The following is a 46,919-nucleotide window of genomic DNA, read 5'->3' on the forward strand; positions in this document are numbered from 1 at the left end:
TGAATCCGTTTTATCTCTGTTGATCATGGTTTAATTCTTTTGAGTTTTCTCTTGTCTGGCGCGGGTCTTAGGGCTTTTAGTGCTTTAAAGTTGTTTATCTTGCTTGGTCGTGAAGGTTTTCTATTTACCAACATTGTGTACACTAATGTGTATATCTTCTCGCGGAGTGTACACATTGCTCACGGACACCAAACTCAGAAAAGCTCTTGGCAAAAAAAGAGACAAAATTGAAGTCATTTCAGACGCTCACGGCCTAAATGTCAGGCTCTCCACTTCCGGCAGTATAACATTCTTTTACCGCTACAGATGGGGTGGGAAAGCCGCTCAGCTGACGATTGGCGATTATCCAACCGTATCGCTATCTCACGCAAGGGAACGGCGGCAACAGTTCAGGGCGTGGCTTGCCGATGGCTTTGACCCTCGGCGGCGGGTGGTGCTGGAGAAACAGAAGAAAATTGAAGCTCTGACAGTTAATGAGGCGTTTGATTATTGGGAAAAGCATTACTGCATCCCTGAAGGACTGGTGAAGATCAAGGTTAACCGCCGTGACTTAAAAAACCACATAGCGCCGGTACTGGGAAATATGGTTGTTGACCAGACCACTAAGGCCCACTGGCTCAGCCTTTTTGACGGGATGGGGCGCCGGGTGGTTACCGGTCAGATGCTGGGTCTGATGCAGCGCGCATTCCGTTTTTGCTCGAACCGCGGGGTAATCAGCGTCAACCCTATCGAAAGCTTACGGCGATCTGACGTCGGCATCACCGCGGCCGTAAAGGATCGCAGACTGAGTGACGAGGAAATTAAAACCGTCTGGAACGCGCTGCCTGAGATGAAGTCACGCCAGCAGCTGATCATGAAGTTCCTCATTCTGACCGGATGCCGGAGCACGGAAATAAGGACCGCGAAGTGGGAGTGGTTCGACTTTCACGAACGGACCTGGACCATACCCGCCAGTGAGTACAAAACCGGGAAATCAGTGCGAAGGGCGCTGCCGGGATCCGTCGTTGATATGATGCTGGCGTTGAAGCAGGAGTCAGTATCGAAGCACGTTGTTACTCTGTCGCGCTATAAAGGCCCTGAAGATGACCGGCCGCCGCAGCAGCCAAATGTTGCATTGTTCTCCGCGCAGATAATCGCGAAAACTGGGATGAAAACTTGGTCACTCCATGACCTGCGGAGGACAGTAGCGACGCGCCTGTCGGAACTCGGCGCGCCGCCTCATGTCGTTGAGAAGCTCCTGGGGCACCATATGTCCGGAGTCATGGCTCGTTATAACCTGCATGACTACATGGACGATCAGCATCACTGGCTGGCGGTGTGGCAGAGCCATCTTGAAAAGCTGATTGGTCACCCTCTGGCTTGATGCCGACTTTGTCCTCCCACTCGATGAGGTCTGAAAATCTCCAGCGCTTCGGGCATCCATTAATTTTAGGCTTCGGGAACGGCTGTGAAAAATAGGCCGGCATCCGCGATGGGGTACTCCAGAAGTAAAGCGTGCTGCGGGAGATTTTGTAGCGCGCCAGGACGTCGCTGGTTACTAAAATTTCAGGCGTCACGTTCGTTGCTTGATTCATAATAAGCCTCTCAATATTAGGGGAGGGCTTCCCCTCCCTTTATCTCAACCTACGTACTCGGGTTTCATGTCGTCCAGAGTGATACGGAACTGGCCATACAGGTCGTCGCCCAGATGGCGCTTAGCCGCGGTGAGCGTCTGTTCTACTGCCGCAAACCGCTCAGAGGAATCCGGCTCGTCCGGCTGCGGCAGGCTATTGATGGCCGCCTCGACTTTGTTCTGCGCATCGACCTGGTAATAACGCTTCACCGCCTTGTTTTTCAGCTCGGTGAACAGCGCAGTGCCCAGCAGCGCCTTTTGCGACTCGATGTCAGCGCGGATCGCTTTCGCCTGGTCTACAGTACCGGCGGTGTTGATACGGTCGCGCAGCTCGTCAGCCACGATATCGATGTTCGCCGCTGAGTCCTGCGCGCTGCTGGTGGTGCTCACCTCGCTGGTGATTTCCGCGACGCTCATGCGCTGGGCGGGCGCAGGGTTAATTTCTCGCTCCTCGCGCTGGTCAACCTCGTCGGGGCTGTAAACGCCGAGAATAACTTCGGGGCAGTACAGGCGCGCCCAGTACTTGACGGCCAGATACGCGATCTGCTGCTTGGGATTCGATACCCACAGCGGCGAGTTGCGGGTGACAACGCCTGACAGGTAGATCGGCTCGCCCCAGGTGATCTCTGACTCACCGCGCAGGATGGCGCCCACCTCCACGTACAGCCCAACCTCGTCTTCATCGGACCAGCCGCGGACGCGCTCCGTGACGCTGTACTTGCCGTTCTTCCCGTTCTTCTCCCGGGTAATTTCCTGCGTGCGGGTGCAGCGCTCCCAGTCGCCACCATAGCGGTAGTGAAAACGCCCCTTGATGGTGCTGGAGCTGGCGATAACCGCGTTCACCAGCTGCGCCTCATAGCCCAGCACTCCGTTAACCAGGTGCGTTTTCTGCGCCACAGCGTAGGGATTCATGCCCCACTGCATAGCCTGCATAACGATGGCCATGCAGTCAGCTGGTTTGCCGGCCAGGTGCGCGGGCACCGTTACAGCCGATTGAGCCATCAGTCCGGCGAACGCCTGCAGCTGGCCCAGCGCCTGGACGTTGAAAATAGAGTTGCTGGCGGAAATGGTGGCCGGCGCCTGCTGTTCCTGAGTGATGATATTGGTGTTTTCCATGATCTCCCCCTTATGCCTGCACGCGCAGCGCTTCGAGACGGCGCACGTCAAAGTCGTTCAGTTCTTCTGCGTAGTCTTCAGTGATCGGCGCCGGCCAGTTCCCTGTATCGAACCCGTTCGCTATCGCGCGCATCGCCTTGCGGTACTCCAGCATGCCGAGTTCCAGCAGTTCGGCTGACGCCTCGATGATCGCGATCCAGTGGTAGTTCTCGTCTTTGTTAACAAAAATCCAGAAGAACTGGTCGAGGGCCGCCGTTTCGCAGTACATCGCTGCGCTCAGGTGGTAGTCGCGGTCGATGATTTCCCTGTGTAGTTTTGTGCGCAGGCCCTCCTGCTTCACGTTCCACATGCTGATGGTTTTCAGATCGGCGCCGATGCGCAGGCCGCCCATGTCGATTTCAAGGTCCGGCCGCACGCGAACTTCGAGCCCGGTCTCTTCGTCGAACCCGAAATAGCTCACCTCGACGGCGCGGCCCGGGTGCGCCAGTAGCTTGCCGGCGGTCGGGTGATCCAGCAGCGCCTTTTGGATAGCCAGTGCGGTAGTCAGCTGTTGGCGGGTGACCAGCACTTTTCCTTCCGGGTTATCGCGCCATGCGTCCAGCAGCTCGTCGGCGAACACCGCACCCGGATTGACTGACTTAACCGCCTGCATCAGATCCGATTTTGTGCCGGATACTTTAAGCGGCTGTGCTTTCTGCGCCTCCTGGGCGACCAGGTCCGGATTAATCAGCGCCAACTGCTCCAGCAGCGCGTCACGGCTGCCGCTGGTTTTAACCTGGGCGGGCAGGGTGGCGTTGTACTCCTTGATGCACGCTTTCATCGCTGCGGCTGTCTGTTTCTGCCCCTCTTCGATGCGCTGGAATTCCGCCGGCAGCGCCATGTAGCTCTGGCCGGTTTCCTCGGCGGATGCTCCGAGCGGCACCTGGGCGGGCAGGGTGGCGTTGTACTCTTCCAGCAGAGCCTTGATGTCGTCGGCGCTCAGCAGTGGCGGCAGGCTGGCGTTGTGCTCGTCGATAAACTCGCGGATGGTCGCCGTGGTGGTGAATGCGCATTCCGGGATCTCAGGTTCGACGCTGAACTCTTTATCGAGAGACTCAGGCTGCAGCGCCAGCGCATGCACCAGGTTACCCATGTCGAGCACCGCTGAGCGCTCTTTGACGATGGTCTTGGCGACGTGGCGCGCGTTGAAATACATCAGACTGACCCGGGCATCTTTTACCTGCGTGCTGCTGATGCCGTTTGCGGCGTGGTATACCTCGTTCGGCACACCCTCATAGCGGCCGGGCTCGAAATATTCCGGCCAGGCTGGCGCAGCGTCTTCGACTGCCTCTTCTGGAGCAACACTGTCGGCTTCCGCAGCGGACTCTACCGGCGCAACTTCTTCCTGGACCGCTTTTGCCAGATTCGGCGCGGCAGCCGCCAGAATTTCCGAGCTGGTGCTTTCTGTCGTTACGGTATCTGCTTGCGGATCAGCTTCATCAACGCTTTCGCCTGCTGATACCGCATTATCATCTTCGCCTTTGGTGAGCTCAGTCTCTTCCATCTGCTCATTGCTGGTGCCCTCTGGTTGTTTTACTGGGGCCATCAGGCCATCAATGGAGAAAATGCCGTTGCCGACGTTGGCGATTTCCGGCTGCTTGGGTTTATTCAGGTCTTCATGAACCCATTTCGTATCCGCCGGGTCACTGATACCCGGTACAAATTCACCGCGGCCAGCAGCCAGCTGGCGACTGATCTCATCGCGACTGATTATCTCAGCATTCTTCTCTCCCTCGTTTCCTGCGATGTTCTGAGCAACAGCCACTGTTTCAGCGCTGGGCGCATCATGTTTTGACTCGGTCAAATTGGCATTGATGTACGTCTGCAGGCTGACCGGGAAATGATGGACGTTTTCAGCCGCGCTGCGGATAAGAGCGAAAATAGCCGCACGGGAGAAATCCAGGATGCCAGGCGTTTTGCGCAGGGCGGCTGACCACTCCTTGAACGGGCTTTCTTTAGCTGAAATGATCTCCTTCGCACGGCGATGAATGGAGACCGGGATGTTGTAAATATCAAAATCCATCGGCAGGGTGGCCAGGGCGATTTCCTGATCTAGAGTGTCCAGAGTGTGCTCATAATCAGGGTTGCGGTCGGTCTTATTACCGCTACCGGCGTTTGCGCCTGCGTCAGTGCGCTGCACGGCAGAGATGCGATTTCCCGCCGCCCACTCTTTTACCAGGATGCCACGGTCGATATATTCAGTGGCCAGCCAGGTTTTGGTGAACTGCAGCACCAGCGACAGCTCGTGGCGCTTATCCTGCGCGAACACCTTTTTGATGGCGTCGGTGTACTTCCACTGGTTCGCCAGGTCGAGCTTTTTCAGTTCATCGCAGTTCTCGGCAGCCAGGAGCAGGTTCTGGACATAGCTGTTGTCGGTGTCCATTTCGAGCGCTGCGATCTCGGCGTTTTCGGCGCGGGTGATCTGGTGGCGAACTGCATCGGCGGTGAACTGCGCCAGCAACTGCTTGCGGAACGACAGTTGAGTAACGCCGTAGGTGGCGTTCTCGCCATCGTGCTTGCTTATTTCCAGACCGTTTTCAACGACTGTTCCATTGGTGGTCTCTGGCTGCACCTTTGGTTCTTCTTTCGCCTTCGGTAGCCAGGTGCGGCCGTCGTCCTGCAGCTCATAGCGATCACACCAGGACAGATCGACTTCACCCTCTTCAGGGAGGTCATCAACGACAGGGAAGTCGGTACGGCACGGTTTGTTGTAGTCCTGGCCCCGGCCGGTTTCGATACCGGCGTCTTCCAGCGCAACGTCGAGCTGCAGGTTTGCGCGAGCCTCGCTTTTGGCTGTAAACCACACGACTGCATCCGGCTTGCCGGACTTCTGCGTCGCTCTCACTACGTAAAAAAATTCCATATGACCCTCGTTTTTGGGTGTTAGAATGCCCGGGCCATTGATAGCGCCCATTGGGTGTTCATTGGTTGGTGTAATTTCCGGTGTAACTTGGCGGTGGCACCGGACGTACAGGCCCGCTTCGGCGGGTTTTTACGTTAGGCCTCGTTGGCCATCTGGTCGTATTGACCGCACTGCTTAGAGCAGTAATTCCTTTCCACTGGCTGCAGCTGCGAACCCTGAATGATGAGGATGGTCATTTTCACTTCCTTGCCTTCCTCAATCGTCTCGCGGCAGTACGCGCATTTCTTAAGCATTTGGATCCCCTTTCTGCGCCAGCAGATAGCAGAGCCGGCGAACAGCTGCGCCGCAGCGGCCAAGACGAATTGCCTGTTGGCGTGCCGGTTTACGTGCGAAATAAACCATGAATAATCCTCACTGCGAATTGATAAACCTGATATCCGAACCAGACCTCTAACGGCTCCAGGATGTCTATCGCGATAGTCATGGAGCGCCATGCGTTTAAACTCATAAATCCCCAATCAATAAGATGCAGGTTGATGGGTTAATCGGTATAAGCGATGTACTTAAACTTCCCATTTCCGAAGTGCTCGAAATGGCCGCCAAACGTTCCCTTAACTTCTTTTTCGACCTCCTTCCTGCTCAAGTACGATGGATAGACACCTTCCTTAATCATTGAGCAGCCACTGTGCATCTTTGCCACCCAGTCGACTTTCGTGGGGTCCAAAACGCGGGGCTTGGTTTCAACAATTGAAAAAGTATCGCCAAGACTTATCGCTGATATATCCCTCACGCAAAGCGGATCATCTGCAGCTCTCCACCCACACTCAGGGCACCACATATCAGCATCAGTGCATTTCGAGCATGGAGCGGATAGGTGGCAGCTGCAGTTCTCAACTTCTTCAAGCTCAATAACTCCATGGCAGCCGTCTCGCTCGCATGACTCACCCTCGCAATAACCTAATTTCGTCATAATCCAATCCTCTGCCGTTGTCGCCCGGCTGGCGGAACGTTAAAACCTGCTGCGCGTTGTGCGTTGTTGATGAGATGATAATAGCTATTGCTATCGCGTATAGCAATACGTATTGATATTGATTGTGATGAATTGCTATTAACCACCTGATAGCAAAGTGAATTTATTTTTATCGCTCATGCTTATTCGGTCTAAAAATGAGCTATTTGTGTGCGCGAACGACTAATGGTGGTGTTGGTGGCGGGCAACAAAAAACCGCCCGTAGGCGGCTGATTGGTTAGGTAGGGAAGCAAAAGCCCGGCGCTGTGGCCGGGTAGGAAAAAGGTTTAATTTTGAGGTTTTTTGTCGTTTTTCTGTGTGGCCAGTATTACCTTCAAGTCGTTTAGGTTAGATGTCACATCTTTGAATCCGCTGTCAACTTTGTCTTCAATCCTGTCTATTCTTGATGTTATCTCTTGTTTTGATGAAGATATGTTCTGATTTAATTCACTCCTGAGAGAGTCGTTTTTGCTGGTAATGGCATTTGAAACACTCCACGTTGCAGACACGGATGCTCCGACAATGGTCACAAGAGCAACTGCAATTCCAAGCCAGAACTCGATTCTGCCTATTGTCTTGGTACTCATACCTTCCTCTGGATTGTCATTAAGCTCGGAGTTATAGCTTTTATGAATTGTATGTAGCTCATTTGCTTTAGGCAAGTACTCTGCGGGCTGAAATACCACAGAGTCTCCAATCTGCTTCACAATAACTGGTGTGGATTGTGAATAAACGGAGGAATATCTGCCCAGGCTGTCAGACGCATCACTGTTATTCACTGGCTGCCTCCGCGCTTTCTGAGTCCTCTTTTTTGGATAGTTTGTTCAATCTTTTTAGTACAATATGGTGATCAAAAAGATTGATGTAACCACATTCATTGCAAGACATGATTAGCACATTTAACCCACCAGATATCAAACCTGATGGCGGCTCGCTTGTTGTTCCCAAGGGGATCAGGGAGGTGACACCTCCATTCTTATCATCTACAACTTGCTTAACTCCCGCTGTGAGCGTCCATTTGGATGAATGGCAGAATGGGCACTCGTGCCTTTTGTCGCCAAATGAGCCAAGGAAACGCACGAAATCATTGAATTCTATTATATTTTTTTCGCTCATATTGAGTTTTAGCTCCATATTAATGCTTTTTAGTGCCAATCCTTACAGCCTTCCATACTGGATGGACTCATGCAGTAGTGCCTTTCCCATTACATAAAACTGGTCCTGATCCGATTCCTGGATATACCATTTCTCAAGATGCGGGTTATCTGACAACACTGCCAACTGCGCCCCCTGCATCTGGAGGCGCTTGACGTGGAACGTTTTTCCGAAAACGAACGCATAGACGCCATCTGTTTTGAACTCGCGCACTGAAACGTCGAAGAACAGCCGGTCACCGGATTTTATCGTCGGACTCATGCTGTCGCCATCAACCGTCATAACCTTGATATCTTTCGCTTGGCGGTTTCCGAAAAGCGCCCGCGCGTGCTCGTTGGTGAACTCTATTGCAGCCAGTACTTCCACAACCTCAGAAAGCATATAGCGGCCTGGACCAGCGCTTACCGTCAGATCGAGCACGTCAACCCGAAAAGATTCGCTTTTACTTGGCTGCCGCGAGATAGGTTCTTGCCCATCATCTCGCATAGGTCCAGCACCCGTGGATAACCACTCAGATCTAACGCCGAGCGCATTAGCCATTTCGACGATTTTCGTCGACCCTCTGGCGTTGCCACTTGTCAATCTCCAGATAGTGGGTTGCGCGACTCCTGACGCCTTTGCCAGGGCGCCCTGAGACATGCCAGCAAGCTCCATGGCTTGGTTGAGTCTGTCAGATAAGGTTTCTTTGTTCATAAGCTCAATTTATACGATTGCGTATTATTCGGCAAAACACGTTTTGCTATTGCCTATTTCTATACGTATTGCTATTATCAAAATCACCTAATACTTATAGGAATAGGAATAGGAAATGGCCAACTTAGTCATACAGCGTGCAATTGAGATTGCCGGTAGTCAGCAGAAGCTGGCAGATCGCTGCGGCGTGTCTCAGCCCACCGTTTTTAGGTGGCTCAATGGTGGTGGAATCTCTTCTCGTTATGTCCAGCGAATCGTGTCTGCGACCGGAGCTGTGGTGACTACGGAAGATGTATTGAATAGCACCATAAACAGCAACCAGTCGGCCTAAAAAGGCCAAGCAAGGACGATGAACATGCATTCCATTTCATTGCAACAGATTACCGAATATCAGCCGGTAAAACTGATAAAGCGAAATCACCAACCAGCTGATAACCATGAAAAATTAAGGGACGCCGTGCGCGCCTGGTCAGGTCGTGACGGGCAGGATGCTGTGGCCGCGCTGATCGTCAGCGAATGGCGCGCCCAGGGTGGCTCTGGCATCGATTTCCCGCAAGAGGTTGAACGCCAGCGCCAGAAGCTTTTCCGTTACCTGGACAACAAATTCAGCTCTGATGGTTATCGCCGGAAGGTTGAAGCTCTGGCGCCGGCGATCCTGGCGGTGCTCCCGCTGGAGTTTCGCGGGCACGTAACTGGTCGGGAGAATTTCATGGCTCTGCTGGCCGATGCTGAACGCGAAGTGGCCGAGGCCAAGCAGGCGGTAATGCTGAATGCGCCGGAGCACCAAAAGCTGAAAGAGATGAGCGAGGGAATCACGTCGCTGTTCCGACTGATGCCAGAGCAGGCCGGGCAGCTGATGGCAATGGTGACGACGATGCTGGGAGCCATGTAACCGGAGGTGCAATGAACCACATCGAGTTTATCGAAAAGCATGTCCGCGAAGAGCTTATCCGGCAGGGTTTCACTGTCGCAGTTGCTCAGGGGGGGGGGCATACCAGGCAGTCGACATGTACAAGCGTATGTCACAGGCCAGTCGCAAGGGGAGGATTTTTGATGATGTTATGCGCCATGCAAAGGTCTGGGCGGAGAAGCAGCAGCTTCCCTCTGACCGTTTCGAGAAAAAGCGCAGCAAGCGTAATCCGCCGCAGCAGGGTCTGTTCTGAAAAGGTGAAAGCCGCGCTGGTAGGACAGCAACGGCTTTCAGGTGGAGTTAACTGGATCAATTCACAGGAGTAATTATGGCAAATCAGTCTGGGAAAGAAAAGCTGGCACCAACGCATAAGTGCTCATTTTGCGGAAAGAAGGATGTTGAGGTTGCTGGCCTTATGTTCGCCGGGCCAGGCGTATCTATCTGTCAGGATTGCGTTTTATTGTGCGTTGAAATTGTATTTGAGCGCCTAGCTAAAACTGACGAACAGACGGCATTTTAAAGCATTCAGGGGTTTTTATGCGTGATTACGGAAAGGTGCACACATCATTTTGGATCAGCGATGGGATGCGCAGGGTGTCTGACGACGCCAGGCTGCTTGCACTGTACCTTCTCACCGGGCAACACACGAACATGATCGGGTGCTTCAGGCTGCCTGATGGATACGTTTCGGAAGACCTTTCATGGTCTCAGGAAAGGGTTTCGAAAGGGTTTGCTGAACTATCAGATAACGGTTTCGCAACCCGCGATCCGTCGTCGAAATGGGTGCTTATCCGCAACTTTATGACATGGAACCCCATCGAGAATCCAAATCAGGGGATCGCCGCTCTTCGACTGTTCGACCAGGTGCCTGACAAATCCACCATAAAGCCAGAGCTGGCGGGGATTATGGCTATGTCGATATCTCACATTGACGTCAAAAAGCTAAAGGGTTCCGAAAGGGTTATCGAACCCTTCCTTAACCAGGAACAGGAACAGGAACAGGAACAGGAACAGGAAAGAGATCAAACCCATTTGGGGCATGGCGATGCCACGCCCCATGACGATGAATCTCGCGGTGAATATCCGGCCGAGAAACCAAAGCCAGGGTACACCGAAGAATTCGAACAGGCCTGGCAGGAATACCCGAAGCGTTCGGGAGGCAACAGCAAAGCCGATGCGTTCAAAGCCTGGACGGCGCGAATCAAAACGGGCGCAACCGCCGAGGAGTTAACCGACGGTGTGCGTCGTTACGCAAGATACGCAGCGGCATCTGGAAAACTAGGTACTGAGTACGTCAAACAGGCTTCAACGTTTTTCGGACCGTCGAAACACTACGAAGAACCGTGGGCATATTCCGCGCCTTCCGGGCAGAGGGATCCAAACATTGTTCCTCAGCCTGATAGCGCAATTCCAACTGGATTCAGGGGGTAGCCATGAAAAACTTGATTGGTACTGGCAGCGCGCTGGAGCGCCTGAAAAAACTCATCCCGCCAGGTGTGCAGCCGAAGTTTGAAAGCGTGGACGAGTGGCGCGTCTGGCAGGCGGCGGAAGGGCGAAAGCGCTGTGAGGAGCTGGATAAGCAAAACCAGCGTGCCCGCTCTGAAAAAATATTCGGCCGCGCCGGGATTCAGGATCTGCACCGTAGCTGCACGTTCGCAAATTACCAGGTCAGCGGTGACGGTCAGCGCAAGGCCATGAGCCTGGCGAAAAGCTTTGCCCAGAACTTCGGGACCGGATTTGCCAGCTTCGTGTTCAGCGGCGCACCAGGTACCGGTAAAAACCATCTCGCTGCGGCTATCGGCAACCATCTGCTGGCCGGTGGTAATTCGGTGCTGGTGGTGACTATTCCGGATCTGATGCTGCGCGTTCGCGAGTGCTACGACGGCGGCCAGTCCGAGGCCTCACTGCTGGACGACCTGTGCCGCGTCGATTTGTTGATTCTCGACGAGGTGGGCATCCAGCGCGGAAGCAGCGGCGAAAAAGTCATTCTAAACCAGGTTATCGACCGACGGCTGTCGTCGATGCGCCCGGTAGGGATCCTTACCAACCTGAACTACCAGGCATTGTCGGAAACGCTCGGTGCGCGAATCATCGATCGCCTCCAGATGGACGGCGGGATGTGGGTGAACTTTGACTGGGGTAGCTACCGGAAAAACGTCAGTCACCTGCGGATCGTGAAGTGAGGAAATTATCGTGAAAATACGCAAATGGGTTCGGGCCGAAATTATGATCATCCGCCAGTGCGCGGGGACTATGCGGGTGGAAAGCATCGCCAGCCTGATTGGCCGCACCGCGGCCGCCGTTCGCGCCAAGGCGCGCGAGTTGGGGGTGAAGCTGTATCTCTGCGGAAAATACCATCAGTCCGTGAAATACCCGGAGAGCGATGTTGTGCTGGCGCGTGAGCTGTACCAGCAGGGCGTAACCCGGGCGGTGATTGCCGAGAAACTGGAGTTGCCGCTGGGTGCGGTGAATCAGTATGTCTATTTCGAGCGGAGGGTGTGGGCATGAAAGCAAAAATCACAGCATTACCAGTGGACCGCGACCCGGAATACGGATTCTGGACGCATCCTGCGCTGGATGAGTTGTGTGGAGGCCGTGAAGGCGTGCCGCCAGCAGAGTTTAATGAGTGGTTAAATGCCAACGCTCTTGAGCACCAAATGACCTGGCTTGATGGCAGTGACGATGCTGCCGCTTACGATGAATATTTTAGCGGCAACAGCGGGACATTCACGAAATGGAAGCCGGAAAAGCCTCATGGAGATGGTAGGTTCGTTGCATCTATCCACGATACCGAGGACGGGCCGATCTGTATCTGGCTAAGGGAGCGTGCAGCATGACAACTGATATCAAAGAGCTGATGCAGACGCTTAGTATTGAGCGCATTAAAGAGATCGCATCCGGAGCAACTCCGGTCATGGGAGAAAAGGAGCGTCTGGCAATCACTGCACTGTATTTTGCTGAGCAGCATCAGATGGCCGTGGACGCACTACAGGATTGCGGCCGGACTCTTAAAGCTGCAGAGGAGGCGCTGGAGGCCAAAGACGCGCGCATAGCTGAGCTTGAAACCTATATCGAAATCCATGAGAGGACAGCTGTTGCAGCAATTGAGAGGGCTGAAATGGCAGACCGTAGGGCCGTTGAGCTGCAATCCCGCGCAGAGGCTGCTGAAAAATGCCTTTCAAGCTTGGCTGCTGTATCTCGGAGATATTTGCCTGACTATGACGAGCATCCCGAAATCCAGGCGGCAGACGACCTATTAGAACAAAATTCGCTAGTCACCGCTCGCATACAGATTCAGGGAGGGGGGTGATGGAGCCATCACTGGAGTACGCCTGTAAGCGCATTACCGAGCTGGAGCGCCTGCTGCTGCCCGATGTACCGGAAACTGTCTGGCCAGCAGAGGTGGGGATGGTATTCGGTCAGGTGGAGAGCGCCGGAGCTCTACCGGCGCATCACCAGCGCCGCCTGCAGCACCACATCAACCGCATGTGGCTGGAAAAAATGCCGGTACCGTCAATTATCGCCGCGGCCCGTTCGTTGGCCGCAGCTATGGAGAAATACGCGTGAGAGAAATCATCGTTGATAATTTTGCCGGCGGCGGCGGAGCCAGTACCGGCATTGAGCTGGCGATCGGCCGCAGCGTCGATATTGCGATTAACCATGACCCTAACGCAGTCGCGATGCACACAACGAACCACCCCGACACGCTCCACTACTGCGAATCGGTGTTCGATATTCACCCGCGCGCGGCTACCGCTGGGCGGCCGGTGGGGCTGGCGTGGTTCTCGCCGGATTGCCGCCACTTTTCGAAAGCAAAAGGAGCCAAGCCTGTAGAGAAATCTATCAGGGGCCTGGCGTGGATCGTCGTCCGCTGGGCGCTGGATGTGGGGCCGCGCGTGATGATGCTGGAAAATGTCGAGGAGTTCAAAACATGGGGTCCGCTGCTGGCGCCTGAAATGCGCCCTGACCCGGCGCGCGTCGGTGAGACGTTCAATGCATTCGTTGGCATGCTGACCACCGGCGTGCCGGAGGATCACCCGGCGCTTGCGGAGTGTTGCGAGTTCCTGGATCTTTCACCGGGAGGCGAGCAGGCGCAGCGGCTGGTTAGCGGGCTGGGCTACGACGCCGATTTTCGTGAGCTGCGGGCCTGCGACTACGGCGCACCTACTATCAGGAAACGGTTTTTCATGGTGATGCGCCGCGACGGGCAGCCGATAGTCTGGCCGGAAGCTACCCACGGCGATCCTAAATCGCCGGCGGTGCAGACAGGGCGGCTTGCACCTTGGCGCACCGCGGCGGAGTGTATCGACTGGTCAATTCCGGCGCCGTCGATTTTTGACCGTAAACGCGCGCTGGCGGAGAACACCCTGCGCCGGATCGCCCGCGGCATTCAGCGGTTCGTTATCGACAGCGCTCAGCCGTTTATCGTGAAATGCAACCACACCAGCACCAGGACAAGCTACGACTGTTTCCGGGGCCAGGCGCTGGCAGAGCCGCTGCAGACCATCACCAAAAAACACGGGTTTTCAATAGCCGTCCCACACCTGACAAAATTCCGTACTGGCGCCACCGGGCAGCCGGTCACCGAACCTGTACCGACAGTGACAGCGGGAACATCATCGCGGCCCGGTGGGAACGGTCACGCTCTGGGGCTGGCCGAGGCCGTTCTGACCCCGTTCATCGCTGGAGCCGGTGGACCGAAATACTCAGCCAAACCCCGCAGCGCTGAACAGCCGCTGCACACTTTGTGCAACACGAACCACGCGTGCGTCATCGCTCCGGTGATAGCGCGGCAGTTCGGCGCCAGCATCGGCCATCGCGCAGATGAGCCGAGCGCGACAATTACAGCTGGCGGCGGTGGCAAATCGCAGCTGGTTTGCCCGACGCTGATTCAGATGGGTTATGGCGAGCGTCCAGGGCAGGCCCCGCGTGTGCTGGACGTGCAAAAACCGGTGGGCACTGTTACCGCCGGCGGCAATAAATTTGCTGTTACCAGCGCATTCCTCGCCAAACACTACGGCGGGAACTATCAGGGCGCCGGGGTGGGCATGGACGAGCCAACGCACTCGGTTACGACAGTAGATCATCATGCAGTGGTCGCAGCCAGTCTGTTGGTGAACAATACTGGGCACCCGGGCGGCCGCGCAGAAGAGCCGCTGCATACGGTGACAACGGGAAATCATCACGCGGCTGTCACGTCGCACCTGGTTAAGCTACGCGGCACCTGCCGGGACGGGCAGCGCACTGATGAACCAATGCCAACAGTAACCGCGGGCGGCCAGCATGTTGGGGAGGTAAAGACGACGCTAGCCGCTGATAGTTACGACGAACGGCGCGCGCAGCAGGTGCTGGCGTTCCTAAGAGAATGCTGCGGTGAGGATTCGACAGGGCTGGTGGACATCGATGGGGTTACATACCGCATTGTTGATATCGGCATGCGCATGCTGCAGCCGCACGAGCTATACCGCGCACAGGGGTTTCCGGACTGGTACATCATCGACCAGGACTATCGCGGTGTGAAGTACGCCAAAGATAAGCAAGTCGCCAGGTGCGGAAACGCGGTGCCGCCGCCGTTTGCTGAGGCGCTGGTGCGCGCGAATCTCCCTGAGCTATGTCAGAAAAGGGAGGCTGCGTAATGGCAAAGTCCGCCGCAGAGCGCAAAGCCGCGCTGCGGTCCCGTCAGGCTTCCGCAGGAGACGAGAAGGACGTAATAAATTAAAGGCAGTTAATTCAATCCAGTATGATATAAAACCACCATCAACGATTGATGGTGGCTTCGCACATTATGCTTAAAAAATACGCAACAGCCTTACTGCTAATATTTGGCCCTTTGCCGGTTTTTTCCGCTGACTACGGAACGCCTGTTACCAACTGCCTCAATGACCAAACGATACCGTATATCAGCAGCGATAAACCGGCGACTGACATCGTTAACGACGCTTATAAGAAGTGCGCAGATGAAATACAGCAATGGGATATTGAACGGGAGTCGCTGCCTGCCGAGATGGTAAAAAAGCAGGACACAGAGCTTCATGACTTTTATGTGCGAATGATTGATAAGCGCCGGAAAGTTGAGAGGGAGAAAAAATGAGCTTTGTATTCATTCCCTCTTTAGTTTCTCTTCTCATGTCCCATGAGGAAAAACTCGGGAGAGAGCTTACCCGCTCTGAAGTACAAGCCATTAGAGATAACGCCACGGTCATATCAGTTCCCGTGGACGTTGCTAAGGGCATAGTCAAAGATAGAGGGTATCGTGATTTAGATCCAGAAAACGCCTGGACGGAATGGCAAAATTTCAGGAGGGATAATTAAACAGGATTAACCCATGTGACAATAAATTGATTTTCCAATATCAACTGTACATAATATCAGTATCGGCCTGAACAACCGATACCTGCTGCGTCATGGGGGAACCGATGGCGCACGAACTGCAACTCATCAAACAATCCGCAGATGTCCTGATCTCCGCGTCGCCGGAGACATCGGCAATTCTGCAATCAAAATTTAAGCTCGGTGCCGTGCTGGTGGCCGAGTTCCGCCAGGTGAGGAATCCCGCATTCCATCGCCGTTTTTTTGCGCTCCTTAATCTTGGTTTCGAGTACTGGGAACCAACCGGCGGCGCTATATCCTCAAACGAACGCAAACTGGTGACCGGGTACGCCAAATTCCTCGCGGCCTACGGTGGCAATGAGGGGGCGTTACTGGATGCCGCCGAGCAATACCTCGACCGCATAGCGGACAAGCGCGCGGGCAGCATCAGCGCCTGCAAATCGCTTGACGCGTACCGCGCCTGGGTGACCGTAGAGGCAGGGCACTATGACGCTATCCAACTCCCTGACGGCACGCTCCGCAAACACCCTCGCAGCATCGCCTTCGCCAACATGGATGAAACCGAGTTCCAGCAGCTGTACAAAGCAGCCCTTGATGTCCTTTGGCGCTGGATCCTCTCCCGCACATTCAAAACACAGCAGGAAGCCGAGAACGCGGCTAACCAACTGCTGAGCTTCGCGGGGTGATGGCTATGCAATATTCGTGGTTCCAGCACAACGATTGCACCACCGAGCAGGCAGAAAGGCTGATGGCCGACTACCGCGCCCGCGGTTACGAAACAGAGCGCAGCCTGAACCCTGATTACCTGACGTGGACAGTGAGCGTCCGGCGGCCCGAGGTTAAGCACCTGGCGCCGACGCCGCGGTCGATGCGTCAGCGGGTGTGGGGTTGATCATGGCTAATTTACGAAACGCTGCCCGCGGCCGCGAATGCCAGGTGCGGATACCTGGTGTGTGCAACGGCAACCCCGAGACATCAGTGCTCGCCCATATCCGTATCGCCGGATTGTGCGGCATGGGCATCAAGCCGCCTGACCTGATCGCCACCATCGCATGCAGCGCGTGTCACGATGAGATTGACCGCCGTACGCACGTGGTAGATGCGGAGTATGCGAGGGAATGCGCGCTGGAGGGCATGGCCCGCACGCAAGTTATCTGGCTGAAAGAGGGGCTGGTTAAATCATGAAAACCTACGACATCACGCCCATCGGCAAGCCTCGCATGACCAGATCTGACAAGTGGAAGCAGCGCCCGGCCGTAATGCGTTACCGGGCGTTTTGCGATGAAGCGCGTCTTCGAAAAATTCACCTCCCTGAGTCCGGCGCGCACGTCACGTTCGTTATGCCGATGCCCGGGAGCTGGAGCAAAAAGAAAAAGGCGGAGTGGGGCGGGCGGCCTCATCAGGCTAAACCCGACTGCGACAACATGCTCAAAGCGCTGATGGATGCGCTGTACGACGACGACTCCAGTGTGTGGGACTGCAGGATCACCAAAGTCTGGGGAGAAAAAGGTCAAATTATTATTCAGGAGAATGCTCTATGACACGCACTGACGTTAACAATTACCAAAAGGCCTCAGTAGAGCGCGCCAATCCAGAAAACGCTTGGATAAAGCTGGCGGCCGCCCCGAGACGTTCGTACCTGGGTAAGTATCGCCGTCTGACGCCTGCGCAAAACCGCTGGGTAAGGTCACTGCTCAACCATTGGGGCGGAGCATACGGCGGCAGCGGAACGGAGCACCTCTCTGGTGGTGGCGGCATGTGGTCGATGATTCTGACCGGGTGGACAGGGGAGCAGCAGGAGCGGATCACCACTGTGCTGGCCGGCCTGCGAAAAATTGGCTACACCGGCGAGGCTCTGTTGCAGCAGGCGCGCGCTATCATGTGGCCAAAAAAATCGCTCTCGGACCTGATAGGCAAGGCAGGCGATCAGGAAGAGGCCGATTTCATGGAGTCTATCATCTTGAAGTCGTTCCGTGCCGGCAGTCCGGCCTATGAGATCGGAAAGGACTATTACACCTGGCGGCGGAGCATCACGGATATGGCGCGCTGGATGCAGCACTACCATGCTCCTTTCCTGACAGAAAAGCAGTGCATTGACCGGGTGCGCTGGTGCATTGAATTATTCAACTCTGCCGTCTTCTTCACGCTTATTGCTGAAATTGGTATCGAAAATGACGATAAAAGTAAAAAAGACTTGAAAATGAGTTTTGAAGCTGCATAATTCATATATGCTCGGACGTCAGAGGCGAAAGAGCGAGGTGATAAAAAATTTCAAGCCCGAGGTTAACGCCTTGGGCTTTCTTTATGGGGCTGCGCAATCGCGTGGCCCTTTCTGTTTTCAGGCTCCCGGATCCTTCCCTCGTGTGCGTTGTCGTTAAATCCGCCGGGAGCCTGATCCCTTCAAACACACAGCGTCCCGAAAAAAATCGGAGGCGAGAGACTATGAAAATGAACGACCAGCAAGGGAACATCATCACGCAGTTTTTCGCCTGGCTGGCGGCAGTGGCGTCAATGCTGGGAATCACCACACAGGACATGGTTTACATACTGTTCGGCCTGATTGGCGTCGTCATATCTCTGGCCTCGTTTGTCATGGCGCGGCTGGATGCGAGAAGCGAGCGCAAGCAGGACCAGAAGCGCACGCAGCTGCTGGCCGACTATCTTCATGGGGTTCAGCTCAAGCCGCAAAGCGAACGCCCCAGCACCGCCGAGGTGATCACCGAGTCGATAAACAGGATTAACGATGGCGCAAATAACTAAGAAGGCTGGCGCCGCCGGCGCGTTGTGCTCAGTGGCGGCCATTATCGCTATCGTTCTGAACGCCGGTAACGTCAGGACGAATGAGCGAGGTCTGGAGTTGATAGGGGATGCTGAGGGCTGCCGGCGTGATCCGTACGTATGCCCGGCCGCAAAGCTGACCGATGGCATCGGGAACACGCACGGCGTGAAAGCTGGCACCCATAAAACCGACGAGCAGATCGCGGCGGACTGGGAGCGAAATATTCTTGAGGCCGAGCGTTGCGTTAATGGTTACGGGAACGGTCGCAAGCTAAGTGACAACACGTTCTCCGCCGTCACGTCGATCACGTTCAACGCCGGGTGCGCAAACATGAAAAGCTCGACGCTGTTCCGTTATCTCCGCAGCGGTGAATTTTCTCAGGCGTGTAACCAGTTCCCCCGCTGGGTATATGGCGGCGGCAAGGTGTTGCCCGGCCTGGTAACCCGACGCGCTGCTGAGCTACAGCTCTGCCTGGATGGTGTGAAATGAGACTACGACTCCGTCTGGCGGCAATCTCACTGCTGGTGGCAGTAATAGCCGGGATTATCTGGGCCGCTGGCCGCTACCACGACAAATACCTGGCTGAGCAGAAGAGGGCGGACGCCGCAGAGCACAGCCTCATCCTGGCGAACGCCACAATCACCGACATGCAGGTGCGCCAGCGCGATGTCGCTGCCCTGGACGCCAAATACACCAAGGAGTTAGCCGATGCGCAATCTGAAACTGACGCTCTGCGCCGCCAGCTTGATGCTGGTGGCCGGGTGCTCGTCAAAGGCAAGTGTCCAGTGTCAGCCGCAACCCAAGCCACCGGCACCGCCAGCGTGGGCGATGCAGGCGCCGTCGAACTCTCTGACGCTGCTGGACGAAACGTTCTCAGTATCAGGGCCGGCATCCAGCGAGACCAGACAGCATTGAGGACATTGCAGGAATACATCCGCACGCAGTGCCTGAAGTAATAACCCCGCCTTAGTGGCGGGGAGAGGGATCAAAACTTCATTTTAAAACGCCAGCCATTTGACTCAACCATCCAGCGCTTCTTCGCTTCTGAACGGATATACTCGCAGGCTTTGTTGATCCCATCTTCCGTAAAAGAGAATCGGGCAACCTCGCGCACAAATAGGGTTGAGAATTCGGCCTTTTTGAATCCAGAGCGATTTGCGTTGGACTTTTCAATCATGCGGGTTGGTGCGTCAATATCGTTAAAGCCCATGCCGTTTAGCACGATCAGCTCATCTTTATTCTGGCTTAAGCGAACGCTGATAGAGTCGCGGGTAACAGAGTTGATGAACAGCTCGTGCTTGCTGTGCTGGTTATTTGAGCAGTAATAAGAAAAGTATTTAGCCGTGAAATTGCCCTGCTCATTAACCATTTTTTCGTTGTTGCTGGTGCTTGATTTCATTTTTACGTCCTCAACTTGGACCGCAGAACCCGCTGCGTCGGTGGTATAGCGCCTTGCTATGAGATTAATATAATATGACGCGCGTCATATGTCAACTGACTCTTTGAGCTTCTTTAGCCCGGCCATAATTGCCCCCTTTTTGGAACCATACCGATTGGCCATCTCATTTAGCAGCGCTGATTCATCATCGGTCAACAAAACTCCTGGAAGCCTTGCCTTTCCGGAGTTTTTGGCGCGGTAAGTTGCTGCTGCTTTTTTCTGTGCTTCGGTGCTCATAGCACGATCTCCTGATCAGGTGCGACGTAATCTCGCTGGCCGGGTTGGCTGTTAAAACGAAATGCCAGGCGCTGTTGGCGATCTGCGGTTAACAGCAATAAATGCTCTGGCGTCTGAAATCGCGCGTCGTGGTATGCAGCCCAGAACGCAGCGACCGCGACGTCGGGGTAGCTGGTGGTCGTTTCGCTGCCTGCAATTCGCTCGCTCCCGCCGGCGCGCTGTCTGATGACATAAATTTTATACTGCATAAATCCCTCCGGTTGTCCCCCGGACATACCGGGGGAGGTTTTTGGAGAGAGTTTACAATATCAGCCGGCGCCATTCACGGCCCCGATCATCGTTGTAGCGATCGGTCATAAAGCGGGATTTGTGTCCCAGCAGGCGTTGCGTGTCGATACCACTTTCCCGGTAGATGCGCTCAGACAGAGAGCGCTGCTCGTGAAATGTCGGAGGATGCTCCCAGTGTCTGTCCTCACTCGGGAATGCAGCCTCGCGGGCGAGCTGAAATCCCATGCTCAGCGACCACGGCATAACCTGCCGACTGGAGGACAGCAGAAAATCTTTCCCTGGGCATTTCGCTATAGCATCGCCAAGTGTCATATCCAGGGCGGGACAGTGAAGCTCAAGTGGGAGAGCGAGCTTGAATCCCGTCTTCTGCTGCTCGATGTGCAGGTGACCGTCAAATATATCGCAACGGCGCATTTTTGATATGTCACCACGTCGCTGCCCGGTTACCAGAGCCAGGCGGAGCGCATGGGGCATATAAGGGCGGCAGATGACACTCGATAGCTTATAGATTTTGCGCCACTCATCGAGCACAAGGCGAGAGCGCTTTACCCTGCCTTTGGGCGGCCGAAGAGGCAAGGCCGGGCTGTACTGAACCAGACCGGCGAGCCATGCTTCTCTGAAAATGTCGCGAATGAGGACGTAGGCGCTCTTAGCCGCGCAGGGTTTTCCCTGCTGCACGTATTCGTTAATAAAGTCGTTAAGCTCAACTGGCGTGATCTTCCGGATGGTACGACTCCCCAGGGCGCGGCCTAACTTAGCAATAATGGCTTGCTTGTTCTGGATCGTCTTTTTGCTGTAGTCCCTGTGCTCCAGTTGACCAGTATAGGTATGAAGCCAGTCAATAACGGAAACAGCTGATTTATTCTCAAATGAGTGGATCATGACTGCCTCCCTTAGCGGTCGAAGTATTTTTCAGAAACTACCAGCGTATGCTCTTCGGTATTTGGCTCTATCAGCAGGGCCTGCTCCCGGGAAACAGCAAACATGGACTGCGCCCTGGTTTTTTTATTAAAGCCATAACGGGAAAGAAACTCGGAGATATAGATATTACGAACGGCATAAACGTACAGGCGATGCTTTTTGTTTTTCTCAAGCAGTTCTTCAAAGGTGTACTTCTTGTTTATAAAAAGCGCGGAGTTGTAGTAGATGAAATATTTCATGGTGTAGTCCTAATCTGACTCGCGGAACCCGCCGCGTCGGTATCACTGAACTAAATATAATATGACGCGCGTCATATGTCAATAACCACAGGAACAGAACAATGGCAAAACCGGACTGGGAGGCCATCGAGTCGGCTTACCGGGCCGGCTTGATGTCACTCCGCGAAATTGCTTCACAGCACGGCATCAGCGAAGGCGCTATCCGCAAGCGCGCAAAGCGCGATGACTGGTCTCGCGACCTGTCGGCGAAGGTGAAAGAGCGCGCCGATGATCTGGTACGCAAAGCAGAGGTACGCAAGCAGGTACGCAGTGAACAAGCGTTATCTGAACGCGTACTAATTGAGGCTACTGCTGAGGTTATTGCTACGGTACGCATGGAGCACCGCGGCGACATCAGGCGGGCCCGCGAGATAACCAACGCTCTCTTTGATGAGCTTGGCGCTGAATGTGCAGACGTCGGTGCTCTGCGTAAGTTAGGTGAGCTGATGTTCGAGCCCGACGATAACGGCCGCGACCGGCTGAACGAAATTTACCAGTCGATAATCAGCCTGCCGGAGCGCGTTAAATCGGTTAAGGCTCTCAGCGACGCGCTGAAGAACCTGATCAGCCTGGAGCGTCAGGCCTACGATATCGATGGTCCGGAAGGCGATAACTCTGTTAAGCAGCTCTCTGAGTTGATGGATTCGCTGTCTCAGGGGGCTTAATGAAACCTGAGCACCTCAAGCTGCTGACAGACAAAGACTGGCGGCTGAATAATCTGTACTGGATCACCGACAAAGAGGGTAAGCCAACGCGATTCAGGATGACGCCTGAACAGCGTGAGTACTTCGAGGGTATCCACACCCGCAACATCATCCTGAAAGCGCGCCAGCTCGGTTTCACTACTGAGGTGTGCATCATTCAGCTCGACGCGGCTCTATTCGAGTCGGCGAAATGCGCGCTGATCGCCCATACGCTGAATGACGCAAAGCGCCTGTTTCGCGAAAAGGTGAAGTTTGCCTATGACCGGCTGCCGGAAGAAATTAAGGCGGCCAACCCGGCGAGCAACGACTCTGCCGGCGAGCTGGTCTTTAAGAAAGGCGGGTCGCTATACGTCAGCACGTCTTTTCGTGGCGGCACGCTGCGTTACCTGCACGTTTCCGAGTTCGGGAAGATATGCGCCAAGTATCCTGACAAAGCCCGCGAAATCGTTACTGGTGCTTTCGAGGCTGTATCGACTGGCTGCTTTGCCACTATCGAGAGCACGGCAGAGGGCCGGGCAGGCTACTTTTTCGATTACTGCCAGACGGCAGAAAAGGCGTTGCTGCAAGGTAAGCCGCTTTCGCCGCTGGACTGGAAGTTTTTCTTCTTCTCCTGGTGGAAGAACCCACAGTATGCAATCGACCCGGTTGAGCCGCTGCCGGTGCGCCTGCTTGAATACTTTGCCGAGATGGAGGCGAAGCATGGCGTAGTCGTTAACGACCGCCAGAAAGCCTGGTACTACGCCAAAGAGAAAACGCTCGGCGATGACATGAAGCGCGAATACCCGACCATACCGGCGGAGGCGTTCCAGCAGTCGGTCGAGGGGGCTTACTACGCCAAACAATTCCGCTGGCTCTACACCAACAAGCGGATTGGCAAAATCCCCGATAACTCGCATCTCCCGGTTCACACGTTCTGGGATATTGGTGTGGGCGACTCCACGGCGATCTGGTTTGTTCGCGAGGTTGGCGAAGAGTTCCATATCATCGACTACTACGAAAACTCTGGCGAAGGCCTGAGGCACTACATGAAGGTGCTTAAAGACCGCGGCTATGAGTACGGCGAGCACTGGGGTCCGCACGACATCGAGAACCGCGAGTTTGCTGCTGATGCGAAGTCTCGCAAGGAGCTGGCGCGCGAGGGCTACGAGATTGACGGCCGGATGTATTCGATGAATTTCCGCGTTGTGCCGAAAGCGGGGATCGACACCGGCATCGAGTCGGTGCGTGAAATCCTCAAGTCCTGCGTTTTCGATGAGGAGAAGTGCGCTGTTGGCATCTCCCACCTCGAAGGTTACCGCAAGGAGTGGGACGACAAGCGCGGCTGCTGGAAAGATAAACCACTCCATGACTTCACATCACACGGCGCCGACGGGTTCCGCTACTTTGCTGTAGCGAAAAATAACCGCAAGCAGGTCGGCACAGTATTCTTCTAAGGAGCATCGCCAGTGAGCGAACAAGATAACGTTCTCCAGATGGCCGTGAACAACCTCGCCACTGAAATGCGGCGAGCCAATTACCTGCAGGCACTTATGGGGCCGTCAGGTAACACGAAGCGCCCGACGCTTTACCAGGAGTTCGGTTACCCGCGCCAGATCTCCTTTCACGACTTTTACAACATGTACCGCCGCAATGCTGCTGCATTCGCCGTAGTTCATCGTCTGCTTGATGGGTGCTGGCAGGACTATCCGGTAATCATCGACGGTGACGAGACGGAAGAGGCGGAGAAAACCAACGACTGGGAGAGGCTGGTCGGCAAGCTGATGAAGAAGTGGTGGCCGAAGGTGAAGGACACTGACCGCCGTAATATGGTTGGGCGGTATTCGGCGCTGCTGATTCAGGTACGGGACGGGAAAAGTTGGGCTGAGCCGGTTGATGCTATCGCGATTAAACGCCTGGGGGAAGCTGCGCTGGTTAAGTTGATCCCTGTATGGGAGCCTCAGCTAACCGTTGCCGAATGGGACAATGACCGTACGTCTGAGACGTTTGGTCAGCCCATAATGTTCAACTTTAACGAGCAGCCGGTGGGCGATAACACGTTTGTTGGGCCTACTCGCGGTGAGCCTGTTCATCCCAGCAGGGTCATCCTGTTCTGCGAGGGCTCGGAGGATGACAACGTCCTGTCCGGCATCCCACTACTCGAAGCCGGCTATAACAAGCTCCTTGACCTGGAGAAAATATCAGGCGGTGCCGCCGAGGGCTTCCTCAAAAACTCCAGCCGACAGATCGCCGTGGAGTTCAGCAAAGAGACGGACATGGACACGCTTGCCTCCCAGGCGAAAGCGGCCGGGTACACCGATCTTGGCGAGGCAATGGGCGACAAGGTCAATAAGCTGAATCGTGGTACCGATGCCGCAGCGGTGATGCAAGCCGGTGAGATGAAGGTACTGAGCGTTACCCCGGGTGACCCCGGGCCATCCTGGGAGGTGGCAGCGAACGAACTGGCTGCATCTGAACAGATCCCCTTCACGGTCCTGTTCGGTCAGCAGACCGGTCGACTGGCCAGTGATGAGGATAAGACAGACTGGGCTATCCGGCGCAACTCGCGTCGCAACGGATTCCTCTCTGACCGCATAACAGCGCTGCTTGAGCGATTTTGGCTGCTCGGCATCATCCCTCCGCCAACGAATGGTGAGGTCACCATCAAATGGACAGACCTGCTGGCTCCCGGCGAGAAGGAAAAAATCGAGAACATGTCCAAGCTAGCCGACGTAGTCCAGAAGGCGACCGGCATGTACGGAGGTGAACCGCCGCTCACAATCAACGAGCTGCGGGCTATATTAGGGCTTGAGCCTCTGCCTGAACCAAAGCGGCCGCCAAACCCGAACGAAAAGGTGACAACCGATGATCCTCTTTCCGATGACTCCGGAGCAGAAGAGTAAAGTCGGCACGCCGATTGTTCCTCGCAGCAAGGTTGACCCGACACGATCGGCAAAGCAGGTCTCCGCGATGTTCCGGGATATCGAAGGGCGGTATCTCGGCATCAAGCGCGCACTGAAGTCACTGTTCGACCGCCGACTGACCGGGAGAGAGCAGGCGGTAAACAGTCACAACTGGCATTTCCTGTGCCACGTTAATGGCGAAGAGCCAACGCTATACCAGGTCAACGCCGGGAAATACATCTACGACATGTCGGCACAGGAGCTGGCGAACCTGCTCGAAGAGGTGCAGAGCATACTCGACGAGTACCTGCTCGAAGGCGGCCAGCAAAACCAGTGGGCGATGGATTACGTCGTTGATGAAATCGACCGCGGCACGCTGGAGGCATTCAACAACCTCTCGCAGCAGTCGCAGGTGTACGCCAGCCAGACGACGCTACAGCAGCTTTTAAGCAGCCCCGGTCATCTTAACCAGGTAGCGGCGGCAAGGCTGGCAACATTCAGTGACTGGAAAGGCATTAGCGACGCAGCCCGCGCTGATCTGACGAACGTCATAACCGATGCGGTGGCGCGCGGTGTAAACCCCCGCGAGACTGCCAGCGTCATCAGTAAGCGGCTCGATGTCAGTATGTCCAGGGCTAAAACCATCGCCCAGACCGAGCAGGTCGGCGCGCTACGGCAGGCACAGTGGAACGAAACGGACTGGGCCGCCGACAGGCTGGGACTGAATACCGGTCTGTTGTGGCTGTCAGCGCTAAAGCAAACGACGCGTACCTGGCATGCAAGCCGACACGGCAAGGTTTACACCACCGAAGAGGTGCGCGACTTCTACGCCGAGAATGGTAACCGGTACAACTGCTACTGCAGCCAGATTCCGGTGCTGCTCAACGACGACGGCAGCATATTCAACAAAGGCCTGGCCGAGAAGCTGGCGAAAGAGCGCCAGCAGTGGACCACGAAGGAGGCAGCATGAAGGTATGGGTTGTAATCTCTGGCACTTCATATGAGTCGTCGGAAGTTATCGAGGGCGTTTATTCTTCTGAGGAAAAGGCCAAGGAGAAACACGTCACCTTAGATAATGATTCGCTTAGCTATGCTTATTATGAAGAGTGTGAGGTTGAATAAGCATAGCAATCAAAACAGGTCGCTTCGGCGGCCTTTTTTAATGCCCGGAATCCACCAACGAGGCCCATATGAGCGGCGTTTATTTCGAATCGAAGCGGCTTGGCGAGATATCATGCACGCATGTCAAGATCGGCGGCGTCGAGGCGATGATGAAGCAGGTCGGCGATCGCAAAGTCATCAAGTCACAAGGGCGCGGGAACGTACGCCAGGTAAAAGCCATCGTCAGAGCGCTACACAAAACCATTCAATAACGAGGATCCAGCATGAAACGCAACCGCGTTAACGTGCTGACCGTCGTCAACTCCGCTTCAAACATCACCACTGAAACCATCGACGGCAAACCACATATCGTGGTTCGCGGCATCACGCCTGTCGTGGACGACATTGTGATGAACCGGAAGTTGTACCCGGCAGCAGAAATCGAAAAGGCCTACAACACGCTTGAACGCAACCCGATGCCGCTGGGCCACCCGAAAGTGGACGGCAAGCACGTGTCGGCGCGCGATGTCCGGGCGGTGAACGAATACCACGTCGGGGCATGGCTGCAAAACGTCAGCCACAAAGACGGCAAGGTGACGGGCGATATGTACATCAACCGTCAGTACGCCGAATCCAGCGATAAGGGTAAGCGGCTTATTAACCGGCTGGACGAGATGATTGCCGGATCCAATGCCGAGCCTATCCATATCTCAACCGGTCTGCTGTATTCCGGCATCGCTGCCAACGGTGAGTCGAAGGGCAAGAAGTACAACGAGATCGCCACCAACATGATGTTTGACCATGTGGCGGTGCTGCTCGATGAGCCTGGCGCCGGTACGCCGGAAGAGGGCGTGGGCATCTTCGTTAACTCGGAAGGTGATGAGCAACAGATTGAAGTTGCCCGTCTGGCTGACGGAATCGACTGCACCCGCGACGGCCTGCTCAACAAGACCAAATTTTTCTTCACCAATGCCTCCAACTTCTCTTTTGACGACATCTCCCGCGCCATCAGCGACAAGCTGCGCGAGGGTGATGCCGAAGATAAGTGGCTTTGGCCTGAAACGGTATGGCCGGACAGCTTCATTTACCGCAATGACACCAAATACCTGAAGCAGAAGTACCTCATCGATGACGACGGCAAGGCCGTGTTCGTCGGCGAACCTGTAGAAGTCGTGCGCAAACCCACTGAGTACGAGATTAAAACCAACGGAGAGAACGATCCGATGAAAGAGCTGATTATCAATGCGCTGCAAGCCGCTGGTAAGCCGACTGAAGGCAAGTCCGACGCCGAGCTGATGGACGCATACAACCAGATGAAGGCCGAAGAAGCCACCGCCAAGAAAAAAGGCGATGAAGAAATCGACCCAGAAACCGGCAAGCCCAAGAAAAAAGAGCAGGCCACCAATAACGAAGAGATGCCAGCGTGGGCGAAAACACTCGCCGATCGCGTGGACGTCGTTTTCAACAGCCTGAGCGCGAACGCCGACAAAGAGAAAGGCGAAAAGCGCGCGGCTGTGAAGCTGGCGATGAACATGAGCGATGAAGAAGTCGCAGATCTGGATGGTAAGGCGCTCGACGCCATGTATGCCAAGTGCCAGACATCTTTCGGCCTGAACGGCGCATTCCGCCAGGTCAACAACAACGAATCTTTCAGCGAAATGCCGGAGTAAAAAATGGCTAAAGACGGGAAACACGTAATTCATGCGGGTGGCATCTTCGCTAACCCGCAGCTCCACCGTGAAGGCGCTGCGGCTGCCGACACGCAACCCGGCACCGTTGGCTTCTTCGATGCCGGCAAGTTCACTGCATCGGTAGACGGTAACGAAGCGGCAATCCTCTATGTTGCCAACTACGACTACCTTCGCTGCAAAACGGTGGATGACACCATTGCTGCTGGCGACCTGGTTGTCGGCATGCACCCGACCCCCGGCGTTTTCTTCAACGTACCTGCCGCCGCCGGCACCTACAAAAAAGGTCAGCCGTTGTCGATCGCAAATGGCCGCGTGAAAGCTGCCGCTGAGGGCGAGTCTGTCCGCGCATTCGTCGAAGAGGACCGCGCATACACCACCGCAGCAGGCGATCTCCTGCGCGTTGTCATTAAGTAAGGAGAGCACCTAATGTTCGTATTTTCCACTAAGAAGGCGAAGGAGACTCGGAACTTTGAGGCTAACCAGGCCCAGTTTCATGAGTTGCAATTCGCCCGCAACGCCAGCGCGCAGGCGGTGGCCGATTTTATCGCCCGCTCACAGTTCCGCGGCGAGGCGGCCAACGCGCCAACCCTCCATGCGGTGAATGCTGTGGACGATATTCGTCGTCTCTATAAAGCCTACGATCAAACGGTGCTCGCAGAGTTTGAGCCGACTACGGAATTCACTCTGCTTAACGATCTCATGCCGCTATCCCGCTCCGTTCGTCTGGAAGAGTCAGTATATGAATATGCCCGCAAAGGCGGCCGTGGCTGGGCGCATACCTCTATGTCTGGTCAGATTGGCGCGGCACTGGACGCGAAGTCATACACCTTCGATGGCACGATGGTGCCGATCCACGACAGCGGCTTTAAGTTCAACTGGCGTGATCCGGTTTTCAACAAGGGCTCCGCGCTGTCCTCGCTTGCCGATGCGCAGTCAGGTTCTGTTGACGATGTGCGCCGGCAGTACGTTGACTACATCTGGAACGGCTTCCGTGACAGCGAAGGCAACTTCATTAAATTCGACGACTACACCTGGAAAGGTCTGCAGGCCGACGAGCGCGTCGCTCAGGTGACGCTGACGGTTAATTTCGCAACCAGTACCGACCCTGACGCTATGCGTGCTGCCGCAATCGCGCTGCGCGACGTGCTCAAGCTGCAGAACTATCAGTATGGCCAGCAGACCTGGTATGTCTCGGCAGAGATCATGTCCAACCTGGAGCAGTACTACGACACCCAGAACAAGACCCGCACCGTGATGGAGGAGATTCTGAAGCTGTCGGGCATTGCCGCGGTGAAAGAGGATGCTCAGCTGACCGGCAACCAGATCCTGATTGTCCCGCTGGCCTCCGGCGTGATTGCCCCGATTGTGGGCCAGGCGTTCGGCACCGTTGCCGATCCGCGCCTGTTCTATAACAGCGATTACGTATGGCGCACCTGGGGAGCCGCCGGCCTGATGGTTAAGCAGGACATCAACGGCCACTTCTCTGTCGTTTTCGCATCGAGTTAAGGGGCTGTCATGGCACTGGTAAAAGTGGTTTCACCAAACCTCTTCTCCGGTGCCAACCTTCAAAAGTTGGAGGTTGGCGCGCAGGTCGAGGTTAGTGGTGATATGGCGGCCCGCTGGGGTGCTGCCGGGCTGGTTGAGGTCATTGATGGTGGAGAACGCCAGTTTGAGGTGGCGACTCCAGCGGAAGAGCCTCGTCCGGCCAAAACCAAAAAGGCGAAATAACCATGTCTCTTGAAGGCTCACAAAACCCAAATAAGTTCCGGGAAGACTGGGACGAAAAAACGGAAGGTGAATAACCATGGCTGACCCAATCACAGCGGCAGACGTGCAGGCGTTCCTCGGTGAGTTGGGTTACACCATCCCCGGCGCGCTGCTCGACCCGATTCTGTGTGTGGTGAACAAGATTATCCCGTGCCTCGATGGCGCTGGGCATGACGAGTGCACCGCAAAGCTGATTCTGATGTATGCCGCTGCATTGATGGCAACCTCGTCGGGAGCACGCCGCATCAAATCGCAGGGCGCGCCGTCTGGCGCGTCACGCTCGTTTGAATATGGCTACGACGGCATTACCTGGCTGCGCGACTCTCTGGCCCGGCTCGATACCAGCGGCTGCACCGGTGACCTGCCAATCAGTGCAGGTAATAGCGTCGGGCTATTCCTCGTCGTAGGGGGCTGCTGATGAGCTGGATATCAGTGGCCGTCCGTCTGCCGCCGTCATTCACCAGCGTCTGGGTACTGACCGATACCGGCCGGCAGACAACCGGCTACGTGAAATCGGACGGTGGGTGGTTCATCAACTGCCCGCGCATCCGGGCGACTGGTGTGCAGGTTCTGCGCTGGAGGGATGATTAATGTCGTCAGCAGCTTCCTGGTCATACACCGCAGCAGCCACCATCTGGCGCAATCTCGGCAACGACAAATACGGTGACCCCATCGGCTATTCGGCGCCGGAGGTGATTCTTTGCGATTACGAGGGTGGGCTCAGCAAACGCATCGGCAGTCTGGGTGCTGAAATAGTGGTCAAAAACACCGTCTGGACAGAGTACGCACTGGCAGCGGCAGGGGACTACCTGCTGATTGGCGAGTCCACTGAAGCAGACCCAGTTGTCGCAGGCGCGGACGAGGTGCGGCAGGTTATCCGCTACGCCGATACGTTTGAGCGACTGGCGGATGACTGGGCGATTTTGACAGGAACATAACCGCTTCATGTAATAATGGCCCTAAAGGTCATTTGGGATGAAGGGTGATGGGGTTTCAATATTGGTTCACTGTATGCGCGACTTTAATTCTTGGCCCCTTAGCACTAATTGAAACATTTAGATATATGCGTCGGGGAATCTACACCAAAACATTCAAGGGCACTCGAAGGAGAGAGTATATCCACAAGGATGAAAAGCCTATTGAGTTCTGGTTCAGCATCGTCGCACATTTTGCTATGGGTAGCGTGTTGATGGGTGTTGGTATCTGGTTTTTAGATAAGATACCTGCAGTTCACCATTTATACGACCAGATACGCGAAATTGCGCAATTTTGGTAATACATAAGAACTGTCACTTCCCGCGCCTCGCCATAGCGAGGATTTATACTGCCTGGAGAACCGCCATGGGCGTTAAAGTTCGCGGCATCCGCGAGGCGAAAGCCAACCTTAACCGCATCGTCGGCGACATTCAGGGGCGCAAGGTGGTGCGTGCGCTGCAGTCTGCGCTGATACTCATTGGCTCCAGGGCCGCCTACTACACCCCGATCGATACATCGACCCTGCTCAATAGCCAGTTTCGCGAGATGGTTGTCAACGGTACGATAATAACCGGCCGCATCGGTTATTCCGCTAACTATGCGGCCTATGTCCACGCAATGACCGGCAAGCTCAAAGGTCAGCCGCGAGCCGACTTCGGCATGACCAGCAACCGCTCGGATGTAGGCCCTAAAAAACCAACTGCATTCGGTGGCGGGACGGGAAAGGGTAATTATTGGGATCCGCACGCTGAGCCGCAGTTCCTGACAAAAGGAGCTAACGAGGAGCGGGATGCTATAGATGCCGTCATCAAGAAGGAAATGAGCCTATGACGCCTCCGATGTACAGGCGGGTACTGGAGTTCATCGTTGATGCAGGGCTGACTGATGGATACCTGATCCAGCAGCTTACCTGGACTGACACCAAGAACCTGAAAGACCGCTTCATCGTTTTCCGCCCAAACGGCGGGACGCCTATAGACCGTGACATGGCCGCCGACTACTACGTGTTGATTGACGTGGTGACTGCCAAGGGGGTAGGCGAAGCGGAACGGGCTGAACGGGTTGTGCAGGCCATAGTGGATTACGTTCAGCATAATCCCATGACCAACCCCTGCCTTGGACAAATCAGTAACATCGGCGGTATTCCGGCGCCAGTAAAAACCGAGGAGGGGCGTTTTGTATGGCGCCTCCAGTTTTCCTGCCTGTTTGGTGGGTGATATCACCGAATCACTACAAGGTCGCCTGGAGCGGCCTTTTTTATTATCTGAAGCGAGGTACAACAATGAAGGGCTGCTCCAATAACGAACAGTTAATCGGCCGCGCCAAAACGCTGGAGCTCTGCTACGGCTGCGCTGACGAAGTGCCCATGGAAAGCGAATGGCGCCTTATGGGCCTGCCAACGTCCGCAACCTGGGATCTGAGCCCCGAGGCGCTTACGTCTGACGCTGATAACGGCGGTTTCAGCGCAAACCTGATCGCCAGCCTTGATCCGACTTATTCAATTGACGGCGAGGTAAGGGCCAAAGACCGCACCGACGAATTCGGCGTACAGCAGTTTGTGAAGTACATCGTCGATGAGGTCCGCGCGCGTCGGCAGCCAGGCGTCTGGATGCGCTTTCACTGGGGCGATTATTACCATATTGGCTACATGGTACCGTCGGGTGCGAGCGATGGCGGCGGCGTGAAGGAGATTGTCACATACAGCTTTGAATTTAAGTTGGCTGATGGCAACACCTTCCAGATCACCGATGCAGATGAGGGCATTCCTGTGACCGGCATCACCGTGGCGCCAACAGCTGGCACGATCGCCCCGGGTGAGAGCACGACGTTTACCGTGAATATTGCGCCTGCTGATGCTGACAACCAGGTGTTCACCGTTTCGTCGTCCGTTCCGGCGCGCGCCACCGTCGCATTTTCCGGCAAGCAGGTGACGGTATCGGCACCTTCCGGGGCCACTGATGGTAGCGCTGTAATCACGGTCACCTCAGACGACGGTGAATTCACTGCAACCTACACGGTTACCGTGGCGTCGTAACCAAAACAAAGGGTGGCCGCGTGCTGCCCTTGATTTTGCTTACGGGGGATTCATGACACCAGTTTTAGAGTTTGGAGAATGCGTGATCACGATGGGTGATAACGACTTTTTTTTTCGGCCTTCGCTGCTGGCCATGACACGCATCGGCGAGCCGGGGGAGATAGTCAGGACGTTTTACGACCTCTGCAACGACGAAGTAACTCCGCTGCTGCAGCGCGCTGCTGATGCTTATCGTGAACTTGAGCGCGTGCCAGATTGCGTGCTGCAGTACATCCATAGCGGCCTGCTGACGCGCAAAGCGATTATGGCTGCGCACACGGTACTCACGGCCTGCTGTGATGACGATATCGGCGTCCTGGTGGGCTGGATGCGCCCTGCGCGTTCCCGGCGGAGGGGGATGGTATGGCGGCCAGGTTCATTACCGGCGCAGGACATGATCATCATCGCTCAGAATCTAATGGCCCACGGAATAGTAGGTAAGGCAAAACTACGGAGACTGCAGCGTCATGAAACCAATGAAACCACATCCGGATTTGTCGCTGCTGATTACGTTGTCGCCGCCAGAAACCACTTTGGCATGAGCCGCGCTGAAGCTGAGCAGTTAACGATGACCGAATTTCAGCTAATGGTCGCTGCCAAATACCCTGACCAGAAAGGATACACGCGCGAAGAGTACGACGGCGCAGCGGATGCTTTCTTTGCCAGGCGCAAGAGGAAGCAGGCGCGAGCAGCTAAAACCCATTAACCAGCCTCGGCACCCGCCGGGGCTTTTTTATACCTGCAGTAACCCTACCGCGCGTCGCAGCGCATTTAATCCCGAGTCTTTCAGAAAGCTGAGCCTGAGAACTGCCGTATATGGTGGCGACCATCTCGGGGCGGCTTTTCTGTGCGAACAGGCTCAACTTTCTAAAAGGTAATCGCTATGACATATCCAACCGTATCAGTAAACGGCGTGTCCGTTCGCGTTGACGCAGAAGGGCGCTATAGCCTGAATGATCTGCACGCAGCTGCGGTGGCAGAAGGTAAAGCCACTGAATCACAAAGACCTGGCGAGTTTCTCAAGACCAAGCAAGTAAGGCGCTTTGTTCGCGCATTAAGCGATGCGAAGAAAATCGCATCGGTATTGACGATTAAAGGCGGACCTCAGCAGGGGTCGTGGGGTCTTGAGCTTATCGCTATACGATATGCCGCATGGCTTAACCCGTTATTTGAAATTAAGGTGTATGAGACTTTTCAAATGCTCGTTCGACGAGGGTTTGATGCCATGTCTCGATTAAACAAGATTGACCATGTGATCAACACAGAGACTAAGGAAGTTAGCCATTGCGCCAGTAGAATGGGCAAGTGGGGCGCGGGTGGGAGGAAGCGACTTCTGCTGGCAGCCAGGGAGAGGGTTCTGGATGAAGTGCAAATGTACCTACCTGGGCTGGAGGTATAACTCAGATGGCCAAACATCGATGCGGCCATCTTTTTAGGCTATTTAAACTGTGATGATGACTCGTTAATCCAGTTTTCGTAAAAGGTTACTCCAAGCCTGGCTAGAGTGGTAGGGTGATTGTTTGAGAGATGGCTTCCTAAATGCGTTGAAGGCGGATTATATCGCTTGCCTTGGTTTTCAACCGCTACAACTCTTGTCGTGCTAGGGTGAAAGGAAACCATTAAAGGATCCCCTTCGTAATGTTCCAAGAAGCCATTTTTAATGACCATTTTTTTAATAAAAAGGGAGTTTAAACCTGGCATGGCATCAAATGTTGTATGAGCTGGAGATAATTGAGCAATGTCTTGGGTAGAATGAAAATCTGAATTTCTGGCTTGAAGAAGATAAACCAGCATTTCATCTGCCTTTCTAAGCATCATATTTTTGCTGAAATAGCTGCTAAACTTTCCCTTTATGGGTTTCGTTGCGCATAATAGCTTGTTAAATGATTTATCGATATGTGTGAGGAAGTCTCTCCAATGCCCCTCGTACTCATCATGGCTTTTCGAGTTCTCCATAAATTCAATGCATTTTTTTGCAGCGGAAATTTCTTTCAGGGCCGGCTTATAATCGATCATTTTTCACCCTTGCTGTAAATACCCTTAAGCGTCTCAAACACGACGCGCTTGAACTCCTCAGCCTGCTGGTCTGCCAGGCGCTCTGCGTCGTCACGGTAGCCGGAGATTGGCGAGGGTTGCGCAAGGGCGTCCTGGACGATTTGGAGTAGCTCAGAGTTCATTGACCTGCCGTTAGATTCGGCCCTTTGCTTTATTTTTTCCCTAACCTCCAGGGGCATCCTGAAGTTGAAGTGAGGATCGTCGCGCGCCATCGGAAGTGTCTCAGTTCAAATATTGACACATATGATAGAAGCACTCTATTATGTTCTCAATAGGTCCACGGTGGACCTTTGTGGAGGTGAGATTGAAAGGCATGAGCAAAAACCCGCAGTTTAACCTGCGGTGGCCAAAAGATGTTCTCGATTTGGTCAGAAAGGTTGCTGAAGAGAATGGTCGTTCGGTTAACTCTGAGATCTACCAGAGAGTGATGGAAAGCTTTAAAAAAGAAGGCCGCATTGGTGCCTAAATGTTGAAGCCCTGACTACTTGCGATAGTCAGGGCTTCGGTGTCAGAAAATCCTTGGAGATAAACTAACATGACGAGTATAGCAATTTTAGAAGCCGTGAACACCTCTTACGTTCCGTTCAATGGTCAACAGATCTTAACGGCCGTCGCCGCTGGGGTGACTTATGTAGCAATGCGCCAGGTTGTGGAGAACATCGGCATCGACTGGACGGGGCAGTCGGTTAAGCTGCGTAAAATGAAGGATAAATTCAACTGTAGAGATATCTCTATGGTTGCCACTGACGGAAAAATTCGTAAGCTTCTTTGCCTTCCGCTGAAAAAGCTTAACGGCTGGCTGTTCAGCATCAATCCTGAGAAGGTTCGCGCCGACATCCGCGAGAAGTTGATCCAGTATCAAGAGGAATGCTTCACCGTTCTCCACGACTACTGGACGAAAGGCGAAGTCAAAAAGGACAGCAAGCAGCGAAAGTCAACCGCGACTCAGCTTATCCCGCTGCGCCAAACCGCTGAACGACTGATAACCACCGGACTTGGCAAAATTTACCCTGACATCTGGAAGCTCGTGCATCAGCGTTTCGATATCGAGCACATCCATCAGCTTGAGCCGGTGCAGATCGGCGAGGCGGTGGAGTACCTCAGCGCGCTTGAGGGCGAATATATCGCCAGGGAGCGCCACCAGGCAAACCAGCTTGACTATCAGATGAACGTCCACAATATCAACGCGGCCTGTATTCATCTGGATTTTATCCACCGCGTCTGGATGGAAGAACTTCGCCCAGCGCTGAAAAAGATGGAATCCCCGATGGCAGGCAGGCTTAACGATCGCATTACCGATGCCTGCGCCATCGTCACATCGGTGAAATGCTCGCTGGAGCGAGCATCTGGGCTAAAAGGCCTGCAGTACCACAGGTAAGCCCAATCAACCCTGAAAACCCGCTTAACTGCGGGTTTTGTCGTTGTCAGCATTCCCTGATAGGATAATTCCCATCTTTTACTGATGGGGATAGGGACGTGAAAAAGGCTTTGTATTTAACATTGTTGATCTTTTCTTGCGCGGCCGTTGCGGACGATATGCAGATGGTGGGAAGTTGGTATGTCAAGAAAAAAGAAAACAAAATGACTGACTCGAAAGATTTCATTGCCGTTACATCCACAAAAGACATATACACCAAACAGGGAATCGAAAGGGATACATCATTAGTGCTTCGATGCATGGAAAATGAAACATCCGCATACCTATCAATGAACGATTACCTGGGTAATGAAGCTCCTCGTATAACCATAAGATTTGATGACGGAAAGCCGAAAAAAAATAGCTGGAAAGCTGCTGAAGGTGGAGATGCTGCATTCTCTCCAAACCCTGTCTCGTTCATCAAGGAGCTATCAAAGCATAAGAAACTGATAGCTGGTTTTGAGCCGTATGGATCAACAATGCAAATAGTCGAATTTGACTTGTCTGGCATCGATAAAGTTGCCGATGAAATAGCAAGTTCTTGCAAATGGAAACAGTAACTTATCAACCGCAATGACCCGCTACGGCGGGTTTTTTTACGCCTGGAGAAAGTGAGATGGCAGAAAATAGCGCTGGAAGCATCGTTTATACCGTAAGCGCCGACATTGAGCCTCTGCTTGTCGGTGGGAAACTCGCAGCTGACGCACTGGATAAGTTCGATCGCTCGGCGCAGTCATCCAGCAAGGGAGTGGATAGTCTGGACAAAAGCGCAAATCAGGCCGGTGGTGCTTTCTCCGAACTGGCTGGGTACGCGAACTCAATGGACAATCAGCTGAAAAAGCTGAATACCAACGTCAATGGCATTGTGCGGGCAATGGAAGAAGCAAGAACTGGAACCGGAAGCGCTGCCAGTGAGTTCAACAGGGTTGAATCTATTATTGAGGCCTTGGGTAATCAGATCGCCGTTCTTGATGAGGCGCAAGAAAACGGCGCGCGCAGCGCGGCTATTTTAGCAGCACAGCTCCGAGCTGGATCTAAAGCTACCGATGAGGAAAAGCAGAAAATCGGAGAGCTGACCGGGCGACTGTATGACATGAAGACGGGGGTTGATACCGGGGCCAAAAGCCATGGAAACTGGAAAAACACCATGCAGCAGGCTGGTTATCAGGTTCAGGATTTCATCGTGCAAGTGCAGGGCGGACAGTCTGCCCTGGTGGCGTTTGCTCAGCAGGGGTCTCAGTTGGCCGGAGCATTCGGCCCAGGCGGTGCTGTTCTTGGTGCTGTAATAGCGCTGGGTTCGGTTATTGCAGGCACGCTTATTACCTCTCTAAATGGGGGTAAAAACGCAATGGATGCGTTGAAGGATGCCGCAGAGGCTATGGATAAGGTAATCACCGTGTCGCAAAATGGAGTTGCAGCGCTATCGGACAAATATGCACTACTGGCCAGAACTAATGCAGAAGCTGCTACGATCCTGCGCAATCAGGCGCTAATTGAGTATAACGCTGCCGTACAGAAAATACCGAAATCCATTAATGACGCCTCCAGTTCAATCATCACCTTTACCGATAAGATCAGGACGTCATTTTCTACGGGTGAGGCGTCGATAGATAGCTTTAATAAAAATCTGTCCGACGTTGGGGCAACATCTACCGATTTCGCGAAGGCAATGGAACAGGCCAGAAGCGCAGGGGCGAGATTTGTCGTTCAGTCCAACTCTATCCAGAGCACGGTACAGGCGCTGGCTGATAAGTTTGGGATTTCAGAGCAGGCTGCATTCAAACTAAGTAAACAGCTCTCTGATGTGGCCAACAACCCAACTCCGGAAGCCCTCCAAAAGTTGGTTATTGAGCTTCAGAACACCCACAGCGCATCAAAAGACGGCGCCGCCGCGATCGTAACGTTTCTTGGCCCCCTCACTGAGTTGGTAAGAGTAGCCGGTGAGGCTCAGATAAACCTGGCAGGCATGAAAAAAGAGGTGGATAACCTTACTGCCGGGCAAAAGAACCTAATCCAGCAATCTGAAAGAAGCCTAGCGCTGTCAAAGCTTCAAGGAGAGGCTCGCGCCCGCCTTCAGGCGCAATATGCTGCTGAAGATGCCGGGTTTGCGAAAGATGACCCTCATACAAAGAAAATGCAAGATGATGCTGCTGCAACGTACAAGAACACGCAGGCGCAAAAAGAACTGAAATCAGAGCAAAAAAAGGGAGCGACTCAAGCGGAGTCTATCTCCCAAAAACTCGCCAACCTCAAGCAGCAATCTGAGCTCGCCGCCGGGTCAACCAAAGAACTAAGCCGCGAGCAGGCGATCCTGAATGCTCAGCAATCGCTCGGCAAAGGTGCAACCCAGGAGCAGATCGCCCTGGCCGGCAAATACGCCGCGGCGAAGTGGGATACAGCCAACGCAATCAAGGCCCAAGCGGCAGCAGAGAAGCTGTTGCCGGAAGCGCGTGAGAATGCGAGCTACAAACAAGATGTAGACGCGCTGAACACCGCGCTGCAGGCCAAGAAAATCACCCAGCAGCAGTATAACCAGACCAGTGAGCAACTGGAGCAGCAGCACCAGGCCAATCTCGCAAAAATCCGCGCGCAGCAGGTTGTTACGCCGCAGCAATCCGCGGCTGGTGAGGTCGATCCGGTTCAGCGCCTGCAGAATCAGCACGCGCAGGAACTGGCCCTCATTCAGCAGTTTGAGCAGCAGGGGGTGATTGCGCATCAGAATGCCCTGGCGCTTCGCGCAGCGGCCGACACTCAGTACGAGCAGCAGCGTATCGCCGCGCAGTGGGAGATACTTAGTCAGCAAAGCCTCGGTTATAACATGCTCACCAGCGCCGTTGATTCATTTGGTGGCAATGCATCGAATGTAATTACAGGACTGCTTACGCGATCGATGGACTTGAATGAGGCTCTTGCTTCGATAGGGAGGACGGTGCTGAATAGCGTCGTCAACTCTATTGTTCAGATGGGCGTGGAGGCGATGAAAAACTACATCATCGGGCAGACGCTTGGCGGTGCTGCGGTGGCCTCGTCAGTTGGCATGGCTGCCACTACTGCATCAGCCTGGGCGCCGGCGGCGGCAATGGCCTCGCTGGCGACGCTGGGGGCCAACTCTGCACCTGCATCTGCAGGGATAATCTCTACTGTTGGTGTTGCCAAGGGTATGGCTATTGCGGGAGGCCGTAAAAATGGCGGCCCTGTATCGGCTGGCTCGATGTACCAGGTAGGCGAGGGAGGGAAGCCTGAAATTTACCGCGCCAGCACCGGAAAGCAGTACATGATCCCCGGTGACAACGGCAAGGTGATCAGCAACCGTGAAATGCAGTCCGGCGGCGGCGTGAACGTCAAAATCAACGTCGTCAATCAGTCTACGGGGGCAAAAGTTGCTGACGCCAACGGCTACATGCAGGACGGAAGCGCAGTGGTGGACCTGTTACTGACTGATATCGAGAGCGGCGGACCGTTCTCCAGTCAGATGCAGAATACGTTCGGACTGCGGCGCCAGGCCAACGGCGCCTACTAACCACCCGCTACGGCGGGTTTTTTTATTGCCTGGAGGAATTGTGGCTATCAGCTACCCGGAATGGCTGCCGCTTCCGCAGCGCGCCGATCAAAACATGACGCAGGACACAGGCTGGCAGACCACGCAACCCGCTGTCGGCCCGGCGATATTCACGCCGTTCACCACCGATTTGAAAGCCACCTGGTCGCTGCAGTGGATTTTCACGCTGGACCAGGCAGAGCGGTTTAAATCGTGGCTGAGATCGCCGTCGTACTGTAATCGTGGCAACGCCTGGTTCGAGATGACGATTGACCTCGGCGACACGCAGGGGCCGCAGGCGCAACTGCTGCACTTCACGTCTATGCCGGTTCAGACCACCAAAAACGGCAATACAGTCACCTGGTCGGCAACCGTTATCTGCAACGGCATTCAGGATATCACCGAGGACTACGACGACTGGATTGTGCAGGCGCCGCCGAGATACGGCTACTGGCTTGATCTTCTCGTTACCGAAATACTGCCGAGGGCCGATTAATGCCGACACTCAGAGAATGGAAGGAGCGCCGCCCGGCGAGCGATATCAAGCAGACCGTTGTTTTCTCGCATCCCAACTTCACTTACCGCGTCGTGAACAACCTGTTCCGCCCAGCTCAGTTTGGCGGTGTGGATTTCGAGCCTGCGCGCTTCAGCGTGACCGAACCCACACAGGACGGCACCGCAACGCCGGAGATGGTGATTACGTTTGTGCAGGCGTCTGAGCATGTTCGTCAAACTCTGAAAAACTGGCGCGGTGCGGCAAGGATGTCGCCTATCAGCTGCACGTACCAGCAATGGGATGCCATTGGCGATGCCTACCCGATGAAGACCTGGTCGCTGTATGTGAAAGACATTTCCGCTGACGGCAACAACGTCACGGTCAACGTCGGGCTGACAAACCCGCTGACGCTGGCCAATCCAATCATCTATACAACCGACCTTTATCCTGGCCTGAAAACATCATGACTCAAGACGAATTTATCCGGCTTGTTAACGGCAAGCCGTGGGCGAACCGTGCCTGCACCTTTGAGCGACTCGACTGCTGGGGGCTGGTGGTCCTGCATTACCGGCACGTTCTCGGGCTGGAGCTGCATCATATGTCGGGTTATGAGTCTGACTCTGACTTCGTGACCTGCTACGAACAGGAAGTGGGCGCGTGGCGACCAGTACCGGCGCCTGTTGCTGGTTGCATCGCCGTGTTTTATCGCGGGCAGATGCCGGCGCATATCGGCGTGATGGTCAGCCCCGTTAAATGCCTGCATTCGCGCGGCGAGTTCGGATTCGTGCGGCAGGACAGCCCGCGGGCGCTGCTGAAAGTCTATGAGCGAGTGGAGTACATGATCCATGGTTCGATATGAGTTGCAGCGTCTTCCTGGCGCGCCGAAAGAGCGGGGGAGCACCGAGGCGGGTGGATCGCTGATGGCGCTGCTGGATAGCCTGAAACTGCACAGTAACGTGATAGTTAAACTGAACGGGCGCTCGCTGACTGATGATTTCGACATCGAGTATCAGCTGCGCGCGGGCGATGTTGTGGCAATTTATGACCAGCCGGAAGGCGGCGTGGGAAAACTGGTCAACCGCATTCTGCGGCCTGTGAGCAAAATCCTCTCGGGTACCATGAAATTTCTCGGCATGTCGCCGAAAATGGGCAGCGTGTCGGCGGCCACCGGCGATTCTCCGAATAACGATGTTACCCAGCAGACCAACCGTGCCCGCCTCTACAAAGGGCGCCCGAACATATACGGCCAGGTGCGGTCGTACCCAGACCTGATTCAGGAGTCGATGTTTGAATACATCGACAATAACAAAATGGTCACGGAGTGGATGGAAATCGGCTATGGCCACTACAACGTTTCCTCTGTCCGTTACTCTGAATCATCGGTCGCTGCGATGGCCGGCGCCAGCTCTCAGGTGTTTCAGCCTGGGGAGGTGATTCCCGAGATTATTCAGGGCTACGCGTTCGACGATGTTGATGGCCAGGAAATGCCAGGAACCAATGAGCAGACGAGCAATATCGTTCACCAAGCGACGAGTACCAATCTGCTGGCCGGCACGTTTGCTGGCGGGCAGTTCTACGCGAAAATTAACAAAGAGAACGCGTTTGACGTTTTTTACGATACTCCGCGACCGTTCTCTGTTACCGCGACGGTTAACGTCACCTACAACACCGCCAGCGGTTCGGTAACGCGTGACGTGAATGTGGCGGCCAACCTGTTTAATGCCGAAATATCTGACGATGGCGCCCTGGTGAATCCCCAGGAATTTTACGAGTTCTGGTTCAATAACCTGTCAGGATCAGATATCGCACAACTGCCGGCGGACACCGTCGTAAACAGCACGCTATTCACCATCACGCAGTATGAAACCATCGCAGTGGGGCCGTTTTTCGCTGCGCTGGCGGGCGATCAACTCTGGCTGCATCTCTACGCAAACCAGAGCGACGACGAGGACGGCCCGGCCAGACTAACCTGGTGGCAGATTGACGAGGACAACGACCAGATACCCGGCACCGAGGAGTCGATGGAGGTCAACGTCAGGAACGATGGCGACGAGCCTGATTATATTTACCGGACATACAAAATAACGCCCGCGGCCGGTTTTGGGCGCTATGCGTTCAAGGCCGAGCGGACCAATAACTCCGCCGCGGACTCTGTGCTTTATCTCTCCGGCGCACACTCAGTCATTGTTCGGCAGAACGTGGTTTATCCCGACGATACGCTGGTGCGGGTTACCGTTCGGCAGACTGAAACGCAGACCGTAGCCTCTGAGCGGAAATATAACTGCCTGGCGCAGCGCCGGGTAATTTCATGGACACCTGCAGGTGGGATTGACTATACGCTGCGCACCAGCAGGTCATTTGCCGATGCGGTCCTGCACGAATGGGTCATGATCGGCAAACAGGATCCGGCGCGGCTGGACCTGACGTCGCTCTACACCATCGCCGACAGCCTGGCCGATGAGCGGTTGGGGTATTTCGACTGGACCTTCTCAGACGCCAGCCAGCCGCTGGGTGAGCGCATACAGACCATCTGCAACGTTGCCAGGGTAAATTTCGATTGGATAGGAAATACGCTGGTCTTCTGGCGCGATGAGCGGGTGGCGAACCCTGACGCCGTTTTCGCCCGCTCAAACATGTTCTGGGACGAGTACAAACTCAACTGGTCCATGTCGCTGCCCGGCGGCTACGACGGAATCACGCTTGACTACATTGATCCGACGTCGAACAAAAAGTCGTATATCTACCTGTCGATAACCAGTAACGGCATTTCGCAGGTTACCGACCCGACGGTTAACGCGAAACAGATCAGCCTCGACGGCTGCCGTAATGCATACCAGGCAACAGACCGTGCTTGGCTTGAAGCGCGAAAAATCCTTCTCTCGCGAGTAACCATGACGGTGAAAGTGCTGGAGTCGACTGAGGTTGAGAGGGGTTCGGTGATTCAGTGCCCGGACATGTACGACAACGTGCAGCAGACCGGCTACCTGAAAGGGCGCTACGGCGACGTGTTCCGCACGTCAGAGGTCATTGACTGGTCTCTCGGGGATATGTGGGTCGTCATGACAGACAGCGCTGGGGACTATCGAGGACGCTGGCGGGCATATCCTGTTGATGGCTCTCCGCGCGCATTCACGGCAGCAGCCGATGCATTCGATATCAACGTCTATGACGGCGTCACCGTGCAGTCCCCGAGCCGATATTTCATCGCTACCGATACTGAGCTTAATTCAACGCTCTGGCGCGTAGAGAGCTCCAAACCGAACGGGGATGAAACGCAAACCCTATCACTATCTGAGTATTCAGACGAAATCTATCCGTAATTAACATTTTCTTCGTGCTTATCAGGATTCTCCTGAGGATTACGCACGTCAAAAGGGCGACAACATGGCAGACAAATACCTGGATATTCCTCTCCCAACTCCGACTAAAAACGCGGTGCCGAGTACTGACATCCGCGATCACCTGTTTGCCGGCGCAAAGCTTGATGAGGAGGCGACCAGCGGACAGGACGTATATATTGACCGTCTGGGGCGTGCTCACCTGACCAATACTGGCCGCAACAATAAATTTGCAGCTGAGCTGCAGGCGATGATTGATCGCTTCAACGCGTTCATCGAGCGCAGCGGCTATCAGGTCATCGGCGACTACGAAGACGGTCCACTGACGATCACTGAATACAATCAGCTCGTCCGCTATCAGAACGAGCTGTGGAAAATAACCGCAGATACAGATATTCCGTTCACTACCGTCGGAAACAATGCGGAGTCGTGGGAAACGTCGGACAAGGCGCGCTTTGTTTCTGTTGGTGACGGCGCTCTTCGCCAAAACCTGGGTTCTGGCGAAACAGGTATGGGCGCCGATTTAGTTGCGGGTAATAAATTCAAAACAGTCAGGGAAATTATCTCTCGGATAAAGTCGTATGGTGACTATGGGATCGGCTCACCAGTCGATGGTTACGACTCTGACTTTTATAGTAAAATATTTTCAGACCGTCAGGAAGATAATGACATTTACCTTCCTGGTGGTCTAAATGTATCAAAAGAACTTTACGGCACATCAAACTATTCGGCAGCGGTAACAGTACTTGGTAATAATTTTGGCTCATTTCGCGCGCAAATTGTTAGTGGGAATACATCAACGCTGTCTACATACGGAATGTCAGAGGATGTTCTGGTTTATACTGGAATAACAGGACGGGCATCAGTTAAAACGCTATCCCCTACTTATTCATCCAGCAGCATTAATATAAATGATAGCGCAGACCTATCGCGGATAAAAACTGGTAGCATAATAAAAACATCTGACGGATACTGGGGTAAGGTAAAGTCTAAAAGTGATGTGATTATACAGGTTGACGGATGGTATAAAACCGGGGTATCCGGGACACCAGTAGGAGACTCAGCATATCTTGACTGGGTAGATAAAACGTACCTGGAAAACAAGGTAATGTGGATTCCGGACACCTATACTGGCTCCAAAATAGTTGGTGCTGAGTGGGATTTTTATAATGCGTCATTGACATCGGGTGAGCGTACTGGCCTTGATATGGTTATTCATAGCTCCTCCCCGTACGGCATGGATACTGCATTTTTGGTCCGTAGTGGGAGGGAGGGCTCTGGATGGCAAACAGCAATGAATGCCAGCAGTTTCTCATATGCAGCTCTGTATACGAACCGAGGGAGGGCAGGGATAACGCCGGAACAGGATATACTGTTAGATTCCGGATCTAAATACGGTATAAACTTCAATGGTCGTGACTACGGTAGCACACAAACTTCAATGCGCTGGCGATATAGTGAAACAAGCTCAGTTTATCCGAAAAAATTAAATAAGTATGGGTTTGATATTTGTGGCGGTAAAACCATATCGAATGCCGGGAATGGCGTTGCTGTAACGTTAGATTATGCAGCGTATTTCGTTAACAATTCCTCATCGGTTTTTTCCCTGGTCCTGCCAGCAACAAATCTAGTCTTAGGTCAGAAGATAGACTTTTACATCCAAAGCAATTCTAATAATATTGAAGTGTCTTGCGTAAGCGCCAGCGTTTCTGTCAACGCCGCATCTAAGTTTATATTCAAACCAACGGATACGTTCACGTTAGCATCAGCAATTTGGAACGGGTCGGCTTGGTCATTTTACAGGTAATAGGGTAACGATTATGGTAGATACAATTTTTAGAAATGATGATGGCGTTATTTCTGTAGAGTATACAGCACCCAACGAGAATGTATACTTATTTAGTGTATACCTTTCTGATTATAACTCCGAAAGTGAAGCGCAAATTGCTGCGTTAAATATGGCTAAGAATGCAAGTGGTGAACATAATGAGCAATAAATCAAATAGAGAGATCGAGCTTGAACTTGAGTTGGCAAAGACCAGAATGCAATTAGTATCTTTATCTATATGGAGAATGCAACACGATTACAATTCTCTTGAGGATGAAATTGTTAATTTAACAAAGGAGATTAATGCCATTAATGATGAGAATAATACCGATGGGTAAAAATTTATTGTATTAGAGATTATAATTAATTTTATATGAGTAATTAAAAATGTGTGGGCATTAAATATAACCCACACACATTTCTATTAAAATAAAATTATTTTTTAATTTAAAATGGATTAATATAAAACAATTGACATCATGCTGGCAGATGTTATAGATAATACAATCTAAAGCAAATCATAGTTAAGATTGAAATGAAAAATAAAATTGACATTTACAAAAACATTAATTTACAAGGGGTTGCAACTTCTGGGCAGAGATCGATCACTCGTTTTCAGAAGCTGTTATCAATAGCGATAGCGCTATCAATGGGTTTGGGTGTAAAGTTTTTCCTTATTGTCTTTGCATGTGTTGTACTGCTGTGGTCTACAAGCGGAAGAAGTTCTACATTTATCCATAGAATGTTCATATCAATAATTTCAATGCTTCCTGCATTGTTGGTACTTACTATACTTTTATGCATTACTATAATTAATAGTATTTCATCACCTTATACAATGTTTGAGGTTAGAGATATAATCATAACGATTGTAACAATCTGCATTTTGTCATCTGTAGCGAAAAACAATAATGCTAAGAACTATTTGATAACTTCTTTTGAAGTGTCTTTATGTATAATATCCATTATAAAAATTATAGTTATCATATACTCTATAAATAGAGGTATACCTGTCTTTAATATAGTCAAGGAAGTATCAGAGTTTATGGGTTGGTCACTCCAGAGTTATACAACTTCCATTTCATATATTGCAAGAATACAAATACCATTTGACTGCGTCATACCATTTGTTCTTTTTTTTACTACATCAAAATTTCTATCAAAAGAAAGATCTAAAAAAAGGTCGCTAATAATATTTTTATTGATTTTAATTTCACTTCTGCTGTCCATGTCAAGGGCCTTTTGGGCGATGTCAATAGCATTGGTACTGCTATCAATTTTGATAAATGCTAACATTGAAAAAATTATTTTTCTGGCGCTGGCTTCAGTTCTTTTTTTTGGGGTTATTTATTCATTGTCTTCTGATGCGATAAATGAAATAGTTTCAT

General features: G+C 53.6%; 67 protein-coding genes. 53 read left to right on the forward strand and 14 right to left on the reverse strand.

Annotated elements, in window-relative coordinates; genetic code table 11:
* The first annotated feature begins 145 nt into the window (after positions 1-145).
* Positions 146-1,363, forward strand: coding sequence for a tyrosine-type recombinase/integrase (locus tag ENGE1_RS21470; RefSeq protein WP_064360700.1), 1,218 nt, complete (start codon positions 146-148; stop codon positions 1,361-1,363).
* Between the two features lie 255 nt (positions 1,364-1,618).
* Here the strand turns inward: ENGE1_RS21470 and ENGE1_RS21475 are convergent, their stop codons facing one another.
* The 7 genes from ENGE1_RS21475 to ENGE1_RS21500 form a co-directional block, all read right to left on the reverse strand.
* Positions 1,619-2,728: a RecT family recombinase gene (locus ENGE1_RS21475; RefSeq protein ID WP_064360701.1), complete on the reverse strand. Its 1,110-nt coding sequence runs from the start codon at positions 2,726-2,728 to the stop codon at positions 1,619-1,621.
* 10 nt (positions 2,729-2,738) lie between these two features.
* A complete protein-coding gene (locus tag ENGE1_RS21480; protein ID WP_064360755.1) occupies positions 2,739-5,630 on the reverse strand; it encodes a RecE family exodeoxyribonuclease in 2,892 nt (963 codons plus the stop codon).
* Positions 5,631-5,764: 134 nt separating this feature from the next.
* Positions 5,765-5,923: a YdaE family protein gene (locus ENGE1_RS29260; RefSeq protein WP_064360756.1), complete on the reverse strand. Its 159-nt coding sequence runs from the start codon at positions 5,921-5,923 to the stop codon at positions 5,765-5,767.
* Between the two features lie 248 nt (positions 5,924-6,171).
* On the reverse strand, positions 6,172-6,600 hold the full coding sequence (locus ENGE1_RS21490; RefSeq protein WP_064360702.1) for a hypothetical protein: 429 nt from the start codon (positions 6,598-6,600) through the stop codon (positions 6,172-6,174).
* Positions 6,601-6,926: 326 nt separating this feature from the next.
* Positions 6,927-7,418 carry a hypothetical protein gene (locus ENGE1_RS28625; RefSeq protein WP_151206554.1) on the reverse strand — a complete coding sequence of 164 codons (492 nt, stop codon included), beginning with the start codon at positions 7,416-7,418 and terminating at the stop codon, positions 6,927-6,929.
* Entirely contained in the window at positions 7,411-7,755 is a 345-nt protein-coding gene (locus ENGE1_RS28630) for a hypothetical protein (protein WP_155731561.1), read from the reverse strand. Before ENGE1_RS28630 ends, ENGE1_RS28625 begins: the two co-directional genes overlap by 8 nt.
* A 42-nt stretch (positions 7,756-7,797) precedes the next feature.
* Positions 7,798-8,487, reverse strand: a complete 690-nt coding sequence (locus ENGE1_RS21500; RefSeq protein ID WP_064360704.1) for an XRE family transcriptional regulator — start codon at positions 8,485-8,487, stop codon at positions 7,798-7,800.
* A 115-nt stretch (positions 8,488-8,602) separates the two neighbouring features.
* On the opposite strand from ENGE1_RS21500, the gene ENGE1_RS27265 reads away from it, so the two are divergent.
* From ENGE1_RS27265 to ENGE1_RS21595, 21 genes are all read left to right on the forward strand, one after another.
* Complete coding sequence (locus tag ENGE1_RS27265; protein ID WP_073971329.1) at positions 8,603-8,818, forward strand: transcriptional regulator; 216 nt, start codon at positions 8,603-8,605, stop codon at positions 8,816-8,818.
* A gap of 24 nt (positions 8,819-8,842) precedes the next feature.
* Positions 8,843-9,379 (forward strand): toxin YdaT family protein, encoded by a 537-nt coding sequence (locus ENGE1_RS21505; protein WP_064360757.1) that lies wholly within the window; start codon positions 8,843-8,845, stop codon positions 9,377-9,379.
* A gap of 127 nt (positions 9,380-9,506) precedes the next feature.
* Entirely contained in the window at positions 9,507-9,650 is a 144-nt protein-coding gene (locus ENGE1_RS28840) for a hypothetical protein (protein ID WP_162268903.1), read from the forward strand.
* 75 nt (positions 9,651-9,725) lie between these two features.
* Positions 9,726-9,917 carry a ClpX C4-type zinc finger protein gene (locus tag ENGE1_RS21510; RefSeq protein WP_064360705.1) on the forward strand — a complete coding sequence of 64 codons (192 nt, stop codon included), beginning with the start codon at positions 9,726-9,728 and terminating at the stop codon, positions 9,915-9,917.
* Between the two features lie 17 nt (positions 9,918-9,934).
* Positions 9,935-10,828 carry a hypothetical protein gene (locus ENGE1_RS21515; RefSeq protein WP_174543324.1) on the forward strand — a complete coding sequence of 298 codons (894 nt, stop codon included), beginning with the start codon at positions 9,935-9,937 and terminating at the stop codon, positions 10,826-10,828.
* Between the two features lie 2 nt (positions 10,829-10,830).
* Positions 10,831-11,580 carry an ATP-binding protein gene (locus ENGE1_RS21520; RefSeq protein WP_064360706.1) on the forward strand — a complete coding sequence of 250 codons (750 nt, stop codon included), beginning with the start codon at positions 10,831-10,833 and terminating at the stop codon, positions 11,578-11,580.
* A gap of 43 nt (positions 11,581-11,623) precedes the next feature.
* On the forward strand, positions 11,624-11,905 hold the full coding sequence (locus tag ENGE1_RS21525; protein WP_064360759.1) for a hypothetical protein: 282 nt from the start codon (positions 11,624-11,626) through the stop codon (positions 11,903-11,905).
* Positions 11,902-12,234: a hypothetical protein gene (locus tag ENGE1_RS21530; RefSeq protein WP_064360707.1), complete on the forward strand. Its 333-nt coding sequence runs from the start codon at positions 11,902-11,904 to the stop codon at positions 12,232-12,234. The genes ENGE1_RS21525 and ENGE1_RS21530 overlap by 4 nt, the downstream gene beginning before the upstream one ends.
* Positions 12,231-12,707 carry a hypothetical protein gene (locus ENGE1_RS21535; RefSeq protein WP_064360708.1) on the forward strand — a complete coding sequence of 159 codons (477 nt, stop codon included), beginning with the start codon at positions 12,231-12,233 and terminating at the stop codon, positions 12,705-12,707. The genes ENGE1_RS21530 and ENGE1_RS21535 overlap by 4 nt, the downstream gene beginning before the upstream one ends.
* On the forward strand, positions 12,707-12,964 hold the full coding sequence (locus tag ENGE1_RS21540; protein WP_064360709.1) for a hypothetical protein: 258 nt from the start codon (positions 12,707-12,709) through the stop codon (positions 12,962-12,964). Before ENGE1_RS21535 ends, ENGE1_RS21540 begins: the two co-directional genes overlap by 1 nt.
* The gene (locus ENGE1_RS21545) at positions 12,961-15,033 is read left to right on the forward strand and encodes a DNA cytosine methyltransferase (RefSeq protein WP_064360710.1); all 2,073 of its coding nucleotides are present in this window, start codon (positions 12,961-12,963) and stop codon (positions 15,031-15,033) included. Before ENGE1_RS21540 ends, ENGE1_RS21545 begins: the two co-directional genes overlap by 4 nt.
* A 149-nt stretch (positions 15,034-15,182) precedes the next feature.
* Positions 15,183-15,488 (forward strand): hypothetical protein, encoded by a 306-nt coding sequence (locus ENGE1_RS21550; RefSeq protein WP_073971331.1) that lies wholly within the window; start codon positions 15,183-15,185, stop codon positions 15,486-15,488.
* Positions 15,485-15,709 carry a hypothetical protein gene (locus tag ENGE1_RS21555; RefSeq protein ID WP_064360712.1) on the forward strand — a complete coding sequence of 75 codons (225 nt, stop codon included), beginning with the start codon at positions 15,485-15,487 and terminating at the stop codon, positions 15,707-15,709. The genes ENGE1_RS21550 and ENGE1_RS21555 overlap by 4 nt, the downstream gene beginning before the upstream one ends.
* 104 nt (positions 15,710-15,813) lie before the next feature.
* On the forward strand, positions 15,814-16,413 hold the full coding sequence (locus ENGE1_RS21560) for a DUF1367 family protein (protein ID WP_064360713.1): 600 nt from the start codon (positions 15,814-15,816) through the stop codon (positions 16,411-16,413).
* Positions 16,413-16,619: a hypothetical protein gene (locus ENGE1_RS21565; protein WP_064360714.1), complete on the forward strand. Its 207-nt coding sequence runs from the start codon at positions 16,413-16,415 to the stop codon at positions 16,617-16,619. Before ENGE1_RS21560 ends, ENGE1_RS21565 begins: the two co-directional genes overlap by 1 nt.
* Positions 16,620-16,621: 2 nt before the next feature.
* Complete coding sequence (locus ENGE1_RS21570) at positions 16,622-16,912, forward strand: DUF1364 domain-containing protein (RefSeq protein ID WP_064360715.1); 291 nt, start codon at positions 16,622-16,624, stop codon at positions 16,910-16,912.
* Complete coding sequence (locus tag ENGE1_RS21575; RefSeq protein WP_064360716.1) at positions 16,909-17,268, forward strand: RusA family crossover junction endodeoxyribonuclease; 360 nt, start codon at positions 16,909-16,911, stop codon at positions 17,266-17,268. Before ENGE1_RS21570 ends, ENGE1_RS21575 begins: the two co-directional genes overlap by 4 nt.
* A complete protein-coding gene (locus ENGE1_RS21580; protein ID WP_064360717.1) occupies positions 17,265-17,948 on the forward strand; it encodes a hypothetical protein in 684 nt (227 codons plus the stop codon). The genes ENGE1_RS21575 and ENGE1_RS21580 overlap by 4 nt, the downstream gene beginning before the upstream one ends.
* A 221-nt stretch (positions 17,949-18,169) precedes the next feature.
* On the forward strand, positions 18,170-18,487 hold the full coding sequence (locus ENGE1_RS21585) for a hypothetical protein (RefSeq protein ID WP_064360718.1): 318 nt from the start codon (positions 18,170-18,172) through the stop codon (positions 18,485-18,487).
* Positions 18,471-18,995 (forward strand): lysozyme, encoded by a 525-nt coding sequence (locus ENGE1_RS21590; RefSeq protein WP_064360719.1) that lies wholly within the window; start codon positions 18,471-18,473, stop codon positions 18,993-18,995. Before ENGE1_RS21585 ends, ENGE1_RS21590 begins: the two co-directional genes overlap by 17 nt.
* The gene (locus ENGE1_RS21595; protein ID WP_064360720.1) at positions 18,992-19,462 is read left to right on the forward strand and encodes a lysis protein; all 471 of its coding nucleotides are present in this window, start codon (positions 18,992-18,994) and stop codon (positions 19,460-19,462) included. Before ENGE1_RS21590 ends, ENGE1_RS21595 begins: the two co-directional genes overlap by 4 nt.
* A gap of 29 nt (positions 19,463-19,491) precedes the next feature.
* Here the strand turns inward: ENGE1_RS21595 and ENGE1_RS21600 are convergent, their stop codons facing one another.
* The 5 genes from ENGE1_RS21600 to ENGE1_RS21620 form a co-directional block, all read right to left on the reverse strand.
* A complete protein-coding gene (locus ENGE1_RS21600) occupies positions 19,492-19,905 on the reverse strand; it encodes a hypothetical protein (protein ID WP_064360721.1) in 414 nt (137 codons plus the stop codon).
* An 84-nt stretch (positions 19,906-19,989) separates the two neighbouring features.
* Complete coding sequence (locus tag ENGE1_RS21605) at positions 19,990-20,181, reverse strand: hypothetical protein (RefSeq protein WP_064360722.1); 192 nt, start codon at positions 20,179-20,181, stop codon at positions 19,990-19,992.
* Positions 20,178-20,429: a hypothetical protein gene (locus ENGE1_RS21610; protein ID WP_064360723.1), complete on the reverse strand. Its 252-nt coding sequence runs from the start codon at positions 20,427-20,429 to the stop codon at positions 20,178-20,180. The genes ENGE1_RS21605 and ENGE1_RS21610 overlap by 4 nt, the downstream gene beginning before the upstream one ends.
* A gap of 52 nt (positions 20,430-20,481) precedes the next feature.
* The gene (locus tag ENGE1_RS21615) at positions 20,482-21,351 is read right to left on the reverse strand and encodes a tyrosine-type recombinase/integrase (RefSeq protein ID WP_064360724.1); all 870 of its coding nucleotides are present in this window, start codon (positions 21,349-21,351) and stop codon (positions 20,482-20,484) included.
* An 11-nt stretch (positions 21,352-21,362) separates the two neighbouring features.
* Positions 21,363-21,629 carry a hypothetical protein gene (locus ENGE1_RS21620; protein ID WP_064360725.1) on the reverse strand — a complete coding sequence of 89 codons (267 nt, stop codon included), beginning with the start codon at positions 21,627-21,629 and terminating at the stop codon, positions 21,363-21,365.
* Between the two features lie 101 nt (positions 21,630-21,730).
* Between ENGE1_RS21620 and ENGE1_RS21625 the strand changes: the two genes are divergently transcribed.
* From ENGE1_RS21625 to ENGE1_RS21710, 19 genes are all read left to right on the forward strand, one after another.
* Entirely contained in the window at positions 21,731-22,333 is a 603-nt protein-coding gene (locus ENGE1_RS21625) for a hypothetical protein (protein WP_064360726.1), read from the forward strand.
* The gene (locus ENGE1_RS21630) at positions 22,333-23,805 is read left to right on the forward strand and encodes a hypothetical protein (RefSeq protein WP_064360727.1); all 1,473 of its coding nucleotides are present in this window, start codon (positions 22,333-22,335) and stop codon (positions 23,803-23,805) included. Before ENGE1_RS21625 ends, ENGE1_RS21630 begins: the two co-directional genes overlap by 1 nt.
* A gap of 12 nt (positions 23,806-23,817) precedes the next feature.
* On the forward strand, positions 23,818-25,251 hold the full coding sequence (locus ENGE1_RS21635) for a DUF1073 domain-containing protein (RefSeq protein WP_064360728.1): 1,434 nt from the start codon (positions 23,818-23,820) through the stop codon (positions 25,249-25,251).
* The gene (locus ENGE1_RS21640; RefSeq protein ID WP_064360729.1) at positions 25,214-26,221 is read left to right on the forward strand and encodes a phage minor head protein; all 1,008 of its coding nucleotides are present in this window, start codon (positions 25,214-25,216) and stop codon (positions 26,219-26,221) included. Before ENGE1_RS21635 ends, ENGE1_RS21640 begins: the two co-directional genes overlap by 38 nt.
* On the forward strand, positions 26,218-26,373 hold the full coding sequence (locus ENGE1_RS28635) for a DUF7336 domain-containing protein (protein ID WP_155731562.1): 156 nt from the start codon (positions 26,218-26,220) through the stop codon (positions 26,371-26,373). Before ENGE1_RS21640 ends, ENGE1_RS28635 begins: the two co-directional genes overlap by 4 nt.
* Before the next feature lie 68 nt (positions 26,374-26,441).
* A complete protein-coding gene (locus ENGE1_RS21645; protein ID WP_064360730.1) occupies positions 26,442-26,624 on the forward strand; it encodes a hypothetical protein in 183 nt (60 codons plus the stop codon).
* Between the two features lie 12 nt (positions 26,625-26,636).
* Positions 26,637-28,022 (forward strand): DUF2213 domain-containing protein, encoded by a 1,386-nt coding sequence (locus ENGE1_RS21650; protein WP_064360731.1) that lies wholly within the window; start codon positions 26,637-26,639, stop codon positions 28,020-28,022.
* A 3-nt stretch (positions 28,023-28,025) separates the two neighbouring features.
* Entirely contained in the window at positions 28,026-28,457 is a 432-nt protein-coding gene (locus ENGE1_RS21655) for a hypothetical protein (protein ID WP_064360732.1), read from the forward strand.
* Positions 28,458-28,469: 12 nt separating this feature from the next.
* Positions 28,470-29,549: a major capsid protein gene (locus ENGE1_RS21660; RefSeq protein WP_064360733.1), complete on the forward strand. Its 1,080-nt coding sequence runs from the start codon at positions 28,470-28,472 to the stop codon at positions 29,547-29,549.
* Positions 29,550-29,558: 9 nt separating this feature from the next.
* On the forward strand, positions 29,559-29,771 hold the full coding sequence (locus ENGE1_RS21665; protein ID WP_064360734.1) for a hypothetical protein: 213 nt from the start codon (positions 29,559-29,561) through the stop codon (positions 29,769-29,771).
* A 76-nt stretch (positions 29,772-29,847) separates the two neighbouring features.
* Complete coding sequence (locus tag ENGE1_RS21670) at positions 29,848-30,228, forward strand: DUF7370 family protein (RefSeq protein WP_064360735.1); 381 nt, start codon at positions 29,848-29,850, stop codon at positions 30,226-30,228.
* Complete coding sequence (locus ENGE1_RS21675; protein ID WP_064360736.1) at positions 30,228-30,401, forward strand: hypothetical protein; 174 nt, start codon at positions 30,228-30,230, stop codon at positions 30,399-30,401. The genes ENGE1_RS21670 and ENGE1_RS21675 overlap by 1 nt, the downstream gene beginning before the upstream one ends.
* The gene (locus ENGE1_RS21680; protein WP_064360737.1) at positions 30,401-30,748 is read left to right on the forward strand and encodes a hypothetical protein; all 348 of its coding nucleotides are present in this window, start codon (positions 30,401-30,403) and stop codon (positions 30,746-30,748) included. Before ENGE1_RS21675 ends, ENGE1_RS21680 begins: the two co-directional genes overlap by 1 nt.
* A gap of 47 nt (positions 30,749-30,795) precedes the next feature.
* The gene (locus tag ENGE1_RS21685) at positions 30,796-31,086 is read left to right on the forward strand and encodes a DUF2542 family protein (RefSeq protein ID WP_048280839.1); all 291 of its coding nucleotides are present in this window, start codon (positions 30,796-30,798) and stop codon (positions 31,084-31,086) included.
* A 65-nt stretch (positions 31,087-31,151) separates the two neighbouring features.
* On the forward strand, positions 31,152-31,616 hold the full coding sequence (locus tag ENGE1_RS21690) for a hypothetical protein (RefSeq protein ID WP_064360738.1): 465 nt from the start codon (positions 31,152-31,154) through the stop codon (positions 31,614-31,616).
* Positions 31,613-32,002, forward strand: a complete 390-nt coding sequence (locus ENGE1_RS21695; protein WP_064360739.1) for a phage tail termination protein — start codon at positions 31,613-31,615, stop codon at positions 32,000-32,002. Before ENGE1_RS21690 ends, ENGE1_RS21695 begins: the two co-directional genes overlap by 4 nt.
* Before the next feature lie 65 nt (positions 32,003-32,067).
* On the forward strand, positions 32,068-32,820 hold the full coding sequence (locus ENGE1_RS21700) for an Ig-like domain-containing protein (protein WP_064360740.1): 753 nt from the start codon (positions 32,068-32,070) through the stop codon (positions 32,818-32,820).
* Between the two features lie 52 nt (positions 32,821-32,872).
* The gene (locus ENGE1_RS29265) at positions 32,873-33,565 is read left to right on the forward strand and encodes a DUF6246 family protein (protein ID WP_064360741.1); all 693 of its coding nucleotides are present in this window, start codon (positions 32,873-32,875) and stop codon (positions 33,563-33,565) included.
* A gap of 177 nt (positions 33,566-33,742) precedes the next feature.
* Positions 33,743-34,258 carry a KilA-N domain-containing protein gene (locus ENGE1_RS21710; RefSeq protein ID WP_064360742.1) on the forward strand — a complete coding sequence of 172 codons (516 nt, stop codon included), beginning with the start codon at positions 33,743-33,745 and terminating at the stop codon, positions 34,256-34,258.
* A gap of 38 nt (positions 34,259-34,296) precedes the next feature.
* On the opposite strand, the gene ENGE1_RS21715 is transcribed toward ENGE1_RS21710, so the two are convergent.
* Entirely contained in the window at positions 34,297-34,875 is a 579-nt protein-coding gene (locus ENGE1_RS21715; RefSeq protein ID WP_064360743.1) for a hypothetical protein, read from the reverse strand.
* Complete coding sequence (locus tag ENGE1_RS21720) at positions 34,872-35,126, reverse strand: Arc family DNA-binding protein (protein WP_064360744.1); 255 nt, start codon at positions 35,124-35,126, stop codon at positions 34,872-34,874. The genes ENGE1_RS21715 and ENGE1_RS21720 overlap by 4 nt, the downstream gene beginning before the upstream one ends.
* 92 nt (positions 35,127-35,218) lie before the next feature.
* On the opposite strand from ENGE1_RS21720, the gene ENGE1_RS21725 reads away from it, so the two are divergent.
* From ENGE1_RS21725 to ENGE1_RS29085, 12 genes are all read left to right on the forward strand, one after another.
* Positions 35,219-35,380: an Arc family DNA-binding protein gene (locus ENGE1_RS21725; protein ID WP_064360745.1), complete on the forward strand. Its 162-nt coding sequence runs from the start codon at positions 35,219-35,221 to the stop codon at positions 35,378-35,380.
* Between the two features lie 69 nt (positions 35,381-35,449).
* Positions 35,450-36,292 (forward strand): phage antirepressor N-terminal domain-containing protein, encoded by an 843-nt coding sequence (locus ENGE1_RS21730; protein WP_073971330.1) that lies wholly within the window; start codon positions 35,450-35,452, stop codon positions 36,290-36,292.
* Positions 36,293-36,390: 98 nt separating this feature from the next.
* Positions 36,391-36,891 carry a type VI secretion system-associated protein TagO gene (locus ENGE1_RS21735; RefSeq protein WP_064360747.1) on the forward strand — a complete coding sequence of 167 codons (501 nt, stop codon included), beginning with the start codon at positions 36,391-36,393 and terminating at the stop codon, positions 36,889-36,891.
* 56 nt (positions 36,892-36,947) lie between these two features.
* Entirely contained in the window at positions 36,948-39,851 is a 2,904-nt protein-coding gene (locus ENGE1_RS21740) for a phage tail length tape measure family protein (RefSeq protein WP_064360748.1), read from the forward strand.
* Between the two features lie 94 nt (positions 39,852-39,945).
* A complete protein-coding gene (locus ENGE1_RS21745) occupies positions 39,946-40,365 on the forward strand; it encodes a hypothetical protein (RefSeq protein WP_064360760.1) in 420 nt (139 codons plus the stop codon).
* Positions 40,365-40,832: a hypothetical protein gene (locus ENGE1_RS21750; protein ID WP_064360749.1), complete on the forward strand. Its 468-nt coding sequence runs from the start codon at positions 40,365-40,367 to the stop codon at positions 40,830-40,832. Before ENGE1_RS21745 ends, ENGE1_RS21750 begins: the two co-directional genes overlap by 1 nt.
* Positions 40,829-41,224: an NlpC/P60 family protein gene (locus tag ENGE1_RS21755; protein ID WP_064360750.1), complete on the forward strand. Its 396-nt coding sequence runs from the start codon at positions 40,829-40,831 to the stop codon at positions 41,222-41,224. The genes ENGE1_RS21750 and ENGE1_RS21755 overlap by 4 nt, the downstream gene beginning before the upstream one ends.
* A complete protein-coding gene (locus ENGE1_RS21760; RefSeq protein WP_064360751.1) occupies positions 41,211-43,685 on the forward strand; it encodes a host specificity factor TipJ family phage tail protein in 2,475 nt (824 codons plus the stop codon). The genes ENGE1_RS21755 and ENGE1_RS21760 overlap by 14 nt, the downstream gene beginning before the upstream one ends.
* Positions 43,686-43,749: 64 nt before the next feature.
* Positions 43,750-45,510 (forward strand): hypothetical protein, encoded by a 1,761-nt coding sequence (locus tag ENGE1_RS21765; protein WP_064360752.1) that lies wholly within the window; start codon positions 43,750-43,752, stop codon positions 45,508-45,510.
* A 13-nt stretch (positions 45,511-45,523) separates the two neighbouring features.
* Positions 45,524-45,700 carry a hypothetical protein gene (locus ENGE1_RS28650; RefSeq protein ID WP_155731564.1) on the forward strand — a complete coding sequence of 59 codons (177 nt, stop codon included), beginning with the start codon at positions 45,524-45,526 and terminating at the stop codon, positions 45,698-45,700.
* Positions 45,690-45,869: a hypothetical protein gene (locus ENGE1_RS21770; RefSeq protein WP_151206550.1), complete on the forward strand. Its 180-nt coding sequence runs from the start codon at positions 45,690-45,692 to the stop codon at positions 45,867-45,869. Before ENGE1_RS28650 ends, ENGE1_RS21770 begins: the two co-directional genes overlap by 11 nt.
* A gap of 197 nt (positions 45,870-46,066) precedes the next feature.
* The coding region (locus tag ENGE1_RS29085; protein ID WP_218016962.1) for a hypothetical protein at positions 46,067-46,919 on the forward strand (853 nt) is incomplete at its 3' end.

Source organism: Pluralibacter gergoviae ATCC 33028 = NBRC 105706, from assembly GCF_001598855.1.
In the GTDB taxonomy this organism is placed as follows: Bacteria; Pseudomonadota; Gammaproteobacteria; order Enterobacterales; family Enterobacteriaceae; genus Pluralibacter; species Pluralibacter gergoviae.

Coding starts and splice junctions, on each gene's coding strand:
- ENGE1_RS21470 (WP_064360700.1), top strand. CDS start 146: ATGTGTATATCTTCTCGCGGAGTGTACACATTGCTCACGGACACCAAA.
- ENGE1_RS21475 (WP_064360701.1), bottom strand. CDS start 2,728: ATGGAAAACACCAATATCATCACTCAGGAACAGCAGGCGCCGGCCACC.
- ENGE1_RS21480 (WP_064360755.1), bottom strand. CDS start 5,630: ATGGAATTTTTTTACGTAGTGAGAGCGACGCAGAAGTCCGGCAAGCCG.
- ENGE1_RS29260 (WP_064360756.1), bottom strand. CDS start 5,923: ATGCTTAAGAAATGCGCGTACTGCCGCGAGACGATTGAGGAAGGCAAG.
- ENGE1_RS21490 (WP_064360702.1), bottom strand. CDS start 6,600: ATGACGAAATTAGGTTATTGCGAGGGTGAGTCATGCGAGCGAGACGGC.
- ENGE1_RS28630 (WP_155731561.1), bottom strand. CDS start 7,755: ATGAGCGAAAAAAATATAATAGAATTCAATGATTTCGTGCGTTTCCTT.
- ENGE1_RS21500 (WP_064360704.1), bottom strand. CDS start 8,487: ATGAACAAAGAAACCTTATCTGACAGACTCAACCAAGCCATGGAGCTT.
- ENGE1_RS27265 (WP_073971329.1), top strand. CDS start 8,603: ATGGCCAACTTAGTCATACAGCGTGCAATTGAGATTGCCGGTAGTCAG.
- ENGE1_RS21505 (WP_064360757.1), top strand. CDS start 8,843: ATGCATTCCATTTCATTGCAACAGATTACCGAATATCAGCCGGTAAAA.
- ENGE1_RS28840 (WP_162268903.1), top strand. CDS start 9,507: ATGTCACAGGCCAGTCGCAAGGGGAGGATTTTTGATGATGTTATGCGC.
- ENGE1_RS21510 (WP_064360705.1), top strand. CDS start 9,726: ATGGCAAATCAGTCTGGGAAAGAAAAGCTGGCACCAACGCATAAGTGC.
- ENGE1_RS21515 (WP_174543324.1), top strand. CDS start 9,935: ATGCGTGATTACGGAAAGGTGCACACATCATTTTGGATCAGCGATGGG.
- ENGE1_RS21520 (WP_064360706.1), top strand. CDS start 10,831: ATGAAAAACTTGATTGGTACTGGCAGCGCGCTGGAGCGCCTGAAAAAA.
- ENGE1_RS21525 (WP_064360759.1), top strand. CDS start 11,624: ATGATCATCCGCCAGTGCGCGGGGACTATGCGGGTGGAAAGCATCGCC.
- ENGE1_RS21530 (WP_064360707.1), top strand. CDS start 11,902: ATGAAAGCAAAAATCACAGCATTACCAGTGGACCGCGACCCGGAATAC.
- ENGE1_RS21535 (WP_064360708.1), top strand. CDS start 12,231: ATGACAACTGATATCAAAGAGCTGATGCAGACGCTTAGTATTGAGCGC.
- ENGE1_RS21540 (WP_064360709.1), top strand. CDS start 12,707: ATGGAGCCATCACTGGAGTACGCCTGTAAGCGCATTACCGAGCTGGAG.
- ENGE1_RS21550 (WP_073971331.1), top strand. CDS start 15,183: ATGCTTAAAAAATACGCAACAGCCTTACTGCTAATATTTGGCCCTTTG.
- ENGE1_RS21555 (WP_064360712.1), top strand. CDS start 15,485: ATGAGCTTTGTATTCATTCCCTCTTTAGTTTCTCTTCTCATGTCCCAT.
- ENGE1_RS21560 (WP_064360713.1), top strand. CDS start 15,814: ATGGCGCACGAACTGCAACTCATCAAACAATCCGCAGATGTCCTGATC.
- ENGE1_RS21565 (WP_064360714.1), top strand. CDS start 16,413: ATGGCTATGCAATATTCGTGGTTCCAGCACAACGATTGCACCACCGAG.
- ENGE1_RS21570 (WP_064360715.1), top strand. CDS start 16,622: ATGGCTAATTTACGAAACGCTGCCCGCGGCCGCGAATGCCAGGTGCGG.
- ENGE1_RS21575 (WP_064360716.1), top strand. CDS start 16,909: ATGAAAACCTACGACATCACGCCCATCGGCAAGCCTCGCATGACCAGA.
- ENGE1_RS21580 (WP_064360717.1), top strand. CDS start 17,265: ATGACACGCACTGACGTTAACAATTACCAAAAGGCCTCAGTAGAGCGC.
- ENGE1_RS21585 (WP_064360718.1), top strand. CDS start 18,170: ATGAAAATGAACGACCAGCAAGGGAACATCATCACGCAGTTTTTCGCC.
- ENGE1_RS21590 (WP_064360719.1), top strand. CDS start 18,471: ATGGCGCAAATAACTAAGAAGGCTGGCGCCGCCGGCGCGTTGTGCTCA.
- ENGE1_RS21595 (WP_064360720.1), top strand. CDS start 18,992: ATGAGACTACGACTCCGTCTGGCGGCAATCTCACTGCTGGTGGCAGTA.
- ENGE1_RS21600 (WP_064360721.1), bottom strand. CDS start 19,905: ATGAAATCAAGCACCAGCAACAACGAAAAAATGGTTAATGAGCAGGGC.
- ENGE1_RS21605 (WP_064360722.1), bottom strand. CDS start 20,181: ATGAGCACCGAAGCACAGAAAAAAGCAGCAGCAACTTACCGCGCCAAA.
- ENGE1_RS21610 (WP_064360723.1), bottom strand. CDS start 20,429: ATGCAGTATAAAATTTATGTCATCAGACAGCGCGCCGGCGGGAGCGAG.
- ENGE1_RS21615 (WP_064360724.1), bottom strand. CDS start 21,351: ATGATCCACTCATTTGAGAATAAATCAGCTGTTTCCGTTATTGACTGG.
- ENGE1_RS21620 (WP_064360725.1), bottom strand. CDS start 21,629: ATGAAATATTTCATCTACTACAACTCCGCGCTTTTTATAAACAAGAAG.
- ENGE1_RS21625 (WP_064360726.1), top strand. CDS start 21,731: ATGGCAAAACCGGACTGGGAGGCCATCGAGTCGGCTTACCGGGCCGGC.
- ENGE1_RS21630 (WP_064360727.1), top strand. CDS start 22,333: ATGAAACCTGAGCACCTCAAGCTGCTGACAGACAAAGACTGGCGGCTG.
- ENGE1_RS21640 (WP_064360729.1), top strand. CDS start 25,214: ATGATCCTCTTTCCGATGACTCCGGAGCAGAAGAGTAAAGTCGGCACG.
- ENGE1_RS28635 (WP_155731562.1), top strand. CDS start 26,218: ATGAAGGTATGGGTTGTAATCTCTGGCACTTCATATGAGTCGTCGGAA.
- ENGE1_RS21645 (WP_064360730.1), top strand. CDS start 26,442: ATGAGCGGCGTTTATTTCGAATCGAAGCGGCTTGGCGAGATATCATGC.
- ENGE1_RS21650 (WP_064360731.1), top strand. CDS start 26,637: ATGAAACGCAACCGCGTTAACGTGCTGACCGTCGTCAACTCCGCTTCA.
- ENGE1_RS21655 (WP_064360732.1), top strand. CDS start 28,026: ATGGCTAAAGACGGGAAACACGTAATTCATGCGGGTGGCATCTTCGCT.
- ENGE1_RS21660 (WP_064360733.1), top strand. CDS start 28,470: ATGTTCGTATTTTCCACTAAGAAGGCGAAGGAGACTCGGAACTTTGAG.
- ENGE1_RS21665 (WP_064360734.1), top strand. CDS start 29,559: ATGGCACTGGTAAAAGTGGTTTCACCAAACCTCTTCTCCGGTGCCAAC.
- ENGE1_RS21670 (WP_064360735.1), top strand. CDS start 29,848: ATGGCTGACCCAATCACAGCGGCAGACGTGCAGGCGTTCCTCGGTGAG.
- ENGE1_RS21675 (WP_064360736.1), top strand. CDS start 30,228: ATGAGCTGGATATCAGTGGCCGTCCGTCTGCCGCCGTCATTCACCAGC.
- ENGE1_RS21680 (WP_064360737.1), top strand. CDS start 30,401: ATGTCGTCAGCAGCTTCCTGGTCATACACCGCAGCAGCCACCATCTGG.
- ENGE1_RS21685 (WP_048280839.1), top strand. CDS start 30,796: ATGGGGTTTCAATATTGGTTCACTGTATGCGCGACTTTAATTCTTGGC.
- ENGE1_RS21690 (WP_064360738.1), top strand. CDS start 31,152: ATGGGCGTTAAAGTTCGCGGCATCCGCGAGGCGAAAGCCAACCTTAAC.
- ENGE1_RS21695 (WP_064360739.1), top strand. CDS start 31,613: ATGACGCCTCCGATGTACAGGCGGGTACTGGAGTTCATCGTTGATGCA.
- ENGE1_RS21700 (WP_064360740.1), top strand. CDS start 32,068: ATGAAGGGCTGCTCCAATAACGAACAGTTAATCGGCCGCGCCAAAACG.
- ENGE1_RS29265 (WP_064360741.1), top strand. CDS start 32,873: ATGACACCAGTTTTAGAGTTTGGAGAATGCGTGATCACGATGGGTGAT.
- ENGE1_RS21710 (WP_064360742.1), top strand. CDS start 33,743: ATGACATATCCAACCGTATCAGTAAACGGCGTGTCCGTTCGCGTTGAC.
- ENGE1_RS21715 (WP_064360743.1), bottom strand. CDS start 34,875: ATGATCGATTATAAGCCGGCCCTGAAAGAAATTTCCGCTGCAAAAAAA.
- ENGE1_RS21720 (WP_064360744.1), bottom strand. CDS start 35,126: ATGGCGCGCGACGATCCTCACTTCAACTTCAGGATGCCCCTGGAGGTT.
- ENGE1_RS21730 (WP_073971330.1), top strand. CDS start 35,450: ATGACGAGTATAGCAATTTTAGAAGCCGTGAACACCTCTTACGTTCCG.
- ENGE1_RS21740 (WP_064360748.1), top strand. CDS start 36,948: ATGGCAGAAAATAGCGCTGGAAGCATCGTTTATACCGTAAGCGCCGAC.
- ENGE1_RS21745 (WP_064360760.1), top strand. CDS start 39,946: ATGACGCAGGACACAGGCTGGCAGACCACGCAACCCGCTGTCGGCCCG.
- ENGE1_RS21750 (WP_064360749.1), top strand. CDS start 40,365: ATGCCGACACTCAGAGAATGGAAGGAGCGCCGCCCGGCGAGCGATATC.
- ENGE1_RS21755 (WP_064360750.1), top strand. CDS start 40,829: ATGACTCAAGACGAATTTATCCGGCTTGTTAACGGCAAGCCGTGGGCG.
- ENGE1_RS21760 (WP_064360751.1), top strand. CDS start 41,211: ATGGTTCGATATGAGTTGCAGCGTCTTCCTGGCGCGCCGAAAGAGCGG.
- ENGE1_RS21765 (WP_064360752.1), top strand. CDS start 43,750: ATGGCAGACAAATACCTGGATATTCCTCTCCCAACTCCGACTAAAAAC.
- ENGE1_RS28650 (WP_155731564.1), top strand. CDS start 45,524: ATGGTAGATACAATTTTTAGAAATGATGATGGCGTTATTTCTGTAGAG.
- ENGE1_RS21770 (WP_151206550.1), top strand. CDS start 45,690: ATGAGCAATAAATCAAATAGAGAGATCGAGCTTGAACTTGAGTTGGCA.